Consider the following 56,372-nt stretch of genomic DNA (forward strand, 5'->3'; position numbering starts at 1 on the left):
CCGGGCCGCATCTGACGCGTGAGTATCTGCTGGAGCGCATGGAAGAGCAGGGTTTCGGTCCGTTGCTGCAGGGGCTTGAGCAGCAGATTCGCAATGCTCGCCTCTGGATCGCTACATCGGAGGCGGCAATGGAGGATGCACGGGAGGGGTATCGGCAGGCGCTCGCCTTCCATAAGCGTGCCAAGGCTTTGCGCTTCCAGAAGATCGAGCTTGAGCGTGAGATCGCCGAGGCGACCGAAGCCGGCAACGGCGAGGTGATCGACCAGTTGATGCGCGCTTTGCAGGAGGTCCATTTCGAAGGGCTTCGCCTTGAGAACCAGGAAGCGATCATCGATGGTTTCGGCGTGCTTTCCGGCCGCGTCAAGGGAGCGGCGAGCCATTGATGGGTTCGGCAGATCGGGGACGCGACGTTCGGCTTCAGCTTCCTCGCTGTGCCGACAACCGCCAACAGACAGTCGACGGCGGGCGGCACGTCATTCCGAATCCGAGATGATTTCCATAAACCGGCGGCCGTATCGTTCGAGCTTGGTCGCGCCAACACCTGAGATCGACAACATTTCGTGATCTGTCGTCGGTCGCTCGGTTGCAAACGCGATGAGTGTGGTATCCGGGAAAATCACATAAGGAGCGACGCCCATTTCCTTGGCGATGGACATCCGTTCCGCTCGCATCGCCTGGAAGAGCTGCTCATCGCGACCAGACAGGCCAGTACCCCTTTTTGCCTGCGGCGTCCTACCTTTGGCCCCCTTGCCAAATTTTTCCCCGGAATCCTTGCGCAGGACAACGTTGATTTCCTTCTTGAAGACCGCACGAGCTGACTGATCGAGCTTTATGGCTCCAAACTCGTCATGGGCGACCGAAATGAAGGAATGGGCGAGCAACTGTCTAAACACAGATTGCCAGGTGCTGGCCGGAAGGTCTTTTCCTGCGCCGAACACGGGCATCTCGGTATGGCCGAACTTCGAGGTGCGATCCGTTAAGTTGCCGGTCAGCACGTCGATCAGATGAGCCACGCCGAAGCGCTCGCCCGTTCGATAAACGGCCGCCAATGCTTTGATAGAGGCTGCGGTGCCATCCCAGGTTTCGACCGGCCGGTTGCAGGTGTCGCAATTTCCGCACCGCGCGGACGCCGCTTCGCCGAAGTGGCCAAGGATCGCCTTTCGCCGGCATCCCGCCGTCTCGCAGATTCCGAGAAGGGCGTTCAGTTTCGCCCGTTCTATGCGCTTGATCTCGTCCGTCGCTTCGCCTTCGTCGATCATGCGGTGACGCTGGACGATGTCCGCCATGCCGTAGATCATGAAGGCTTCAGACGGGAGACCATCGCGACCTGCGCGTCCAGTTTCCTGGTAATAGGCTTCGACCGAAGAGGGGAGGTCAACATGCGCCACGTAGCGAACGTTCGGCTTGTTGATGCCCATCCCAAAGGCCACGGTCGCGACGAGGCAAAGGTCTTCTTCTAAACGAAACGCGTCCTGGTTCGCTGCCTTCTCGGTCGGATCCATCTTGGCATGGTATGCTTTGGCCTTGATGCCGTGACCGTTTAGCCATTCAGCGGTCTCTTCGACCTTCTTCCTCGATAGGCAATAGACGATCCCGCTCGATCCCTCGTGCCGCTTCAGGAAGCGCAGGAGCTGACTTCTGGCATTGTCCCGCTCCACGATCTCGTATGAAATGTTCGGGCGGTCGAAGCTATCCATGTAAACGGCGGCGTCATCCAGTTCCAACTGCCGGATGATGTCAGCCCGTGTATGAGCGTCCGCGGTCGCCGTCAGCGCAATTCTGGGGACATCGGGGTAAAGCTCCTTGAGCTTGCCAAGTCCAAGGTAATCTTTGCGAAAATTATGTCCCCAGGAACTGACGCAGTGGCATTCGTCGATAGCGATCAGGGAAATCGGCACGCTTCCGAACAGGTCGGCAAAGCCAGGCATCACAACGCGCTCCGGCGTTACATACAGGAGCTTGATCTTGCCAGCTCGCAGACTGGACCGGACACGGCGGGATTCTTCTTCGGATTGCTGCGACCAGAGGCACTCGGCTGCCACGCCCAGCGACTTCAGCTCCTCAACCTGATCCCTCATCAACGCGATGAGCGGCGAGATGATAATGGTCGTTCCCGGCAGGCAAACACCGGGTATCTGGAAGCACAGGGATTTGCCCTTGCCCGTCGGGAATAGCACGAGCGCATCGCCTCCAGACATGACATGGCGAATGACGTCTGCCTGCTTTCCACGGAAGCTGTCGTACCCCCAGACGCGTTTCAAAACTTCCTCGGGGGAAGCGCGGTCGTCGAACAGTGCGCAAGACGCGGAGCGTTGGCTGGCAGCAGGCATCATTGAACGCCTTGTGAAAGGTTCCGGGGCTGATGGCGTTTTTGTACGAAGAAAACTCATGGCGTAGGGATACTACGATTCGCATGAAGCATGCCGCGAGAAGCTGAGGTTTCCCCGCTTCCTGACATCGATAAGGCTTTCAAAGGATGCTTCGAGATCCCGACGAGGGACGTTTGCCAGGTGTTGCTGCTCATGCGGACTGCCGCATTCATGCTCATCGCCGTGGTTTCCTGCGTCGTCTTCGAGATGGTGCCAGCTGTTTTGGGACGCGTCGAGGGGCTTCGATCTCCAGTCTTTGCTTTGCTAATCCTCGTTTCGCCTATCTTGCTATTGTTGCAGACCCCCCGCGGTTTCATACGATGTCCAAGGGATGGCAAAATCCTGTGGGCATGCGGTTGTGGCCTTCAACAGACGTCATCGTCCGCGACTGCTATTCCGGCTGGCGGCTACAAGGCCAGACGAAGCGGTTCGGGATTCAGTCGTTCAATGGGGATGGCGAGCGATCCCGGTGCGTTCCAGGCTGAAGTCCATCGGGGCGCGCCCCCGTTCAGTCGCGGAAGTCTACTTTTACCCCCGGTTTCACCATGCTTGCGAGTTCCTCGACGTCCCAATTGGTAAGCCTGACGCATCCGTGTGAGCCAGCCTTGTCGATCAGATTGGGCTGCGGAGTTCCGTGAATGCCATAGGTTGGCTCGGAGAGGTCGATCCAAACCGTTCCGACTGGGTTATTGGGGCCGCTTGGCAGTTCAAGTTTCTTTTTATTTTTGCCCTGCTGGAAGTTGAGCTTGGGATTGTAAACGTATTTTGGATCGCGAGCGACGCCAATAACCTTGTGTCGCCCAGTGGGAGAGGGGTTGTCCTCGCTGCCGATAGTGGCGGGATATACGGCCAGGATGGATCCGTCCTTAGCATATGCGATCACCTGACCACTCTTGCGTCTCGCTTCGATCAGTTTAACGCTCCCGGTTCTCGGCGCACCTATGACCGCGACCGAAATTGTTTCGCCCGGGATGAATTTTTTCTCAGGGTTCAGCGCTTTCAACAGGTTAGTGTCCATGTGGAATCTCTCTGACAGCCTCTCAGCTACGCTGGTGTAGCCAAGATGCTGCATTTCAGCCTGCTTGGCGTAGTCCTTCGGTATGTTCTCGACCAAATCCGCGGCGTCATCCGGAGCGATCACATAGGGTCCGATGACATGGTGATCATCGTTCAAACGCTTGGCCATCTCCGGATCTGGCTTCCCATCGACGGGCAAACCCTGCATTGCTTCGAAGCCAGCGACAGCCTTCGTCAGGTTCTCCCCGGGGAGCCCGTCGATTACGCCCGGCGACGAACCCGCTCGATCCAGGAGAACCTGAAGGTGGACGAGGGCCGGGTCCGGCTGCGGTGATCGCTCTGCCGGTTGGTCGGAGATGCTGGCTGTCACTGCATCGTTGACGGCTTGGGCCGAAATTTCCTGCCCGTTTCCGATACCGTGGACCAGAAGCAAGATGAATCCGCCGATCAGCAGGGTTTTTATCATGTTCCTAGAAACGCTGAGTCATCAAAAGGTTCCGCTGCCAACCCTCACTGGCGGTACGACGCTCATTGCCTTCGCGACCGAGCGGCCGCGCACGCACAAGGAGATGCTCGCCATCTCGGGCGTCGGCCAATCGAAACTCGAGCGCTACGGCGATGCGTTTCTAGACGTGATCCTCAGCCACGACGGCTAGGGTTTGACCGTACGTTTTAACAATGGCATCTTCCATGCCACGACACATGCAGGCATCCCGCGATGCACTGTTCGCATGGTGCCTCCTTTTGCCTTCGGTCCATAGCTTGCCATTGCCGCCATCGTTTCCAGCAACCGTCGGCGCAGAGAGTGAAAACATCCCACAGACATTGCCTTGAACGCGCAAGTTAACAGCGGAGAATGTTGGATGCCTGACCCGTCGCAATCGCAGCCGCATTCTCATCTGGGATCTCTGGTCATCATCGCTGCCGTGGTCGCCATCGGAGCAGGGGCGTTCGCTTACACTGCAGGATGGTTCTCGCCCGGGCGTCTCACCCCGACGAAGCTCGTCGGTGCGCTGGCGCCACCCGATGGGCCGGCGCTTGGCCATCGGCGAAATCACGCAAAAGGCATCTGTTTCACCGGCATATTTGAAGCGAACGGGAATGGCACGGCTCTCTCCCGTGCGACCGCTTTCGTTGCTGGGCAATATCCGGTTGTCGGACGATTCAATCTTGGTACGCCTGACCCGAGTGCAACCGACGCCACGGTTCGCGTGCGGGGGATCGGGGTTCAGATTTCGACCCCCGACGGCGACGTTTGGCGCATGGCCATGATCGATCCGCCAATCTTTCCGGTCGCCACGCCTCAGGCGTTCTACGAGCTGCTCGAAGCGTCGAAGAGCAAGGATCCGGAGGTCATGAAAGCTTTCGCCGCAGCGCATCCGGAATTTGCGGCATTCGGCAAGTGGGCAACGACTGCGCCGTGGACCGCCAGCTACGCGGAAGTGGCATTCAATAGCCTCAACGCCTTCATCTTTACCGATGGCGCCGGCGCAGACCACGCTGTCCGCTGGTCGCTGACGCCGCAGGCGCAGGTCACGCCGATTTCCGCTCCTGACCTGGAAAAGCTTGGTCCCAACCACTTGGACGAGGACATCATGGACCGCGTCAGCAAGGCGCCGCAGCGCTGGACGATGGTCTTAACGCAAGCCGACCCATCGGACCCAACCTCGGATCCGACGAAGGCGTGGCCACCGGAGCGCAGAACTGTTCAGGCCGGCACGCTGGTCGTGCAGAAGATCGAGGTGGAGGCAGACGGCCCTTGCCGCGACATCAACTTCGATCCGACCGTCTTGCCTGATGGCATCAAGGTGTCCGACGATCCGTTCCCGGCAGCGCGCTCGGCAGCTTATGCCAAGTCTTATGACCTGCGTACTTCGGAAGCGAGTTACTACCCTCGAACCGCCGGGAGCACAAAGCCATGAGCCGCACCAACACCGAGTTCACCGCGCTTCAGCGCTCATTGCACTGGCTGATGGCAATCTGCATTCTGGCAATGCTTTTTATCGGCGTCGGGATGGTGTCCACGATCGGGCGGCAGTACACCCCTTTGCTGGCCACCCATAAGACGCTCGGCATCACAATTCTCGTACTGGCCCTGATCCGCCTTGTGGTCCGATTTATCTATGGCGCGCCGGCGCTGCCTGTCGATCTTCCCGAGCCGATGAAGCTCGCCGCGCACCTGTCGCACCTTGCCTTGTACGCACTGATGATCGGCATGCCGCTGATTGGCTGGGCCATGATGTCTGCAGGCGCCTATCCTATCGTCCTTTACGGTCAGATACGGCTTCCTGCGATCCTGCCGCAGAGCGACAGCCTGCACACACTGCTGTGGAACGCGCACTTCTATCTGGCCTTTGCCTTTTTCGCGCTCGTCTTGCTGCATCTTGCGGCCGCGCTGTTTCATGCGCTTGTCCGGCGCGACGGGGTCTTGCAGACCATGCTGCCGGTCGGGAACAATGATGTGCCACTGAAACCCCAGCGGAACGAACATTAGAGCGCCTCGCGAAGGAGCAGCTCGATCTGCCAGCGTCGGCCGCTTGTCGAGCATGCAGCCGAGATCGCCTGGAATGTTGTCATCGCCGGCACGGCGCCCATGCTCATCACAAGCGCCTCGGATACCCGTCGTGGACGCTGACCGGTTCTGATCTGTGTCAATCCACACAGTGGATATGATTTGACGATCTGCGTCCGCAAAACCAGGCTTGAGGACGGCAAGACAGGCGCTTGGCTATGTGCTAGTGCAGGGCATCGGGAAACATCACAAGAAGGGCATTCAATGACCTCGCAATTCCTCTCCCACCTGCGCACCGAACTTGCCGCACTGAAGGACGCCGGGCTTTACAAGTCCGAGCGCATCATCACGTCGAAGCAGGCAGGCAAAATCGCCGTTACCTCAGGCGAGCGGGTTTTGAACTTCTGCGCCAACAACTACCTCGGGCTCGCCGACAACGAGGAGCTTGCCGAAGCGGGCAAGAAGGCGCTCGACCGCTATGGCTATGGCATGGCCTCCGTGCGCTTCATCTGCGGCACGCAGGAGGAGCACAAGCAGCTCGAGGCGCGCATTTCCTCCTTCCTCGGCATGGAAGACACCATCCTCTATTCCTCGTGTTTCGACGCTAACGGCGGCCTGTTCGAAACGCTGCTCGGTGAGGAAGATGCGATCATCTCAGACGCGCTGAACCATGCCTCGATCATCGACGGTGTGCGCCTCTCCAAGGCCAAGCGCTTGCGCTATGCCAACAATGACATGAAGGCGCTGGAGGAAGAGCTGAAGAAGGCGCAAGGCAGTCGCTTCAAGCTGATCGCCACCGACGGTGTCTTTTCGATGGACGGCATCATTGCCAATCTGCAGGGCGTCTGCGATTTGGCCGAGAAGTATGGCGCGATGGTCATGGTCGATGACAGCCACGCCGTCGGCTTCGTTGGCAAACACGGGCGCGGATCGGCGGAGCATTGCGGGGTCGAGGGCCGGGTCGATATCATCACCGGGACGCTTGGGAAGGCGCTCGGCGGTGCTTCCGGCGGCTATACCTCGGCCAAGGCGGAAACGGTCGAGTGGCTCCGCCAGCGGTCGCGTCCCTATCTGTTCTCGAATACGCTGGCGCCGGTGATCGCCGCGGCGTCCCTCAAGGTCTTCGATCTCATTGAGAATGGCGATGCACTGCGCGAGCGGCTGGCGGCCAATGCGACGCTGTTCCGCTCCGCGATGACGAAGCTCGGCTTCACGTTGGCGGGCGAGGGGCATCCGATCATTCCGGTCATGCTCGGCGATGCCAAGCTGGCGCAGGACATGGCGGCGCTGATGTTGAAAAAGGGCGTCTACGTGATCGGCTTCTCCTTCCCGGTTGTGCCGAAAGGGCAAGCACGCATCCGCACGCAGATGTCGGCCGCGCATTCGCGTGCGGACGTCGAGCGGACGATCGCAGCCTTCGCGGAAGCTGGCCGCGAACTCGGTGTCATCTAAAGGGTTTGGGAGAGTAGGATCATGTCGAACATGATGAAGGCACTGGTCAAGGCAAAGCCGGAGGTCGGGCTTTGGATGGAGCATGTTCCCGTTCCCGAGGTCGGGCCGAACGATGTGCTGATCAAGGTGAAAAAATCCGCGATCTGCGGCACCGATGTGCATATCTGGAACTGGGACCAGTGGGCGCAGAAGACCATTCCGGTGCCGATGGTGGTTGGCCACGAATTCTGCGGCGAGATCGCACAGATCGGCTCGGCGGTAACGAAATATCATGTCGGCGAGCGGGTCTCCGGCGAGGGACATATCGTCTGCGGCAAGTGCCGCAACTGCCGTGCAGGTAGGGGGCATCTGTGCCGCAATACGCTGGGCGTCGGCGTCAACCGCCCCGGTTCCTTCGGAGAGTTCGTCTGCATTCCCGAGGCGAACGTGGTGCCAATCCCGGATGATATTCCCGACGAGATAGCCGCGATCTTCGATCCATTCGGCAACGCGGTGCACACGGCGCTGTCCTTCGATCTCGTCGGCGAGGACGTGCTTGTCACCGGCGCTGGGCCGATCGGCATCATGGGGGCGCTGGTCGCCAAGCGATCGGGGGCGCGCAAGGTCGTCATCACCGATATCAACCCGCACCGGCTCGACCTCGCCCGCAAGCTTGGCATCGATTATGTCGTCGACGCCTCGAAGGAGAACCTTGCCGATGTGATGAAGTCGATCGGCATGACCGAGGGCTTCGACGTCGGACTGGAAATGTCGGGCGCCGCACCGGCGTTCCGCGACATGATCGACAAGATGAATAATGGCGGCAAGATCGCCATCCTCGGCATCGCACCCGCCGGCTTCGAGATCGACTGGAACAAAGTCATCTTCAAGATGCTTAACCTGAAGGGCATCTACGGCCGCGAGATGTTCGAGACCTGGTACAAGATGATTGCCTTCGTGCAAGGCGGGTTGGATCTGTCGCCTGTCATCACGCACCGGATCGGCATCGATGACTTCCGGGAGGGGTTCGAGGCGATGCGCTCCGGCAACTCCGGCAAGGTGGTCATGGATTGGAACTGAGGGGGACTTATGATTTACGAGGGAAGCTGCCATTGCGGCAAAATCGCATTTGAAGTGGACGGGGAGTTCACCTCCGCCCTTGATTGCAATTGTTCACTTTGCCGACGGCGCGGAGGGCTGCTCGCCTTCGTTGCGCGCGACAAGTTCACGCTGAAAACGCCGCGTGAGACCCTGTCGACCTATACGTTCAATACGCGCACCATTCAGCACCGCTTCTGCGACACGTGCGGCATTGCTCCTTTCGCCGAAGCCAAAATGCCTGATGGCGCCGAGATGGCGTGCATCAACGTCCGCTGCATTCCTGCTGTCGATCTTGCAAGTCTAGAGATCCAACCCTGGGATGGGCAGTCTCACTAAGCTTTCGACCCGGATTGAACAACTGGCGGCGGGCAGACGAATCTTGGCGGCAACTTTGCCGTTCAAGAAGAATGCCTGCTGCTCTTGTCTTCTTGTGGTGACATCCTATCTATGCTTGGCAATCGCTTGAGCGGTTCCGGGCCTGTGGATAAGGCTTTTTCCGGGTTTTCTGAGGCTTTTTTGCTAGAAAAGCTTGACGAGAACAAAAAATATGGGAATCACCGTTCGACTTGGAAAGCGGTGAACTGGGTCAAGGGCGGATCGCACAACCATGGCCGGACATATGATGACTTTTGAGCTCTGTCGTCCGTCGCCGGCAATCGTGGTTAATCAGGCATTAAATCTCATCCCGTTAGGTGGGACTAGGTGATTCGAGACGGTCGTATGCGGCGTATCGGCTGCGTGCGGCCGTTCACTGCGGCGAGTTTGAATAGCGTCAGGAAGGCGACGACATAAATGGCAACCAAGGTCAAAGAGAACGAAGAAGCGGAAGTCGAACGCGACGGCGGCACCGACGGCCCTCTTCTCGATCTTTCCGATGACGCGGTCAAGAAGATGATCAAGGCCGCGAAGAAGCGCGGCTATGTGACGATGGACGAGCTGAATGCTGTCCTGCCGTCCGAAGAGGTGACGTCCGAGCAGATCGAAGACACGATGTCGATGCTGTCCGATATGGGCATCAACGTCATCGAGGACGAGGAAGCCGAAGAGGCCGGCGCCAGCGGTGGCGACGACGACGATTCCAGCTCCGACGACGAAAGCGAAGGCGGCGAACTGGCCCCTTCTGGCGGTACTGCCCTTGCGACCGCCAAGAAGAAAGAGCCGACCGACCGTACCGACGATCCGGTGCGCATGTACCTGCGCGAGATGGGCTCGGTGGAGCTTCTGTCGCGCGAAGGCGAAATCGCGATCGCCAAGCGCATCGAGGCCGGCCGCGAAACGATGATCGGCGGTCTCTGTGAGAGCCCGCTGACGTTCCAGGCGCTGATCATCTGGCGTGACGAACTGAACGAAGGCACGACGCTGCTTCGCGAGATCATCGATCTCGAAACGACCTATTCCGGCCCGGAGGCCAAGGCTGCGCCGCAGTTCCAGAGCCCCGAGAAGATCGAGGCCGACCGAAAGGCTGCTGAAGAAAAGGAAAAGACGCGCCGCGTCCGTTCCGGCGACGACGACATCACCAATGTCGGCGGCGAGGGTCTGCCTCCGGAAGAGGAAGAAGAAGACGAAGACGAGTCCAACCTGTCGCTGGCCGCTATGGAAGCGGAACTGCGTCCGCAGGTCATGGAGACGCTCGACATCATCGCCGAGACCTACAAGAAGCTGCGCAAGCTTCAGGACCAGCAGGTCGAGCAGCGGCTTGCTGCCACCGGCACGCTGTCGTCCGCCCAGGAGCGCCGCTACAAGGAACTCAAAGATGAGCTCATCAAGGCCGTCAAGTCTCTGTCGCTGAACCAGAACCGCATCGACGCCCTCGTCGAGCAGCTCTATGACATCAACAAGCGTCTCGTTCAGAACGAAGGTCGCCTGCTGCGTCTGGCTGAATCCTACGGTGTCAAGCGTGACTCGTTCCTTGAGCAGTATCAGGGCGCCGAGCTTGATCCGAACTGGATGAAGTCGATCGGCAATCTGGCCGCACGCGGCTGGAAGGAATTCGCCAAGGGCGAAAATACGACGATCCGCGACATCCGCCAGGAGATCCAGAATCTCGCAACGGAAACCGGCATCTCGATCTCGGAATTCCGCCGCATCGTGCACATGGTGCAGAAGGGCGAACGCGAAGCACGCATCGCCAAGAAGGAAATGGTCGAAGCGAACCTTCGTCTCGTCATCTCCATCGCCAAGAAGTACACGAACCGCGGCCTGCAGTTCCTCGACCTCATTCAGGAAGGCAACATCGGCCTGATGAAGGCGGTCGACAAGTTCGAGTACCGTCGCGGCTACAAGTTCTCGACCTATGCGACATGGTGGATCCGTCAGGCGATCACCCGTTCGATCGCCGACCAGGCCCGCACGATCCGTATTCCGGTGCACATGATCGAAACGATCAACAAGATCGTCCGCACGTCGCGCCAGATGCTGCACGAGATCGGCCGTGAGCCGACGCCGGAAGAACTGGCCGAAAAGCTCGCAATGCCGCTCGAAAAGGTCCGCAAGGTTCTGAAGATCGCCAAGGAGCCGATCTCGCTCGAAACCCCCGTGGGCGACGAAGAAGATTCACACCTCGGCGATTTCATCGAGGACAAGAATGCGCTTCTGCCGATCGACGCGGCCATCCAGGCGAACCTGCGCGAAACGACGACCCGTGTTCTGGCATCGCTGACGCCGCGCGAAGAGCGCGTCCTGCGCATGCGCTTCGGCATCGGCATGAATACCGACCACACGCTCGAAGAAGTCGGTCAGCAGTTCTCGGTCACCCGCGAACGTATCCGTCAGATCGAGGCGAAGGCGCTACGCAAGCTCAAGCATCCGAGCCGCTCCAGAAAGCTCCGCTCGTTCCTGGACAGCTAAGTTTTCACCTTTGACCAAGCGCATCCGAGAGCCGGGCCTTGTGCCCGGCTTTTCCTTTGGCGCGCATCCGCGGACCACGGTGTTCCTTGTTGTCAAATGGGGACAGGAGTAAGGTACGCTCCACGGGGGACAGGACTGACCACAGCGCATGAGCGAAGGTCGCCATAGCCTGTTGCGTAGGGCCGAGACCCTCCGGTGGGAGGTGTGCAATGACCACTTACATCGTGCTTATCAATTGGACGGATCAGGGCATTCGCAACGTTCGCGACTCGACAAAGCGCCTGGACGCGGCAAAGAAGCTGCTTGGCGATATGGGTGGCTCCTTCCAAAATTTTTTCCTGACGATGGGCGATCATGACCTAGTCGCCGTATGCGAGGCACCTGACGATGCCGTGATGGCCCGTTTTAACTTGTCTCTTGGAATGGCCGGCAATGTGCGCACGCGGACATTGAAGGCATTTCCGGAGGCCGCCTATCGCGAGATCATAGGTTCGCTGGGCTGATTTGTCGGGCTGCCGGGCCTGCTGCTGGCAAATATGTGGATCATGTCCTGCGCTGACGCATTGCGTCCGTGGAGCGCGAGGCTTTTTTGTTTTATGGCTTGATGATGCCTTGTTAAAAGGCCACATCGGTAGCGTGGCGTAGGGCATCGTTCGTAGGCATGCAGCAGGTTTCGGCAAAAAAATGGGGAGCATTCGGCTGGGGCATCTTTGCCTCCGTGGTGTTGCACCTTGCCGTCGTCGCCTTCTTTCTCGTGAAGCTGCCCGTGCCTGCTCCCCAGCCGGAGGAGGAAACTGTCAGCGTCGACCTCGTGCCGCCGCCGGAGGAGAAGAAACCCGAGGAAAAGCCGCCGGAACTGAAGATGCCGGAAGAGCCCAAGCCCGAGGAGCCGAAACCGGAGGAGAAGAAGGCAGAAGAAAAGCCGGCCGAGAAGCCTGCGGAACCGCCAAAGGAAGCAAAGGCCGAGCAACCGCCTCCGCCACCACCGCCGCCTCCGGCGGAGGAGGCAAAAGCGCCGGAAGAGAAGCCACCGGAAAAGCCGCCCGAAGCCCAGTCCAAGGAACAGGCTGGCAAGGCGCAGCCCCTGTCGGCGCTGCGCCCAGTGGCGGAATTTGGCGACAAGGATACAGGACCAGAAAAATCGACGGAGGGGGATGCGTCCGTCGCGGGTGTGAAATCGGATACGCCGAAGCCTTCACCAGAGCCCAGGCCGGAACCCCAAGAAGATCAAACGAAGCCAGAGGAAATGGCGGAAGCAGCCAAGGCACCCGAAAGCAAGGAGCCACCCGCCAATCCGGTTCCGGAGGATGTCGAACTCCCGCAGGTCGACCTGGCCGATAACCATGCCGAGAAGAACGGCCCTGCCGCGGGAGCCGAAAGCGAGGCCAAGACGAGCTTCGAGCAGGGAAAACCGCCCAACTCAACAAAGCCCGATGCGACCGCAACCGCCCAGGCGGACAAGCCCATCGAACTGACGGAGGCGAAGACGTTGTTTTCGCAGAAGATGACCAACGATCCGGTGGCGAGAACCGCAATGGGCGATCTGCCGCGGGGTGCCCGTGTGGCGGAGCTTTGCAGCACTGAGCTTCGACAGCAACTGATACATGGATCTCCAGCATATCGGCCAGAAATCCTGCCGTCCTACAGTCTTTCAAAGGGTACAGTCCTTCAAGCCAGCAACGCATTTCGGGCATCTGGTCGGTGGTACGATGTTCGCTTCCGTTGCGAGGTGGACGACGGGGCGACAAAGGTGAAATCCTTCGGCTTTGCTGTAGGCAATCCAGTTCCGAGAAGCGAATGGGCGCGCCGCCGCTTCCCGATGGACTAGCGTTCACAAGTTCGGCACAAGACAGCCGGGATAGCTTTGTCCATCGCCACATGTCGGTGGCGCGTGAAAGGACAATGAGATGTCGAATGAGATCGAGCGCTTCTTCGAATTACACGATGAGGCAACCAAGGCTGCCTTTGTCGAAAATCGCGGGGACGAGCTCACTGACATCCTGGTCGCCGCGCTTGAGGATGTCTTTGCGATTCTTGCCAGCGACGATTTTCGCGAAACGATCCATTGATCCAAGCCAATAAGCATTGATCGCTGACGCGCTCGCGGCGTCCGGCCGACTTGCCGCTGCATTGTTTTCAGTCGTCTGGGCTGGCACTATAAGGTGTCACCTCTGGAAGCGTACGCATGGCCCGCAGTCAATTTCGCATGTTCAGGTCGGTCGTTCCCGGCATCGAGGCGGTGGCTGCCGATAGCAACCAAAGCTTCGCGCGCCATACGCATGAGCAATTCGGCATCGGGCTGGTTTCGTCAGGTGCGCAAAAGTCCCTGAGCGGCCGCGGGATGGTTGAGGCGGGTGCCGGCGATATCATCACGGTCAACCCGAACGAAGTGCATGATGGCTCGCCGATCGGCGAGGGGAGGTCGTGGAGGATACTCTACTTCGATCCCGAGATGATCGCTGCCAATGTGTCGGAGATCACGGAGGGACGGCGATCGGCTGTCGAGATTCCGCATCCGGTATTGCACGACAAAGCGATTGCCGCGCACTTCGAGGCAGCCTTTGGGCTGGTGACCAGTTCCGGGGAACCGCGAATGCAGCATGAGGAAGCCATCCTTGAAATCGTCGCGCGTGTCGTTGCGGAGGTCCTGCCGAATGAAGGGCAGGTTGGTCCTCAGTCCATTTCAACCGCGCAGGAAATGATCGACTGCGATCCGACTGCGGCGATCTGTCTATCGGACCTTGCCCGCGCAAGCCGGCTCAGCCGGTTCCAGGTGTTGCGCGGTTTTGCCAAGGCGACCGGCCTGACACCTCATGCCTATCTGGTTCAGCGCCGCATCCATCTTGCCAGGCGCCTGATCGCCGGCGGCGCGCCCTTGGCAGAGGCTGCCCTTGCCAGCGGCTTCGTCGACCAAAGCCATATGACACGGGTGTTCGTCCGGAAATATGGGGTCTCTCCGCGCGCCTATGCAAATGCGGTCGCCTGACCGCGCTGCAATTTCATACAAGATTGCCAGACGTTTTTCGTCTTTCTTCTGCGCAAACGGGAGAAGACGATGCAGCGACATTTGCAAGGTTACCTCTATCTGACTTTGGCGATGATCACAGTGGGCAGCACGGTGATCGCAAGTCGGGTCATTGCTTCAGGCATGCCGCCGTTCACGGCGACAGCTCTGCGCTTTGCCACAGCCTTCCCGTTCTTTGTGCTTTTGATGCGCATGACCCGGACGCGCTTGCCAAACTTGCCGTTTCGGGACTGGATTATCCTCTTCGTTCAAGCCGGGGCGGGTAGCGTTGGCTACACGACTTTGCTGATCTCCGGCCTGAAGCTGACGACCGCCGCCGACGCCGGTGTCATCATCGGGACGCTGCCGGTCGTGGCCGGGGCGCTTTCCGTTGCGGTTCTGGGCGAGCGACCCCATTCATCGATGGTATTGGCGATCGCGCTGGCGGCAACCGGTGTTCTCTTCATTGCTCTTTCGCCCGGCGCAGGCAGTGGATCCCTGCTTGGCAACGCGCTGGTTTTCGGGGCCGTGATCTGTGAAAGCCTGTTCATCCTCCTGAACAAGAACCTCAGTTCATCGATCCCGGCGCTGACACAATCCGCGTTGATGACGGGGATTGGCTTCCTTGTCGCCATGGTCGCGGCACTTTTGGCGGAGGGCGTGCCAAGCGCATTGCCTGCCGGTGCAATGTCGGCGGTGATCTATTACGCGCTGGTGCCGACTGTTGCCGGCTTCATTCTCTGGTATGCGGGGGCGGAGCGTGTGAGTGGGGTTGAGGCCTCGCTTTTCACCGCAGTCGCACCGGTTTCGGCGTTGCTTATGGCCTTCGTGATGCTCGGTGAACCGCTGCATTTCTACCAAGTCGCCGGCGTCGCCTGCGTGCTGGCGGCGGTCGTTGGGCTTGGGTTGTTTCAGCGACGGGCGACGATGGCGAGGTAGAACGTGGCCAAGGCACAATACGATGAGCACAGATTCGCCACTCGGATGAAGCCAGCGCGATTCCGTTCGTTTGACCGGCTCATGAAATTCGGCACGTCGGTTCCTATATCTGGTTTCTGGCCGAAAGGAGCTGCCGATGTCTGCGCAACCGATGAAGATACCCGGTCCCGATCATCCAATTACCGTCAGGCCCAATCCGGCGCGCGTCGTCGTAAAGCTCGGCGGTCAGGTCATTGCCGACAGTCGCAACGCGTTGACGCTGCAGGAAGCGTCCTATCCCGCCGTGCAATACATACCGCGCGCTGATGTCGACATGGCGCTTCTGACCCGAAGTGACCACCATACCTATTGCCCCTATAAGGGGGAGGCCTCGTATTTCAACATCGTTTCGGGTGGTGACATCGCCGGGGATGCGATCTGGACCTATGAAAATCCGTATGCTGCGGTCAGCGAGATCAAGGAGCATCTCGCCTTCTACCCCGATCGGGTGGACTCTCTCGAGGAGTTCCCGGGTTAGGCGCAAGCGCCCATCGAGGTGAGCGCAGCGTTCGATATCGGAACCGCTCGGGCCCTGCACCCCATTGATCGAGATATCTTGCTGCGGAAGCAGTGGCATGCTTGGGAGGAAAAGCAAGGACGGTCCGGCAGGGAAACCGGACCAGTCCCCGTAACTGATCGGAGGTCAATCGGATCAGAAAACGCAATACTGGGCGGCGCCCAAGGTTGATCCAGGGCGCCGGGATTTTGAATTAGAACGCGCGCTGCAGGCGGAAGAAGCCCTTGGTCACTTCGTCGGCGTCGTCCGGATCGGTGTAGTCGACCGTTGCCTTGGCGTAGAGGTTGTCGACAATCTGATAGTCGACGGTGATGCCGACCTTCCAGGCATCGCCCAGACCGTCGAAAGAATCGCCGTGGAAGTTGTCAAGATCAGGGACGTAGTTACCGAAGTACTGGGCCATCGGGGTAATCGTCCACTTGTCGGTAGCCTTGATCGCGTATTCGGCGGCAACCGTCCATTCCGACTGAGAGTAGTAGGAGTTCGGGCCAGACGCATAGATAGCTGCCAGGCCGAGCGTGCCCGGGCCGATATCCGCAAAGAGCATGCCGCGGACAGCGCCTTCTTCGTTGTCAGTGTCGTAGCCGCCGATCACCTGGTAGCTGACTACGCCAGCCTTGCCGCCAACGCCGAAGGCAATGCCGACGTTGTTCGGGTTTTCGCCGGTCTTGAAGTAGCCGTCTTCCAGTTCGTCTACGCTGATGCCGGCGTAGAAGTCACCGTTTTCATACTGGTAGCGGATGGAGTTGTGCAGCGTTTCAAAGCTGGAGAGAACGTCCGGCTCGCCAGAAAGGTCGTCATCCCACCACGAGTAGAACAGACCAGCGCGGAAGCCGGCGATATCGATGTATGCCGAATCCAGAATGGTGCTGGTCGAACTGTTGTCGCCGTTGTTGCGGAAAACGATGACGCCGGTCAGCGGGCCATATTCCGTGTCGCTCTTGGCGGTGAACTGTACCTGGGCGCGTGTGAAGGCGTTCCAGTCGGACGTACCCTTCTCATCCGGACCGCCGTCAACCTGGAAACGAATGTAGCCATTGATCTTGAGGCAGGTTTCGGTGCCGGGGATGTAGAAGTAGCCTGAGCCGTACGCGTCGCAGACGCGGACGTATTCAACCGGCTCGGGTTCTGCTGCAACGATTGCGTCAGCAGCAAAGACCGGCGAGGACGCAGCAGCAAACGCTGCGGCGGAGGTCAACAATGCCATCCGTATATTCATTTGAAATCCATTTCCTTTTCGATTGAACCGCCGCCAGGGGAGATGGGGCCGTTCCGATAGTTTGCCTTTCGGCTGGCGGATCAGCGAACCGCTGAAGCCTTAATTTCATCCTTGATTAAATCTATCAATTCTCCCGGTAGCAAAATCCCTGTTTGCGACAGTTCTTTGATGTGTCGTGTTGTTTTTATGTAACAATATCAAATACTTAATCATACGACTCCTTTGCGCCGCATTTGTGCGGCGCATAGTGATCGTCATGCTGTTCTCAGGGGCTCGCGGGAGCGCGTCTGACGCCATCATTGCAATGGTGCCAAAGGAAATCTCAGCGCAGATAGTCCCGCCGGAGGCCAAATTGAAGGGCACCGATTGGAACGCAGTGTTCCAAATTTGGAACGAATTCTCGTTCCATGCGGTTGGCATTACCCCTTAGTAACGGTAAGCGATAACGGTCGCAGGCCTATCTGAAAGGGGTGCCCGATGCTGAACGCAGAGGGTGTTTTCCAGGATCTAAACGATTTCGTCTATTTTGCCGCAGTCGTTCGTCACAATGGCTTTTCCGCCGCCGGGCGGGTGCTGAACATGCCGAAATCGAAGCTCAGTCGGCACATAACAGCGCTGGAGGCAAGACTCGGCGTCAGGCTACTGGAGCGGACGGTCAATCGATTCCGCGTGACGGAAATCGGACGCGCCTTCTACAATCACTGCGAAAACATACTGCGTGAAGCGGATCGTGCCGCGAAGGCCATCAACGATGCGACCGGCGAACCGCAGGGGCAGATTCGCATAAGCGTGCCTCACGGATTGCTGGATGGCTCGCTTGGCGCCATGATCCCGGCGTTTCTCAACCGTTACCCCAAGGTTCAGCTGCAGATACTCAGTACGGATCGACGGGTCGACATCATCAACGAGCGCCTCGATCTCGCGGTTCGCGCGCAATTGGCCGAAGAGACGGACTCCGAACTGACGATGCGCGTGCTCAGCAAGGTGGATCTGATCCTTGTGGCGAACCAGAACGTTGCAAGTTCGCTGCCGTCCATCGAAGGTGTCGAAAGTCTTGTCGACGCTCCGACGGTGTCGTTTGCCGGGCCGCTGACGGAGTGGCAGGACTGGGACGTCTGGGAGTTCACCGGACCCGATGGCACTCGATACCGGCATCAGCACAAGCCGCGCATGAGCTGCCGCAGCGTCGCGGCCGTGCTGGAAGCGATATACGCCGGGGTAGGGGTCGGGCTTCTGCCCGACCATATCTGCGCCGAGGGAATTCGCGATGGCAGGCTCGTGCGCCTTCTGCCCAATCACCAGATGTCCCAGGCGACGATCTACCTTGTCTTCACCGCAACGCGAGGTCTGCCGACAGCAGTTCGGGCGCTCGTCGATTTTCTCGTAGAGCAGTTCCGCAGCCTGCGCGTCACCACGCAGTGCCAGGAGGCCGAGATACAGGCGAAGGATCGGGCCCGGCTTATCGAGATGTCCGGCGCTCAGCCTGCATAGGCTTCGTCGAGCGCCGCGATATCGATCTTCACCATCTGCATCATCGCGGCCTGCACACGCATGGCCTTTTCCGCGTCCGGATCGTTGAGATAGCGCATCAAAGCGTCGGGTATGATCTGCCAGGAGACGCCGAACCGGTCCTTCAGCCAGCCGCATTGCTGCGGCTTGCCGCTATTGAGCAACCGTTCCCAGTAGTAGTCGACCTCCGCCTGATCCTTGCAACGAACGAAGAATGAGACAGCCTCGCTGAACCTGAACTGAGGACCTCCGTTCAGACCCATGAACTGCTGGCCTTCCAGGTCGAACGTCGCGGCAAATGCCTTTCCATCCGGGCCTCGCTTCACCTGCGGGTCCCCGGCGTTGTTGAATATCGCCCTATAAAAGCTGATGGCGTCGTCGAGCTGGTTATCGAACCAAAGGCAAGGTGTGATCTTCTGCATCGGTCGTCCTCCTGGCGCTTAATCTGTGGCAAGGACGCTGAAAGAGGAGGCTTGCCGACAACCGGCAGCGAATTATTCCTGATCGGAAGTTGGCGGCAATTCACTTGCCTATCGCCGATGCTGCCTAATCTTAACTTGAGGAGGGATGTCGGTCCAAGCCAACTCCGTCTGTCCTTGGACTTGCAACAACGTAAAAAGGGAGAAAAACATGTCCTATGTCGATGGGTTCGTCGTGGCCGTACCGCAGAAGAACATTGAGGCGTACAAGGCCTTTTCCGCCACGACCGGCGCAGTATGGAAGTCCTACGGCGCAAAAGAGTTTGTGGAATGCATCGCCGACGACGTGCCGTATGGGGAACTGACCTCGTTTCCGCGCGCTGTGCAGGCGGCGGACGACGAAGTCGTGGTTTTTTCCTGGATCGTTTATGGCTCACGCCAGGAGCGCGATGACATTATGACGAAAGTGATGGCGGACCCTCGTCTTCAAGGCGACGCGTGGAAGTCGATCTTCGATGGCAAGCGGATGATCTTTGGTGGGTTCGTTCCCTTTCTGCAGCTTTGAGCAGCGGGCAGAAGCGGCATTGACATGAGGGCAGCTCAACGCCACGTCTCGTAAAAGAGACGTAAGCGGAATCGCAGCCATGGCCCAGAAGGTCATCAGCATTTCCACCAGAGGCCAGGGCCTATACGAATTTACAGCGCAGGCCGCGTCCTTTGTTCGCGCCAGCGGCGCGGCCGAGGGCCTGCTGACCGTTTTCGTGCGCCACACCTCATGCTCGCTGCTCATTCAAGAAAACGCCGACCCGGACGTCCGCACCGATCTCGATGCGTTCTTTCGCCGACTGGTGCCTCCCGCTTCCGACCCTTCGATGCGCTGGATTGTTCATACCACCGAAGGACCGGACGATATGCCGGCGCATATCAAGGCTGCGTTGACGCAGGTTTCCATCGGCATTCCGGTTGTCGGCGGGCGGCTCGCGCTCGGCACGTGGCAGGGGATCTACCTGTTCGAACACCGCGACCGGCCGCATCGGCGCGAGATCGTGCTGCATCTGAGCGGCTGAACCGGAACTGAACGGCCGGTTCGAAGATCATTCATTTTCAGAGGGTTATGGTCACCACAATCCCGGGTGGGAGATGTAGGCAACCGTTCACAGAGTAGTGTCATGACCCATTTCATCGCCAAGGCTTCGTTTGCCGCCCTTATCGCATTGGCATCGAACCCGTTCGCGGCACCGACCGCCTCGGCTTCGGAATGGGGACGTGCACCAGCTGTCGATGCCCAATACCGTCCCGTGTATGCCTGCTCGCCCGTGCAAGCTGTCCAGAAGGCACGTTGGACAGGTCTGCGCTACGCGCGCGTCACGAACGTCACGCCGCGGCGTCTGGTCGTTTCCGGCCGCAATTATCGGGGCTGGGACCGGATGGTGTTCGCCAACGTTCGCGGATGCCCCTTGATCCGCCGCTGATTGGCGTCGTCCACAATGGCGCCGTCAGCTTGCCTTGGCCGCGCCATTTTCGCCCTGCTTTGTGCGAATCGCATATGAATGCGCAGATCCGGAAAGGTTGGACCTGACCTTGCCGGTAAGAGTGTATCGAATGGGGAAGGGCTCTGCCGCACCCCGATGGAGAACTTTCGATGATGCAATTTCTGGCCAAGGCGGGGCTTGCGACGCTGCTCGCCGCCGGCACTGTTGCCGGAGCAGCTGCACCGGCATCCGCTCAGGTAGACGTCTACATTGGCGGTGGTCGCCCGCCACCGCCTCCCGGTTACTATCGCCCGCCACCGCCTGACTATGATCGCCCGCGGCCGCGTCCGCGTGGCTGTGACCCGCGGCTCGCAGAAGATATCGCGCGCGACTACGGCTTTCGTCGTGCCCGCGTGGTCGACGTCACGCCTCGCCGCGTGATCGTCGAGGGCTGGACGCGCCGTGGCGCCGATGAAATCAGCTTCGGCAATATCCGCGGCTGCCCGGTCCTGCGCCGCTAACGGTCCCGATCACCAGACTCTGAAAAAAATAGAAATCCGCCTTTGCCAACGTCATTCGGTTCCGGCAAAGGCGGTTTTTTAGCACTTAGGGGATCGCGTGCGCGGCCAATTGAGCTGGTTGCTCCACGTCGCCGGTCTCGTCGGTCGATGTTGCAAGCGGCGCCTGGTTGTCGGCTGAAACGACGGCTCGCGGCAGGGGCGTGCCACGCTTGTTTTCGCGCGCCAGCGTCAGCAAACCCGAGCAGATAATGAGAACGATGCCGGCAGCCATTGGCAGGTCGATCGTGTCGTCGAAGATCAGATATCCGAATCCGATCGCCCACAGCATCTGGCTGTACTGAGGAGGGGCGACCAGGCTTGCCGGTGCCAGCCGCGCGGCTGTCATCAGCAGCACGTTACCGGCCGCGCCAAGCAGGCCATAGCTTGCGATGAACAACCACTGGCGCGGGGTTGGAACAACCATCTCCGACAGCATCAGAATGCCACTGACGGCAAGTGTGCCGAGCAAGGCTGCGCCGTACAGCGACAGGCGCTTTTCGGCCGGCCCCATCTTTCGCATGATGACGATCGAGATTGCTGCAGCCAGGCCGCCGATCGCCGCCGCAAGATGACCGACCGACAAATCGCGGAAGCCCGGACGGAGCACGACCAGAACGCCGATGAAGCCGACGATGACGGCGGCCCAGCGCTGCCAGCGTACGTCTTCCCCGAGAAAGATGACGGACAGAATGGTCACGAACGACGGCAGAAGGAACAGCAGACAGAAGGCCTCAGCCATCGGCAGCTTTGTGAATGTGATGATCGAAGCGATTGCTCCGATTGCGCCGCAGACGAACCGCAGCAGCCAAAGCGTGCGGTTCGTGCTTCTGAAGATATCGCGCCAGGTGTCATCTCTGCCTTTGATGAAGGGCAGCGCGGCGCAGCCGAATAGCGCGCCGACGAAGGCGATCTGATAGGCGGGCACCCCGCCATGCAATATCTTGATCGATGCATCGCTGAAGGCAAATACGGCATAGGCGCCAAACGCGACGAGAACACCGCGCAGCGGCGAAGAATGGGCTGTCATGGATTTAGAATCGTCCGCAGGAGAGTCTTTGAACTCTTACGGACCGCCGGCGGCAACGCGAGAGCCGATTGCGAATAGCTGCCATGCACAATCGCAAGCCCGGCTGTCATCATTTATCAGCTCGCATATGCCTCCAGGGGACTTTGCGAGCGCCGTCGGAGGAAATCCACGAGCAGGGGGTGCTGACCTTTCAGGATCTTTCGCTCCGCATCCGCCAGCGTGAACCATTCGGCTCGATCCACTTCTGGAAATTCCACCATCACGCCGGAGCGCGGCGGCCACTCCATCCGGAAGCGATTGCTGGCAGTTGCTTCCAGATCGATGTCGGCCTCGACGGCCCAGGCAACAACGATCTTGCCACCGGGTTGCTTGTATTCCCCGAGATGATGAAAGCTTCCTTCGACGTCGACGCCCAGTTCTTCGCGGGCTTCACGTCTTGCCGCATCAAGTTCATCTTCGTCCTCGTCGACGAGGCCCTTGGGGATCGACCAGGCGCCGATGTCCTTCTTCGCCCAGTAGGGTCCCCCCGGATGAACCAGGAGAACCTCGTAGCCACCATCGTGGAGGCGGTAAATCAGCAGGCCTGCACTTCGCTTCGCCATATCGACTGCATCCTTTTGCTTACGGGGAAGAGCACTGGGCGCGGCTCGCGCCCAGTGCTGTTTTAATTAGGGGTCTGGCGAAGAGCCACGCCGTAGTCGCGGTAAACGCTCAGGCAATCGGTGTAGCTAAGCGAGCCGTTGTCGCCGTAAATGACATGGGCGCTGGATGCGCTGGTCGCCGCTTCTTCCGATACGAAGAGGATCGCCTCGCCAAGCGATTTTCCCGTGATCGGCTCTTCGGTGCCGTCTTCCTGGGTGATGCCTTCAATAATTGCCGCTATCTGGCGGTGGCTGAAAACCGCCCGTCTGTCTTCCGGTGTCATTGTCCTTACCTCTGCTTGAAATCAATGGATCTATCTGCCCAGCCGAAGCGGTTTCATGACTTCTTGCACAGCTCTGCCGAAATAGCTGCTCCGCTCGTCGGAATGCTCTAACAATGAGGGGGGCGGCAGGCGCTTTACCTAACCGTCGCCCGATATCGCCGTGCGCGCAAACCGCAGCTGCCGGCCGACTTGGGTCGCGATCCGCAACAGGTCGTGACAGGGCACTAGATAGAGTCGGATCATCGACCGACAAGATGGTTGCTGATAACTATCACCATCTAGTGAGATGAAGGTCGATCCTGCTCATCACGATTGCGTTTGGCAATCGGGATGCATGCCCCTATATCGACGCTCACCACGCAAACAGAAGCGACAACGGATATGTTTCAAGCCGCGACCATAAATTCCACCAACAAGGTCGATTTCTACGCGGAGCTTTGCCAGCAGCTTAAGGGCCTGCTGCACGGTGAAAGCGATACGATCGCCAATGCCGCGAATACGTCGGCTCTGATGTTCGAAATGATGGCGGACCTGAACTGGGCAGGCTTCTACTTCCTCAAGTCGGATAGCGAGCTGGTTCTGGGGCCGTTCCAGGGGAAGGCGGCATGCGTCCGCATTGCGGTCGGCCGCGGTGTTTGCGGTACGGCTGTGGAAAAGGGGGCTTCGATCCTCGTCGAGGACGTACATGCGTTTCCCGGGCATATCGCCTGTGACGCCGCGTCGCGTTCGGAACTCGTGGTACCGCTTCATCACGATGGTAAAATTCTTGGCGTCATCGATCTGGACAGCCCGACCGCGTCGCGCTTCGACGCCGAGGATCAGGCCGGCGTCGAAGCTCTGGCCCGGATTTTCGTCGAGGCAAGCTACTGAACCTCTGCGGCTCGGTATCGCTCAAAGCAAAGGGACACGCTCGTGCAAGCGCGTCCCTTCGTTGTTTTCAATGAGAACTAAGCGCTACTGCTTTCGCTTCTTGGCCTCGTCGTCCATCAACTCATACCACATCGCGTTGAGGACGGCGAAGGCGGCGGCCAGAGGTAGGCCGAGGATCCATGCGAAATACCACATCGTTTTTCTCCTTCAGTAGGCGTGGCCGCTCTTGTCGGTGACCGTCTTCTCGTCGACTTTGCCCCAGAGGACTTTGTAAACCCAGGCGGTGTAGGCGACGATTATCGGCAGGAAAATTAGCGACACGACGAGCATGACGAACAGCGTCGTGTGGCTCGACGAGGCATCCCATACCGTCAGGCTCGACCTCGGGTCGAGTGAGGAGGGCAGGATGAACGGGAACATCGAGAGACCGACGGTCGAGATGATGCCGAAGATCGAGAGCTTGCTGAAGAGCAGGGTAGCGACTTCCCATTTTGCCCGGAGGGCGAGGAAGGCTGCTGCTGCACCGAGGAAGCCGAGGGTCGGCGCAATCAGCATCCACGGGTAGGTGCTATAGTTCGCCAGCCAGGAGCCATCGTGGGTGGCCGTCTTGAGCAGAGGGTTCGACGGGCCGGCCGGGTTGATCTCGCTGGTGATGCTGTAGCCGTTCACTGCGAGCGCCAGGAAGAGGCCACCGAGCGCGAAAAGGATGATGACGGCAAGCGCGGCGAGGCTGCCATAGCTTCTGGCCCGCTCGGCGACCGGCCCGCTTGCTTTCAGGACGAGCCAGGAAGCGCCGTGCATGACGAACATGGCGACCGAGAGCAGGCCACAAAGCAGGGCGTAAGGGTTGAGAAGGCCAAAGAACGAGCCCTCGTAGAAGATGCGCATGTCAGCCGGGTCGAAGCGGAACGGCACGCCTTGCAGCACGTTGCCAACGGCGACGCCGAAGATCAGCGACGGTACGAAACCGCCGACGAACAGCGCGAAGTCCCAGTTGTTGCGCCAGCGGGCGCTCTCGCGCTTCGAGCGGTACTTGAAGCCGACCGGGCGCAGGATGAGCGCGAACAGGATCGCGAACATCGCGAGGTAGAAGCCCGAGAACGACACCGCATAAAGCGGCGGCCAGGCGGCGAAAGTAGCGGCCCCGCCAACGATCAGCCAGACCTGGTTTCCTTCCCAGACAGGGCCGATCGTGTTGATGGCGACGCGGCGCTCCGTATCCGTCTTGGCGACGAAAGGCAACAACGTGCCGACGCCGAGATCGAAGCCATCCGTGGCGGCAAAGCCGATCAGGAGTACGCCGAGAAGCAGCCACCAGATCAAGCGCAGGATTTCGTAGTCTATCAGTTCGTGCAGGATCATGACGGGTCACTCCGCAGCGGGAACGAGGGTTTCGGAAATAAGCTCTGCTTGCGGCTCGTCGTCCGGCTCCGGTCCCTTCTGGATGGCTCTGATCATAAGCGTCATCTCGACGATGATGAGCGTTGTATAGAGCGCAGCAAAGCCGACGATGGTCAGCAGAACCGTGCTTGCGCCGAGGCTCGACACCGCCATTGCCGTCGGCAGAACGCCTTCGATAACCCACGGCTGACGGCCAATTTCGGCAACGATCCAGCCTGCTTCGATGGCAATCCAGGGAAGCGGGATCGCGAAAACGGCGATCTTCAGCAGGAATGGGTACTTATCCAGGTGTCGCCGTGCCGAAAGCCAAAAGAAGGTCGCCGTCAGGACGATGAAGAACATGCCGAGCCCGACCATGATGCGGAACGACCAGAAGAGGGTCGGCACATGCGGAATGGTATCATGCGCGGCCTGGGCGATCTGCGCCTCAGTCGCCTGGCGCGGATCGTCAACGTAGCGCTTCAGAAGAAGAGCGTAGCCGAGCTGGTGTCCCAGTTCCTCGAACGAGGTGCGGACCTGAGGCGCGATACCGTCCGGTGTTGCTGCAGCGCGGATCTGCATCAGCGCGTCGTAGGCCTTGATGCCGTCGCGGATGCGGGCTTCCGCCTGCTGCTCGAGCTTGTCGATACCGGGTATCTCCGTCGTCAGCGAACGGGTGCCGATCAAACCCATCACCCAAGGAATGTGAACGGCGAAATGTGTCTCGCGTGCCTCCTGGTCGGGAAAGCCGAAGGCGGTGAAGGCGGCGGGTGCCGGTTCGGTCTCCCACATCGCCTCGATGGCGGCGAGCTTCATCTTCTGGTTTTCGGTTGCGAGGTAGCCGCTTTCGTCACCGAGGACGACGACCGAAAGCGCCGATGCCAGACCGAACGATGCCGCGACCGTCATCGAGCGCTTGGCGATTTCGAGGTGCCAGCCCTTTAGTAGGTACCAGGCCGAGACGCCGAGCACGAAGATCGACGCACAGACATAACCGGCTGAGACGGTATGGACGAACTTCGCCTGGGCGACGGGGTTGAAGACCACGTCGAAGAAACTGGTGATTTCCATGCGCATCGTCTGCGGGTTGAGCGCCGAGCCGACCGGGTTCTGCATCCAGCCGTTGGCAACGAGGATCCAGAGCGCCGAGAAGTTGGAGCCGAGCGCCACGCACCATGTCGCCACGAGGTGACCGACCTTCGAAAGCTTGTCCCATCCGAAGAAGAACAGGCCGACGAAGGTTGCCTCAAGGAAGAAGGCCATGAGACCCTCGATGGCCAGCGGGGCGCCGAAGATATCGCCGACATAGTAGCTGTAGTAGCTCCAGTTCATGCCGAACTGGAACTCCATGACGATGCCGGTGGCGACGCCGATCGCAAAGTTGATGCCGAAGAGTACGCCCCAGAACTTCGTCATCTGCCGCCAGACGTGGCGGCCCGTCATGACGTAGACGGTTTCCATGATGGCGAGCAGTACGGAAAGCCCGAGCGTCAAAGGCACGAATAAAAAGTGGTAAAGCGCAGTCAGCGCAAATTGGAAGCGCGATAGCGCGACGATGTCTAGTTCCATTGTCTTTCTCCCACGGTCCCACGGGGTACGAAGGGTTCCGCCAAACCGGATTGCCTGGCGGTCATGTGTGGTTCAGTCCGGTCTCAGCCGGTTCAAAGCCTTTTCGAATGCCGCCTCTCCACGGCGCGAAACGTCTGTGATGCGCCCGTCGTCCATGACTACGATGATGTCCGCGATCGCGGCCTCCCGACGGATATGCGTGGCGATGACGAGCGAGCGTTGCTGCGCCTTTTGCGCCAGACAAAACATGACGTCGCGCGCGGTTGCGCCATCGAGGCCTTCCGTCGGCTCGTCCAGCAGCCACAGCGGCGCGTCGTGCAAAAAGAGGCGGGCGAGGGCGAGGCGGCGCGATTGACCGCCCGAAAGCCCCATGCCGCCTTCGCCAAGCGGCGTGTCGAGGCCGCGCGGCAGTACGACGATATCGTAGAGGAGGCCTGCGGCGGCGAGTGCTTCACGGAGCACTTGGTCGTCGGCGTCAGGTCGTGCCAGTTGGAGGTTGCAGCGCAGGCTGTCCCGGAAAAGCTCCGTGCGTTGGGTCAGCAGCGTGGCGTTGAGACATTCGATGGATCCGTGAGTGGCCCGCATTTCAGTTGCCAGGAGCGAAAGCAGGGTCGATTTGCCGGCGCCACTTGCGCCAATTAGAGCGAGCTTTTCGCCGGCCTTCAGATCGAGGTTAATGTCGCGTAGCACAGGCATTTCCGCGTCATATCCCGCGGTCACTTCGTTCAGGCGAAATGCCACGCCGGGAGCCGATGCAGCATTGCGGTGCGCGCCTGCATTTGCCGACAAGCGCGGCGCGATGCGGCCGGCGGCGAGCAAGGTTCGGCCGAGCTCCATCGCACCGCGGCGCAGAGCGCCGAAGGGCTCGACCGCGGCGAAGGTAATCAGCACGCCAAGCGCGGCGACCGGCGGGCTGATCGTGCCTGCTCCGGCCAGGGCTGCAACAGCCAGTAGCGAACCGCTAAGTAGGGCGGTTGACGTAAGCCCGAACCCGAATGTGACACCGGCTTCGATGCGGTTCAGGCGGTCGTCGGCGCCGGCGGCATAGTGATCGGCATCTGCGATCGCCGCACGCCGCGCGTCGAGGCGTCCGGCCATCAGCAAGTCGGTCTGGCCGGCGACGAGATCAATGGTGCGGGCGCGAACGGCCTCGATGCCGTGGGCGCGGCGGCGGGCATGCTTCATGGCCCGGCGTCCGGCGACGAAGGGAATGCCGAGACCGGCGACAAGCAGCACGATGCCGACGGCCAGTCCGAAGAGCGGATGCATCAGCACAAGCGCCACGCTTGCGGCAATCGCCGCAGCGACCGCAACGCCGGCTGGAACCAGCACGCGCAGATAGAGGGAGTCGAGCGCATCGATGTCGCCCGTTAGGCGGAAAAGCAGGCGGGCGGGCCGGCGAGCAAGCTCCCGTGCGGCACCGGGCATTGCCCATCCGCGGAACAGGCGCTCGCGCAGAGCGGCGAGTACGCTGAGCGTCGCGTCATGGGTCGTCAGCCGCTCGCCGTAGCGCGAGGCGGTCCGGCCGAGCGCAAGCAGGCGAATGCCGGCCGACGGCATGAAGACGTCGAAGGTGGCAATCGTTGCTGCCGAAAGTCCGGCGATGCCGGCTGCGGTAATGAACCAGCCGGAGAGGCCGAGCAAAGCAATTCCTGCCGATACCGTGGTCGCGGAGAGCGCTGCCCCGAGGAGCAAACCCCGGCGGCGCTCGGCCAGGAAGAGCTTGACGATCGGCTTGAGGTTGGAAAGCGATGCGCTCATTACTCAGCCGCCTCCCGTGTCGTTTCGGGATCGAGCAGGACGGTCCGGTCCATGCTCGCGGCAAGCCGCGGATCATGGGTTGCGACGACAAGCGTGCGGCCCTTGGCAAGGGCAAGCAGGCTCTCGGTGATCTCGCTTGCGGTTTCAGCATCGAGGTGCGCGGTCGGCTCGTCGGCAAGTACGATGCAGGCTTCCCGATTGCAGGCGGCGCGGGCGATGGCGAGGCGTAGCGCTTCGCCGCCGGAAACTCCCATGCCACCATCGCCAAGCGGACGTCGAGCGTGGTTGCGGGCAAAGCGGCTGAGCTTGGCAAGATCGAGTGCTTCTGTCACGGCCCGCATGGAAACGTCCGGCCGACCGAGCGAAATGTTGCCTGCGATGGTGCCTGCAAACATATGCGGCTTCTGGCCGACCCAGGCGACCTTGGCATGAAGGGTCGGATTGGCCGGCTGTTCGTCGATGGTGACGCTGCCGGTTTTGCAGGTCGCGTGGCCGGCGATCAGTGCGAGGAGGGTGGATTTGCCCGAGCCGCTGGCACCGAGCAGGGCAACGTGCTCGCCGGGATGGATGCGCAGATTGAAGTCGTCGATGGCGGTGTTGCTGTTCTTGCCATAACGGAAGCTGACATTCTCCAGTCGGATGGCGCCGACTGCTGTTTCGGCTTTGGATGCATCGCTCGCAACGGGCAGCATCAGGCCATCCGCATTCAGCGCATCGATCGCCTTGATCGCAGCTTCGCCGGCGGCGCGGTCATGCCAGACGGCCGAAAGTTCGCGCAGCGGCTCGAAGAAAGCCGGCGCAAGCAGCAGGACGAAGAGGCCGGTCGTCAGATCGAGGCCGCCTGTCCAGGCGCCGAAGCGAATTTCTCCGAGCAGGGAAAAGCCGATATAGACGGCGACCAGCGCGACGCCCAGGGCCGCGAAGAGCTCGAGCACGGCCGACGACAGGAAGGCAATCTTCAGCACAGCCATGGTGTGAGCCTTCAGCGAGTGGGCGTCGGCTCTGAGCCTCGTTGCGGTCGCATCGACGGCGTCGAGTGAACGGATGGTCGCCATCCCACGCAGGCGGTCCAGGAGGAAGCCGTTGAGGCCGCCGGTTGCTGCCAGCTGCTTCTCGCTTGCAGCCTGCGCGCGCCAGCCAATCAACGCCATGAAGACGGGGATCAACGGCATGGCGAAAAGGAGAATGAGAGCGGCAATCCAGGAAATCGGGACGACGCAGCCAAGGATGACCATCGGCACGGCACTTGCCTTGAAGCGGGCCGGCTGAAAGCGCGAGAGGCAGGGAACGATCATCTCGGCTTGTTCGCCGATGATGCTTGCGGCTTCGCCGGAGCTCGGTCTTGTGCTGTCGATCGGCGAGCGCCGGGCAAGGGCTGTGACGGCCAGTTCACGCCGCGCCGTCAGTTCGGCGCGTGCTGCGCGAAATGCCATGCGGCCGCCAGCCGCCTCGAGACAGCTTTTCGCTATGCCAAGCAACGCGATATAGACGGCAAACCACAAGACGTCGTCGAAGCCGCCGCCCTTTGCGATGCGGCCGACTGCGGTGGCGAGAAGTGCCGCCTGCGGGATCCATATGAGCGATGCCAGGGTCTGGACGGCAGCTGCCTTTCGCAAGCCACCTTGTCCGGACACAGCTTTTCCCGGCTTGCCGAAAGCCTGCTTTCCTTTTGCGTCTAAGCAAGCACTCCCCATAGCGCTAACTCTTGTTCGCAGGATTGGGCCGGCGGCTGCGGCCGAGCGAAACGACTCGGTCCTTGGCCTCCAACAGCTTCGTCACTTTCGCACCTAAGGAGAGTAACGTCGCAAGCCGTTCGGTTTCAAGTTGTTTTACGTCCTCATACCAATGCGTTAGCTGTTCGATCAGCGCGTGCATCTCGCTCATACGTTCTTGCGCGTGGCGTTCTGCTTCGCTTGCCGGCCGCTGCATCAGGATTTCCCGCAGCACCGAGAGCGTCGGATCGACCTCGCGCTTCTTGCGCTCTTCCGCCAGCGTCCGCAGGATCTGCCAGACGTCATCGGGTGTGGTGAAGAAGTCGCGCCGGTCATCCGGCTTGTGTTTCAGCAGAACGAGGTTCCAGGTCTGCAGTTCGCGTAGGCTCATCGAGACGTTCGAGCGGGAAATGCCAAGAGCGTCGGTGATCTCCTCGGCGCAGAGCGGCGATGGCGATACGTAGAGCAGGGCGTAGATCTGGCCGACCGTGCGGTTGATGCCCCAGCGCGAGCCCATTTCACCGAAGTGCAGGACGAAGGATTGAATAAGCGGCGGAAGGTTCATCTCGGTTTCCGTTATATCTGTAATTTCAGAAATTTCTGAAATCACTATAACTGGGTCGGCTCCACGGGCAATTGGCAAATGAGGGCTGCGGCAATTTGGTGTCGCGGCCACAGAAAGCCGCCCCAGCTCGCCCCGGATGACGACACTTTGATTTCAATCAAGAAAACGCTGTTTCTCCAGCGGTGGCCGTAGTCTATGTTTTTGCGCGGAGCTGATTTGATGCGCAAAGACATACATAATTCAGACATACCAGTACGTTGCATGAGCTGTGAGGTTCGCCACAAGGGCATGTGCGGCGCACTCAGCGCCGACGAGTTGCTAGCGCTTTCCGCGCATACCCGCCTGGTCAATCATGAAGCTGGCGATGAGTTGGCCGGCGAGAAGATGCCGGCCGAATCCTACGCCACCGTGATCCGCGGGGTCGTGAAGCTTACGAAGACGCTGGAGGACGGGCGCCAGCAAATCGTCGGCTTGCAGTTCGCGCCTGATCTTCTCGGCAGGCTGAATGCGGACGAGAATGCCGTGTCGGTGGAGGCGGCTTCTGACGTCAATCTCTGTCGCGTTCCGAAGGCTGCGCTGGAGCGCATGGTCAAGAATAACCCGGCGCTTGCCGGACACCTCATGGCACAGACGCTGCGCGAGCTGGACGAAGCGCGGGACTGGATGGTGACGCTCGGACGCAAGACGGCGGCGGAGAAGGTCGCGAGTTTTCTGTTGCTGATCGCGACCCATCTCGATCCCGAGGCTGTGGGAAAAAAGCGCCAATTCGACCTGCCGCTGTCGCGAGCCGATATTGCCGATTTCCTGGGGCTGACGATCGAGACGGTCTCCCGCCAGATGTCGAAACTGAAAGCTGATGGCGTGATCTCGATCATCGCCAACAGACATATCAAGGTGCCGAAGTTATCGAAACTCAAGGCCTGCTGCGGTTCGTGAAGATCCCTGTGCGACATTCTTGAATGCATGTTGCCGAGCAGGCCCATTCCGTGCAGGAGTGACGGTTCACCTCGTTCGATAAGAGATCTGCATGTCTGCCTTTGCCAATCCGCTTGTTTCCCGCCTGTCTCCGCCACCCATTCCCTCGGTTCTTGCCTGGGCTCGCGAGTACAAGGGCGCCAAGGGGTCCCCGGTCGATCTTTCGCAGGCGGTGCCCGGCTATCCAGCCCATCCCGAAATGCTGCGGTTGCTTGGCGAAGCGGCATCTTCGCCAAAGACGACGGGCTATGGTCCGATCGAAGGTGAGGGCGTGCTGAGAGACGTCTATGCCCAGCATATGTCTGATGTCTATGGGGCGTCGGTTTCCGCCGCCAACATTCATATCACCGCGGGCTGCAACCAAGCCTTCATGTCAGCGGCAATCGCGCTTGCCGGCGCGGGCGATACGGTGGCGCTGACCAATCCGTTCTATTTCAATCAAGAGACGACGCTGTCGATGCTCGGCATCAAGCGTGTATTGGTCGACTGCGACGCGCAAAATGGCTTCCTGCCCGAGGTTCAGTCGGCAAAAAGGGCTCTGGTCGGCGGCGCCAAGGTGCTGGCGGTCGTGACGCCGAACAATCCGACGGGGGCGATCTATCCGCCTCAATTGCTGCTTGAGCTGTTCACGCTCTGCCGCAAGCATGGGGCATGGCTGATCGTCGACGAGACCTACCGCGACTTCCTTCCCAAGGGCTACGGCGCTCCGCATCCGCTGCTGACGATCCCGGGCTGGGAAGACACGCTGATCCTGCTCTATAGCTTCTCGAAGTCCTTCTGCATTCCCGGCCATCGTCTTGGAGCGATTACGGCTGGGGTCAACGTCATCGCCGAGATCACCAAGGTGATGGACAACATGCAGATCTGCGCGCCGCGCGCCGCGCAGGTTGCCGTTGCCGCGGCGATGCCGATCCTTGCGGATTGGCGGGCGGAAAACCGCCTGGAGATCGCGCGCCGTGCCGATGCCTTGCGGGCCGTGATGTCGGGACTGCCAGGCTGGGAGATCGGCGCGGTCGGCGCCTATTTCGCGTTTATCCGCCATCCCTTCGAGGATCTCAGCTCAGCCGCTGTCGCAGAGCGTCTGGCGAAGGAAGCGGGCGTCGTTTGCCTGCCGGGAAGCTATTTCGGAAAAGGGCAGGAGCACTATCTCCGGCTCGCTTTCGCCAATGCCGATGCAACTTCGATCGGTCTGCTCGCAGATCGCCTACGGTAACTTCGAATGATGAAGGCCCGCATGAGCGGGCCTTTATCGCTTCCGGCTGGTTGCCTTGTGTCAAACGACGACCGTCAGCGGTGGTATCCGCTTGTCTGCTGGGTTATCCTGTTCAGAGGCCTCCAGCAGATTGAGCTCCCGCCGCTCCTTCTCCGACACGATCGCAAGGTCGATGACCTTCTGCAGGTTTGCGGCGTGGCGGAAGGTCGGGTCGTCCTGCTTTCCGGTTCTGACCGCTTCGGCAAAGCGCTGGTAATTTGTCAGCACTGCAGGGACCTCGATATCACGCCAAATAGCATTCTCGATGTCCTCGCCGAAGCAGCCGCGCAGTTCGGAACCGTCCGGACGATGGATCACTTCCAGGCTGCCCCTTTCGCCGTAGATACGAAGCTTCAGCTCGTTGAGATGGCCGGTCGCCCAACGGGTGGCGTGGATGACGCCGAGAGCACCGTTGGTGAAATCGACCGACATCGTGAAGCTGTCGTTGGCATCCAGCAGATACTCGCCAATCTGGCCGCCCGGTGCCTTGTTGAAGGTCTTCAGGCGGGCAAAGACGTGGTCGATATCGGTCGCTGCTCCATAGGCCGCGAAGTCGAGGATGTGGATGCCGACATCGCCGAGCACGCCGTTCGAGCCATGGCCGGTCGACAGACGCCACAGCCAACGCGATTCCGTGCGCCAGTCGCCCCAGGCGCGCGAGACCAGCCAGCTTTGCAGGTAGGAGGCCTCGACGTGACGGATGGTGCCGAGTTCACCGGCCAGCACCATTTCGCGGGCGCGCTGCAGCGGAGCCACGTTGCGATAGGTGAGGTTGACCATGTTGATGACGCCGGCAGCTTCCGCGGCCTCCGTCATCTCCAGCGCATCGGCGTAGTGCTCCGCCAGCGGCTTTTCGCAAAACACATGCTTGCCGGCGGCGATCAGCGCCAGACTGGTCGGGTGGTGGATACGATCCGGCGTTACGTTGGTGGCCGCGTCGAATTCACCCCAGGCGATCGCTTCCTCGAGCGTCTGGAAACGCTTCTCGATGTGGAAGTGATCGGCAAATTCGGCAAGGCGCGCCGGGTCGGTATCGACGGCGCCGACCACTTCCACGCCATCGATGGCGAGGAAGTTGGTAACCTGGTTTTTGGCCATCGTGCCTGTGCCAAGAACGAGTAGTCGCATATGTGTGCTCCTCAGCGGTAACCGGCTTCGCCGGCCTGATGCAGCCGCGGGCCGCGTTCGACGATGGGCTCGAGGGCCTTTTCGACCGGAACATTCGGGGCATCGGTGATGCTCTTCAGATCGCCCTGCGGGTTATAGGCCCATTTCACGCCGTTGATGAGTACCTTCTGAACGTTGGCATCATGATAGGTCGGATAGGTTTCATGGCCAGGGCGGAAGTAGAAAATGTTACCAGCCCCGCGGCGCCAGGTCAGGCCCGAGCGGAAGACTTCGCCGCCCTGGAACCAGGAGATGAAGACCGTTTCGAGCGGCTCCGGCACCGAGAACTGCTCGCCGTACATTTCCTCGTTCTCCAGCACGAAGTTTTCGTCGAGGCCGGCTGCGATCGGGTGGCGCGGGTTGATCGTCCAAAGACGCTCGCGCTCGCCGGCCTCGCGCCACTTCAGCGCGCAGGGCGTGCCCATCAGGCGCTTGAAGATCTTCGAGAAGTGGCCGGAATGCAGCACGAGGAGGCCCATGCCTTCCCAGACGCGCTTGGCGACGCGTTCGACGACGACGTCGGAAACGGCGCCGTGGTCCTTGTGGCCCCACCAGGTGAGCACGTCGGTTTCGGCGAGGCGCGCCTCGGTCAGGCCGTGTTCCGGCTCCTGCAGCGTCGCTGTCGTCGCACTGATACCAGGATCGGTGTTCAGCGCATTGGCGATGGTGGTGTGCATGCCTTCGGGATAGATGCCCCGAACGATGGCATTGGTTGTTTCGTGGATGTTTTCACCCCAGACAATGGTACGAATAGCCAAGTTGCTGCTCCTTCATGCGATAGCGGACCGAAACCGATGGGAAAGCGGTCGGATCCTGTGGTTTGATGGTGTCAGGCCGCGCCTTTGAGGGGCATCCTCTCGAGCGCGCGTCCGGATTGGTCGAAGCGGTGAACGTAGCCCTGAACCGGTGCGACGCCGAGTTTCTGGCCGGGTTGATGGCTCGATACGCCCGTTTCGCGAACGACGAGCGGTTCCGGTATGCCGATGTCTAGATAGACGAAACTATCCGAGCCGAGGATTTCGGAATGGATGACGGTTCCCGTCCAGGCGGGCGCCTGCTGGACGATCTCGATGTGTTCGGCCCGCACGCCGATGGTGTGGGCGTTGTAAGGTGCCGAAAATTCGCCCGTCAGAAAATTCATCTTCGGCGAACCGATGAAGCCGGCGACGAAAACGGAATTCGGTGTCTCGTAGAGTTCAAGCGGGGTGCCGACCTGTTCGACAACGCCGTCGCGGAGCACGCAGATGCGGTCGGCAAGCGTCATTGCCTCGACTTGGTCGTGGGTGACGTAGATCATCGTCGTGCCGTGCATGCTGCGGTGAAGCTTTGCGATCTCCAGCCGCGTTGCGACGCGCAGAGCGGCATCTAGATTCGATAGGGGCTCGTCGAACAGGAACACCTTGGGGTCGCGGACGATGGCGCGACCGATCGCGACACGCTGGCGCTGACCACCCGACAGTTGACGTGGCAGACGCTCCAGATAAGGCGACAGCTGCAGCATGCCGGCTGCCTGCTCGACGCGGGCCTTGCACTCGTCCTTGGTGCGTCCCGACAGCTTCATGCCGAAGGCCATGTTCTCGAACACGGTCATATGCGGATAGAGCGCATAGGATTGGAAGACCATGGCAATGCCGCGCTTCGAAGGAGCGTAGCGGTTCACCGCCTCGCCATCGAAGGAAAGCGTGCCCGAGGTGATGTCCTCTAACCCGGAGATCAACCGCAGCAGCGTGGACTTGCCGCAGCCGGACGGGCCGACGAAAACCATGAATTCGCCCTTGCGGATATCAAGCGAGACGCCCTTGATGACGTCAAGCGCACCGAAGCTCTTGCGGATATTATCGAGTCGAATCTGTGCCATATCGTGCTTTCTTCAACCTTTGACACCGCCGGCTGTCAGGCCGGAGATGATGCGCCGCTGGAATATCAGGACCAGGACAACGACAGGTACCGTGACGATGACGGAGGCTGCCATGATGTTGCCCCATGGGATTTCAAACTGGCTGCCGCCCGAAAGCAGGGCGATGGCAACCGGCACTGTTCGCTGAGCGTCCGATGAGGTGAAGGTTAGGGCGAAGAGGAATTCATTCCAGGCCGTAATGAAGGCGAGCAGCCCCGTCGTCACCAGAGCCGGCCACATCAGCGGCATGAAGACCTGGGTGATGATGACCCAGGGCGAGGCGCCGTCAACGATTGCCGCTTCCTCGATTTCGATCGGCAGATCGCGCATGAAGGTGGTCAGCACCCAGACCGTGAAGGGCAGGGTAAAGATCATGTAGGAGAAGATCAGCGCGAAAGGCGTGTTGAAGATGCCGATCCAGCGGATCAGCTCGAAAAGGCCGGCAAGCACCGCGATCTGTGGGAACATCGAGACCGACAGGATCGTCAGCATCAGGAGCGCGCGGCCGCGGAAATTGACGCGGGCAAGCGCATAGGATGCGGTGACGGCGAGCAGCAGCGAGGCTGCGACGACGAGGATGGCAACCAGTAGGGAGTTGCCGAGGCTGCGGATGAAGCTGCCTGTGGTGAGGACCGTCGTGTAGTTGGTGAGCGAGATCGAGGTCGGCCAGTAGTTGACCTCGAAGAGGGCGGTGCCGGCTTTGAAGCTCGTCAGGATCGCATAGTAGAACGGAAAGACCGCGACGATGACGATAACGGTGACGAGCAGGTAGAAGAGCGTGTTCTTGGTCAGGGTCAGCAGCATCAGCGATCGCTCCCACCGAGTTTGACGCGACCAAGCCACATGTAGAGCACGGTGATCGTCGCGATGATCAGGAAGAGCACCGTCGAGGCTGTCGCCCCATAGGCGAACTTGTCGAAGTCGAAGAGATTTTCGCGCGCCATGACGGACATGGTCTTGGTCTGCGCATTGTTCGGCGTCAGCACGTAGATGAGGTCGAAGATGCGCATCGCGTCCAGCATACGGAAGATCACGGCGACCATGATGGCCGGGCGAACCAGCGGCAGCGTCAGCCGCCAGAAGACGCGGATCGGGTTGATGCCGTCGATCTTGGCCGCCTCGTAGATATCGGCGGGGACCATCTGCAGCCCGGCGAGAATAAGCAGTGCCATGAAGGGCGTTGTCTTCCAGATGTCGACGATGAGGACCGCGACCATCGCGGTGTCGGGATTGGCCGTCCAGGCGATCTTCTGACTGATCAGCCCGAGGCCGAGCAGGATATCGTTCAGGATGCCGAACTGGTCGTTGAGCATCCACGCCCACATCTTGGCGGAAACGATCGTCGGGATCGCCCAGGGAATGAGAATGGCGGCGCGTACGATGCCACGACCGGGGAAATTCGCGTTCAACACCAGGGCGACAACAAGGCCGAGGATCGTTTCGATGGTCACCGACAGGAACGCGAACTTCATCGTGTTCCAGACCGCTTTCCACCAGTTCGGGTCGGCAAGCAGGCCACTATAGACAGTTCGCCCGCTCTTCAACGTGATCCAGGAGAGATAATTCTTGAAGCCGACAAACTGCGCGTCGCCGAGGCTCGTGAGCGATGCGTTCGTGAAGCTGAAATAGATCGTCCTGAAGAGAGGCCATCCGGCAACGACGGCCAGAATGAACAGGGTGGGGGCCAGAAACATCCAGGCGGAACGGACGCGCTCGGCGCGCAAGTCCGACGAGGTATTGACGGCGCGCGCTCGCGATCCGACGCTTTGGGAAACTGCGACTTCTGTCATGAGGTACCCGCTTCTTGAGGCGATTTGACGATGGCGTCTTCAGGGAAAGGCAGCGGCGGACGTCCGCCGCTGCCGATGCCGTCGATTACCAGTTCTCGCCCTTCAGCGTCGTCAGGTCGGCTTCGAGAAGCTCGAGGTTTTCTGCGGAGGTGCCGTTGCCCGAAAGCGAGTTGTGAACGGCGGTCCAGAACTTCGAGGAGACCTCGTTGTACTTGACCTTGGCGGATGCCGACGGCCGCGGAACGGCGTTCTGGAAGATCGGCTTCCAGTTCGGCATGAACGGCTGTGCGGCCGCGATGTCCTTGTCGTCATAAAGCGCCACAAGCGTCGGCAGGTTGGAGAGTTCGATCGCGCGCTGCTTCTGGCTTTCCTTGGAGGTCAGGAACTTGACGAGGGCAATCGCGGCGTCCTGGTTCTGCGAGTACTTGGAGACGGCAAGGTTCCAGCCGCCGAGCGTCGAGGACGGCGTGTCGCCCTCCTTGGCAACCGGAAGCGTCGTCACATCGAACTTGCCCTTGACGGCGCTGTCTCCACCATTGCCGAGAGCGTAAGCGTAGGGCCAGTTGCGCATGAAGACGGCATTGCCGGTCTGCCAGACGCCGCGGGACTCTTCTTCCTGGTAGGCCAGCACGCCGCCGGGCGAGATCGTTCCGACCCACCCCTTGGCGCGGTCAAGCGCTGCTGCTGCGTTTTCGTTGTTGATGGAGATCGTGCCATCGGCTTCGATGATCTGGCCGCCGCCCGACGATTTCACCCATTCGAGCGCGTTGCAGGTCAGGCCTTCATAGGCGTTGCCCTGGAAGACATAGCCCCACAGATCCTTCTGGCCGGCAGCGCGTTCCTTCTCCTGGATTTCCTTGGCGGTCGCCGCCATTTCGTCCCAGGTCTTCGGCGGCTGCTTGCCGTACTTGTCGAGCAGGTCCTTGCGGTAGAAGAGCGCCGGCGCATCGGTATAGAGCGGCATGGCGACGAGGCGACCGTTCACGGTCTGCGAGGCGATGATCGACGGGAAGAAATCGCCGACGACGTCCTTTGCCGCATCCTTCAGATCGACGAACTGGTCGGCAAGCTGCGGCGCCCAGATGACGTCCGTCTGATAGACGTCGACGTCCTTGTTGCCGGCGGCGAGCCAGAGGCGATACTGCGAAAACTGTTCAGTGGACGACGACGGCATGGTCACGATGCTGACCTTGTTGCCGGTCGCCTTCTCGAAGGCATCGAGCTGCTTGCGGAACAGGTCGAGATTCTTGCCGGTCGAGCTTGCGGAAATGCTGATATCGGCCGCGAACGAGGGCTGTGCGATACCGATCAGCGCGGCCGCGACGGCGACCGCTGTGAAACGAAACGTCATATCTTCCTCCCAAAAGAACCAAACATTGGAAAAATTGAAAACGGTTTGGCTGGAAAAAACTGTCAGAAGCTCGATATTGAGTCAAGCGGGTGCTCGTGTCAAAGTCGTACAACCGCGATCAAATATTGATAGCAAAGCAAAATCATAGGGATGCCGCTGAATTCGGTTGTGGGAAAAGAGCAGGATCTCCGGCCGAGGAATATCTAAAATTGAAAACGGTTTGGCTGTTTGTATGCTGCTATGCTTAGGCCATAAGGGAAGACAGCATTTGCTGGCGCAGCCGGCTGGATCAGCACGAAAGACGCAATGTCGCATGAAGCTTAAAGAGTTCGCGAAACAAGTGGGATTGTCCCCCACAACAGTCAGTCGTGCCCTGAGTGGCTATCCCGAGGTGAGTGAGACGACACGCGCGCGTGTTGCGGAAGCCGCCGTCAGGTTGGGTTACAGTCCGAACGTCAATGCTGTGCGGCTGAAGACCGGCCGGGCCGGGGCAATCGGCGTGGTGATGGGGCGTGCCGGCGAATTCCACTTCGCCGAGTTCATGGCCGGCATGGCGGAGCGACTGGTCGCGGATGAGACCGACATTCTCGTCATCCCGATGGCGGATCCGAATCATGAAGACGAGATGCAGCTCTACCGGCGACTCGTGGAGAGCCGGCGCGTCGATGCGATCATCGTCCACTCGCCCAAGCCCAACGATGAGCGCATTGCGCTGCTCCACGAACTCGGCATGCCGTTTCTTGTGCATGGCCGATCTGCCATCGACGTGCCGCATGCCTGGCTCGACATCGATAACGAAGGTGCGATCAAGCGGGCAACATCGCATTTGATCGATCTCGGTCATCGGCGCATTGCCATGATCAACGGGCGGCCGGGCGCGACCTATGCCCTTCATCGAGACAGTGGCTTCCGCAAGGCTCTCCAGAGCCACGGTATCGAGCCTGATCCGCAGCTGATGGCGAGTGGAAACTTCACCGACGAGCTTGGCTTCCGATTCGCACGCTCTTTCCTCGAACAGCCCAACCCGCCAACGGCCTTCGTTGCGGGATCAATGATGACGGCGCTCGGCGTTTATCGTGCGGCTCGGTCGCTGGGGCTTCAGATTGGCCGGGATGTCTCGGTCATCGCGCATGACGATGTCTTTCCATATCTGACTGCAGACAACATGGTGCCGTCGCTTTCGGCAACGCGGTCGTCTATGCGTGCGGCGGGATCGCGATGTGCCGATCTCGTGCTGCAGCTGTTGTCAGGGCGGTCTCCGCTGGAGATCCACGAATTGTGGCCTGTCGAACTGATCCTGCGCGAATCGACGGGGCCGGCGAGGCAGTCCTTGTCCTGATGTTAATATCCGGATGCTGTGTTTACGGAGCGGGCTGCAGGTACAATATCGCGCGGTTTTCCGAAACGCTGGAAAGATGATTTCTGCGTCAGCGGAATTTCGGTGCTTGGTTGATTGAGCGGACGGCGCCAAAACCGCATATTGACAACGGTTGCTCACGCATGTCGGCCATCCTCCCGGTCGAGGAGCAACTGTTCCCTCTGGAGGTTCTTGACCTTCATACTCTAGCCACCGTGTAAAGCGGTGGCTTTTTTTTGGCATTAGTTCGCAAGTGCCGCAGAGACAGATCGTAGACCAGGCGGTCTCCCGGCTATCGCAGAAATACTAGTCGGCCAACGATTTGGTACCCTGTAACCTTAAGGCATCTTCATCTGACCGGTAGTCGAAATGGTCTCTTGGATATGCTGCTAACTGTGGCAGGTATTCGCGCCAATTATTGCTGTCTACGGTGTTAACAAGCCACCTTACCGTCGGTTCAACAGACTGGGCATAGGTCATCGCCGCTGTTGCCGCCGCTGAACAAATCATAGGGCTAGGGATTGACCAAGGGGTCGCGCCAAGCTCTGGAGGGTATGACGCCGTCTCAGGCAGACCCATTAGCTCTGCCTGCACGCCCATCACATTCATGATCGCGCGACCGATCTCTGAAACGGCAGGGCTATCCGCATCGGAGACGTTTGCAACGGCTGGCAATTTTCCGGCCATTGCTTTCAAAATCGCGTCAGCGATGGCGAAAACAGATGTGGTTTGGAAACGGCTACGTCCCTGATACGCCAGCGGAATAACGGCTCTACCGTCCAACAACCTTTTCACGAACCACCATTCCCGTGCGTGCTTGCTTTGAGGTCCATGAATGGCGCAAGGACGCAGAATAGTAACCGGGCATGACGCGCCCGTTAGAAGCTTATTTTCCATCGCGACTTTGCGTGTCGAGTAGGTTTTAGAACCGGGGGCAACGGTTGGGCTTTGCTCATTAAGCGGTAATTCGAAAACTGGAAATCCGCATTCGAAGGCCTCATCGAGTGTTCGCCCATCGTTGTCGCAATAGACACTTGCACTTGAAATCGCAACGATCCGTCCTGCCGCGCGGCCCGCCTGTATAAGGCACTCGGCGTCACGTTCGTCGAATGCAACGCACGAGAGCAGCAAATCGGTCCTGTCGCCAACAATTGCGGTCAGCTTTTGAGTATCACGCGCGTCAACTTCGACATGGTTGCAGTCGCGCATCAAAGCCGCAGGAGAACGACTCAAAGCCGTGACGCGCCATCCTTCTCGGAGTAGGCTCTGTCCTACCGCTTGGCCAATCTGGCCCGTTCCGCCGACGATCACAGCTTGTCGCATTGGATTCACCAGAGTTCGCAACATCACCAGCTTAGAGACAGGTGGCTCCACTACAAACTAAAATCACGACGTCGCCACATTGCCGCAAAAGGTAGTATGACCAGCTGACTTTTCCGCTCCGTAAGTGACCGCAGTCGGCGCAATGGCCGCCGTCAGCCTCGCAAGATGGCCGGTCGCATTTGATTGTTCCGTATTTTGTGCCCATCGCCCTGCCGAAGCACCTCGGAACATTCGCTTGTGGCTCCCGTTTTCCCTGAAGGAAAGAGCTGAAGGAGAGCGTCATGCAGATTGTCGGCACACAGGTGGTTCCCGAAATGGGCGGCAAGCTGGGCTTCACGGTGGAATTCGTAGGCGACGGCGGGGAGGTGGTTTCCGTGCTGTTGCGCAATGACGAGACGCAATCCGTCAACTCAAGGAATGCAGTCGAATTGGCCAAGGCGGTCATGTTGGAGATGGCTGCCGCCGAGGCCGGTGACGTCAACTCTGATGGACCGACGGCGCGGTTGAGCGCCCGTGCAGCAGGCGATCGCAACGCCATAGAAGAACAGCTCGATGAGGGATTGGAAGGCACATTTCCGGCGAGCGATCCGGTTTCGGCAACCGGCTCCACGATCTCGAGGGGGCCAGCAAAACATTGAGAGGGCAAGGAGAAGATCGTTTCATCTGCTGTGCTGCGCTTCCAGGGTTGCCATCGACGCAAAAAAGAGCGCCAAACCCGCGGGGTCCCGGAACTTTTTCGCCTCCAATCTGTTGAATCCTCTCGTTGCAAACGCGGGCGGGTGATCACGTGCCTCACATCCGAAAGATCGATCGCAAGAGCGGGCAGATAGATGCCCGAGACCGGCTGATTATTGCGCTCTACGCGCAGCTCAAGGCCGAACGCCAGACCCGCGAAACTCTTGAATGGGTGATCCGCAACGGAGGACTGTCGAAGGATGTGCTCGAAGCTATCGCTGCCGACCCGGTTCCGGTGGTGACGAGCGACGATGTCGCATCCGTTGAGAAGATCATAGCCTTGGACGAAAGGCGCCGGCGTAAACTGCAGAACGACAACTGAGGGGAATGTCATGGCAGCTCGGGCAAGCTGGAAAGGCCATCTGAAGGTCGGGGACCTCGTGTGCGGCGTGGGACTATATACCGCCGTGTCCACATCGGACCGCATCTCATTCAACATCATCAACCGCAAGACCGGTCATCGCGTAGAGCGGCAGTTCGTCGACAGCGAGACCGGCAAGGCCGTTGAACGCGATGATCAGGTCAAGGGATACCAGCTGGACAACGGCGAATACATCGTGATCGAGGGCGATGAGATTGCCGGCGTCATGCCGGAGAGCGACAAAGTGCTGAACGTCCAGAACTTCGTGCCCTACAACGAAATCAACAAGCTCTATTTCGATAAGCCCTACTATCTGGCGCCGGCGGGCGACGATGACGAGGAGGCGCTCGGGCTGATCGCTCGGGCGATGCGCGATCAGAGGGTTGCGGCGATCGCAGAGGCGGTGCTTTTCCGCCGCAACCGCACGGTCCTGATCCGGCCGCAGGACGACCATGTCGTCGCGACGACGTTGAGCTTCGACTACGAGGTCCGCAAGCCGGATACGGTCTTCAAGGATATTCCGGAGATGAAGTTCGATGAGGAAATGCTCGAACTAGCCGGCCATATCATCGGCACGAAAAAGGGCACCTTCAATCCACAGGAGTATGACGATCGCTACGAGATGGCGCTTTCGGAGCTGGTGAAGGCGAAAATCGAGGGCAGGGAGCTGCCGAAAGCGAAGCCAAAGCCTCAGGGCAAGGTCATCGATCTCATGGATGCCCTGCGTCAGAGCGCCAAGCTGAGTGCTAAGCCACGGGCCGGCAAGCGCGCCGCTAGCGGGCAGACGAAGGCGAGCTAACCATGGCTCTGGAGGCCTATCAGGCAAAACGCAATTTCCAGGTAACGCCCGAGCCGCGGGGGAGCCGGCGTGGCGGCAAGTCTCCAGTACCAGCAGCGCTTAGCTTCGTCGTTCAGAAACACGATGCGACGAGACTTCACTATGACTTCCGGCTTGAGCTCGATGGCGTGCTGAAGAGCTGGGCCGTCACTCGCGGGCCAAGCCTCAATCCTGATGAAAAGCGGCTTGCCGTTCACGTCGAGGACCATCCGCTGGACTATGGCGACTTCGAAGGCATCATCCCGAAGGGGCAATATGGTGGCGGCACGGTGCTCGTTTGGGATCGGGGCACCTGGACGCCGAATGGCGATCCGCACAAGGGCTACAAAAAGGGCCACATGGAGTTCGACCTCGACGGAGAGAAGCTTTGCGGTCGCTGGCACCTCGTTCGCATGCACGGCAAACCGGGTGAACGGCAGGAAAACTGGTTGCTCATCAAGGCAGAAGACGCGGAGGCTCGCCACAAAGGCGACATTCTCAAACAGCGGCCGGAATCGGTGAAAAGCGGCCGCAAGATCGAAGAGGTGGCCAAGCACCCTGACGCCACCTGGAACTCCCGACCCAAGGGCGCATCAAAGCCGGCCTCTGTGAAGCCTGTAGCGGCCCGGGCGAAGCCGAAACGACATGAGTGGCCGAAGGGCGCCGAAAAGGCCCCGATGCCTGCCTTTGTCGAGCCCGAGCTTGCCAAGCTCAAGGCCAAACCACCGTCGGGCGAAGAGTGGATCCACGAAATCAAGTTCGACGGATACCGGCTGCAGGTGCGGCTTGAGAACGGCAAGGCCGTGCTGTCGACGCGCGGTGGGCTCGACTGGACCGAAAAGTTCGGCCAGGAGATCGTTGACGCCTTCGCGGCACTGCCGGCCAAGTCGGCGATCATGGACGGAGAGATCGTCGTCGAGCGGGAAAGCGGCGCCTCCGATTTTTCGGCCCTCCAGAACGATCTCAGCGAAGGGCGTCACGATCGGTTCGTCTTTTACGCCTTTGATCTGCTCTATCTCGACGGATACGACCTGCAGAAAGCGCGGCTCACCAGACGTAAGGAGTTGCTGCAGGGGCTGCTGGCAGATGCTGACGGAGGGCTGCGCTACAGCGAGCATTTCGCCGAGAAGGGTGCCGTGGTGCTGGAGCATGCCCGCAAGCTCGGTCTCGAGGGCATTATTTCGAAAATGGCCGACAGCGAATATGTGTCCGGGCGCACCGGCGACTGGGTCAAATCGAAGTGCCTGCAGAGGCAGGAATTCGTAGTCGGCGGCTATGTGCCTTCGACCTCGATGAAGAATGCGATCGGCTCATTGGCGATGGGCGTCTACCGCAATGGCAAGCTGGAGCATGTGGGCCGGGTCGGAACAGGTTTCAGCGTCAATGTCGCGCACGAGCTCTATGAGACGCTGTCGGCGATGGAACAGAGAGAGAGTTCGTTCGACGATGAGCTCACCGCAGAGGAACGACGCGGGCTTGTTTATGTCACTCCGAAGCTTGTTGCCGAGGTCGAGTTTCAGGCATGGTCGGCGGACCACAATTTGCGGCACGCCGCGTTTCGTGGGTTAAGGGAAGACAAGGCGCCAGAGGATGTGATGCCCGAAGCAACAAATACAACTGCTCAGGAACTGCCTCAGTCCAAGGTCACGCTCACGCACCCGGATCGCATCTATTGGCCGGAGGAGGGCATCACAAAACAGGGGCTGGCCAGTTATTATGCGCGGGTGTGGCGCTTCATCGAACCCTACGTGACCAAGCGGCCGTTGGCGCTGCTGCGTTGTCCTGATGGTATCGGCGGGCAGCGGTTTTTCCAAAAGCATGCCTGGAAGGGCATGAACTCAAGCATCGAACAGATCACCGATCCGAAGGACAGAGGCGGCGAGAAATTGCTGCGCATAATGGACTTCGACGGGATGATTGCGCTTGTCCAATCCGCCGTGCTGGAGATCCATCCCTGGGGTGCCACGACAGCCAGCTGGGAACGACCCGACATGATCACCATGGATCTCGATCCGGCCGATGGTGTCAGCTGGACAGATGTGATCGCCGCCGCCAACGAGCTGAAGGAGCGTCTGGAAGCGGCCGGTCTCGCGGCCTTCGTCAAGACCTCCGGTGGCAAGGGACTGCATGTCGTGACGCCGCTGAAACCGAAGGCGAGCTGGGTTCAGGTCAAGGCCTTCGCCAAGGCACTCGCCGATGGCATGTCGAAAGATCAGCCGGACAAATATCTCGCGACCGCCACGAAGGCGAAGCGGACCGGCAAGATTTTCATCGACTACCTGCGCAATGGGCGCGGCAACACGGCAGTCGCCGCCTATTCGACGCGTGCGCGGCCGGGGGCTGCCGTCTCCATGCCGCTTGAGTGGAAAGAGTTGACCGAGGAAATAGGTCCGGCCTATTTCACGGTCGACAACGCGCCCGCGCGTCTCGATACCCTGAGAAGCGATCCGTGGGCGGACTTCTTTGCTGCCGCCGTCCCGCTCGAGAGGCGAAAATAACGGACTGCTAGTTGCGATGTCTCAGTGAGATTTCGGACGGCCTGTTTCCTTGGCGAGGCTCTTTTTCAGAGCGTCCATGATATTGACGACGTTGCCCGTCGGCCTCGGTGTCGGCCGCTTGGCGGATGGCGGTGTGGCTTTGACGAGGCTTTTCTGCTTCGCCCGGATCATCGCCCTCAGCCGTTTCTGGATCGGATCCTGCACCATGGCAGGCTGCCAGTCCTCGGTCCGGTCCTTCACCAGCTTCTTCATCATGGAGAGCACGGTGTCATCCACTTTGCTGTGGCTGTCCAGTGTCGCTGCCGGCGGGCGAACCTCGTCGCCGAAATGTAGCGTCCAGAGGATGATGCCCTTGCCCTGCGGCTCAAGCAGAACTGCCCGCTCGCGCCGGTAGAGAACAAGTCGGGCGATACCGACGACATCGTTTGCCTTCATCGACTCCCGGATCACGCAAAAAGCTTCGGTGCCGACCTTGTCCTCCGGGGTGAGAAAATGTGGTTTGTCGTACCAGATCCAGTCGATCGAGCCGCGCGGCACGAAGGTATCGATGTCGATCGTCTTCGTGCTTTCCAGCCCGACTTCATCGAGCTCCTTGTCCTCAAGAATGACATAGTCGTCTTCGCCGCGCGGATATCCCCGGGCTTGATCCTTATTGGCAATCGGCTTGTGGGTGACACTGTCGACGTAGCGGCTTTCGACGCGGTTCTTCGTCTTTCGGTTCAGGACATGAAATCGAAGCTGGTTGCTGTCTGTCGTCGCCGGTGTCAGCGATACCGCTGCGGTAACGAGTGACAGTTTGAGATAGCCCTTCCAATAGGTCTGACGTGCCATTTGCGCCCTGGCGCCCTGGCGCCATCTCCCGTGGCCGCATTCGCGGCAATTCCTCATAACGGCGTGAGCTGCAGTTTGGTTCCATTGCAAGCGTCGCGAAGCGTGCGCATACAGGGAAATAGTCGCTGTCAGCAGCCGTTGAGGCCTTTCAGCCAGCGTAGCACGGCGATTTCACCCTGATCCATCCAGCGCAGCAACCTGGCGTTTCTGCTCGGCCGGGCGCTAGCGAGCTTGGCCAGCTCGCCCGTTTCGAAGCTTTCGAACACCTTTGGATGGACGTAGGACGATCTGCATACGGCGCGCGTGTTGACGAGGCGTGCGGCAACCGCATCGATGACCTCGTTCATCTGTCGCGCGCGCCCAAGCCGGCTTTGCTCCGGTTCGAGCGCCGCAAGCCCTATCGCGGCCATTTGCGTTGCACCCCACGTGCGAAATTGCCGGGAGCTGAAATCGGCTCCGGATGCCTGTCTTATGTAGGCATTGACATCTTGCGACTGGATGGGATGGGAGGCGCCACGGTTGTCGATATACTGGAACAGCTGCTGGCCCGGCAGTTCCTGGAGCATGCGCACGGCGCGCGTGATGCGCCGGTCGCTGTGGCTGAGGCGCCATTCCTTCCCAGATTTGCCCTTGAAGCGGAAGTGAATGCTCGAGCCCGATATTTTCACATGCCTGTTGCGCAGCGTCGTCAGGCCGTAGGAGGCGTTTTCCGAAGCGTAGCTTGCATTGCCGACACGGATATAGAGATTATCCAGCAGCCAGACGATCGTCCCGAGCGCTTTGTCGAAATCGGGCGCCCGACGCCTGAGGTCGGAATCCACCTTCCTGCGGATTGCCGGGAGCGCCGAGCCGAAATCGGCAAGCCGCTCGAACTTGCTTCTGTCCCTCTCCGCAGTCCATTCGCGATGGTAACGATACTGCTTGCGGCCGCGTGCGTCGCGGCCGGTGGCCTGCAGGTGGGAATTCGGATCCGCGGAAATGAGAACCTCGGTATAGGCAGGCGGAATGGCTAAAGCCGAGATTCGCTCGAGTTCCGTCGGATCGCTGATGCGCGTGCCTTTGGTGTCGTAATAGAGAAATCCATTCTTGCCGGCTCGCCTCGTTATGCCGGTTTCCAGGTTCGCGACAAAGACCAGACCGCCGACTGCCGGTGGCTCGCTGAGCGCAGCCGCCAGTTTCTCGTCAAGTTCGCATTTATAGGTCGCTCTCTGGTCCACAGTGACCGGGAAACGCCGTTGCCCCCGGTAGGTTCCGATGCATTGATGGTAACTGTTAATACCTCCGCTGACGGCTGCCAGGAAGCCCGGTGAGCCTGCTATTCAATGACCACTTGAACGTAGGTAGCACCGCTCTTGGCGCAGTAGTGTGATCCGCAGCGGTAATAATAGCCGCCGTAGTACGCACCGTAGACGCAACCGGCCGGCAGAGTGCTGATGTACACGTTCGTTCTTCGGACGACACGGCGGGTGGTCCGACGGGCAACACCCGCGTAGGAGAGCGGTGTCGGGGGATGCCCGATCACCGCCTCGGCCGGGGTAGATGCCCTGAACGTCAGGGTCGTCAGGTCACTGCCCTCCATGCTGACGTCAAGGGATGCGAAGGCGACTGCGAGCGCAAAGGCGAAAATCCTTACGACGGTTTTCATTGTGCGTCTCCCATCATGCCTGTCGGCGCCGGCAGTTCATCGATCTGACCGAGTTCGCTCAAATCAACCTTCTTTGCATCGCCCGGAATCTCGATCGCGAAGTTTGCGACCTTCACATCTTCTCCCGTGCGGAAATTCCGGACTTCAAGCATGTATTCCGGTGCTTGGACGACATGTTTGCTGGTGACGACATAGCGCTTCGGGATCGGCGTCGATCCTGTCTCGATCCAAATCTGCCAGTCGATGTCATTTTTCAGGAAAGTCAGGTATTCACATTCGACGCCGTCGACGACCGCGCTTGAGATGTGCTTGGCCTCGGTGACGCCGTCCATCAGCGTATCGAAGCTGTTCGAGAGCAGGAGATCGGAGCCGGGAATCTCTGGGCCGGCGTTCTGCAGCCGATCAAAAAGCTCATCAAGGCTCCCCTTCGCGTCGATCTGGGCGTACGCGTCGAGATTCTTGCCATGTACGGTCAGTTTCGTCCCGTCAAAGCCGACATCCAAGTCAGCAAAGCCACCGACACGCGTTACCCGGATTTTGTCTGGTCGGCTGATGGTGGCAGTGCCGGAGCTGACGAATTGCAGTTTCTCGAAAGCTGGCGTTACTGCCTCCACCGACGAGACATAGTCGAAGGAGAACGTCTTCTGCGCCGCCATGTAGTCGGACATCGCCTTCAGAAGTGCCTTCGAATCGTCGGCCCACGCCCCGGTCGGGCCGCTTAGTCCGGCGGTCGTCGCGCACGCGGCAACCAGTGCCTTGAAGCGCGTCGGCAGTGGGAATTTCGGCCCTCACTTTGACAACGGTTGATTGGGTACGCGTTGAATGCTGGGTACGCTAACGTCGCTGGCGGCATTGCCATCGATAGAAGGGCGTAGCGAGGTATCCCTTAGACATGCCCTTGGGGCACTCAAGAACGGCTTGGCACCTTTCTGTCGATCGAACGGAAGCACAGCTACTGCACGTTTCTTTTTCGCGGCCGAAATGTAACTGTAGGTTCATCTCTTGTCGCACATCGCAGCTTGCATCGGTCACTATTTATCGCCTGCGTTGCTATTGCTTTTCGCGGAAACATTGTCCCATACTATACTTAGCCTCGGCGTTTGGTGCGTTGGGATCCACTGCGGGGCACGCATGAAATCCAAAGCTCGTGCATCCGTCGAGGTAGGGGAAATGCGTGGCAGATCGTATCGGGGGCTATACCTAATCGGGATTCTTGCAATGGCCGCCGGCTTGTCGTCGTGCGACAGCGGCAGCAATGCGTATGTGCCACCGCCACCCCCGAAGGTGAATGTTGCACAGCCGTTGCAGCAGCCGGTGGTTGAATATTTCGAGCTGACCGGCAATACAGACGCGATCAATGCGGTCGACATCGAAGCGCGAGTTCAAGGCTTTCTCGAGACCATCGACTACAAGGATGGAACTGCCGTGAAGAAGGGCGACAAGCTCTTCAGCATCCAGCGCGACACCTATAAGGCGCAGGTCGACCAAGCCCAGGCGCAGCTGGCCTCGCAGCAGGCGTCGCAGGTTGGAGCGAAGCAGGAATACGACCGGCAGGTCAATCTCATGAAGCAGGAGGTGACGACGCAGACGGCCGTCGACAGCGCCAAGGCGACGCTCGACGAGGCAAACGCCTCCATTCTGAACGCGCAGGCGAGCCTCGATCTCGCAAATATCAACCTCGGATATACGGACGTGGTGGCGCCCTTCGACGGCACGGTGACCGACCATCTTGTTGATGTGGGTGCGCTGGTCGGTGTGTCCGGCCCGACAAAGCTTGCCACGATCGTTCAGACTGACCCGCTCTACGTTTATTTCAACGTCAGCGAATCGCAGGTGCTGATGATCAAGCAGAGCCTTGCAAAGGCAGGGCGTAAGCTGACCCAGACTGATCTTCCGAGCATACCGGTCGAGATCGGGTTGGGCGACGAAGAGGGATACCCACACAAGGGCCACCTCGACTATGTCGCTCCGCAGGTCGATGCCTCGACAGGCACGCTCTCGGTTCGAGGCATTATCGATAACAAGGACCATGCGCTCCTGCCGGGCCTCTTCGTGCGCGTTCGTGTCCCGGTCGCCCACAAGGACAAGGCGCTTCTCGTTCGCGACGACGCGATCGGCACCAACCAGCAGGGCAACTATGTACTGGTGCTTGGCAAGGACGATGTGATCGAGCAGCGACCCGTCAAGATCGGTCAGCGCGACGGGTCCATGCGCGTTATCGAGTCCGGTATCGATGCCGGCGACTGGGTGGTCATGGCCGGCATTCAACGGGCCGTGCCCGATATGAAGGTCACGCCTGAGAGAATCACGATAGACGCTGCCGCGGCAACAGGGGATCCCAGCGGATCGAAGGTCCCATGAACCGAGACCACGCCCAATCAAGGAGGCGAAGCAGATGATCTCGCGCTTCTTCATTGAGCGGCCGGTGCTCTCCAATGTTCTCGCGCTGGTCATCGTCCTGATCGGCGCGGTGGCGCTTCTGCAGCTGCCAGTCGCTCAATATCCCAACGTGGTTCCGCCCACCGTACAGGTGACGACGCGCTATCCGGGCGCGAGCGCCAAGACCCTCGTCGATACCGTTGCGTTGCCAATCGAACTGCAGGTCAACGGCGTCGAAAACATGCTCTACATGCAGTCAACGAGCGCTAGCGACGGCACCTACTCGCTGACGGTGACCTTTGCCATCGGTACGGACCCCGATCAGGCGCAGGTCCTGGTCCAGAACCGCGTTGCGATCGCGATGCCATCATTGCCGCAGGCGGTGCAGGTGCAGGGCGTGACGACGCAGAAGAAGTCGACATCGATCCTCGGTTTCGTCAGCCTGACCTCGCCGGACAGCCGTTACGACAGCCTCTTTCTATCGAACTACGCGGTCATCAACCTGCAGAACGAACTCGCCCGGCTCCCCGGCGTCGGCAATGTCAGCGTCTTTGGCGCCGGCCAGTATGCCATGCGGATCTGGATGGATCCGAATCTCCTGCAAGCCCGCGGGCTGACGCCGCAGGATATCATCAACACGGTGCAGCAGCAGAGCCAGGAGGTCACGGCAGGGCAGGTGGGGTTGCCGCCGGTGCCCAACGGGCAGGACTTCCAGTATACGCTGAACGTCAGCGGTCGGCTGAACGACGCCCCTGACTTCGAAGACATCATCGTCAAGGTCGATTCCACAGGCGGCGGCCGGATCACGCGTGTCCGCGACATCGGTCGTGTCGAGCTCGGGGCGCAGACCTATAGCCAGTCCTTCCTGCAGAACCGGCGACCGGCGACCGGTATCGGCATTTTCCAGTTGCCGGAAGCGAATGCCATCGCGGTAGCCGAATCCGTCAGGGCGAAGATGGCGGAGCTTTCAAAGAGCTTTCCGCCCGGCCTTGAATACAGCATGCCGTTCGACACGACGAAATTCGTCCGGGCCTCGATCCGCGAGGTTTACGTGACGCTGATCGAGGCCGGTGTCCTGGTCCTGATCGTGATCCTGCTCTTCCTGCAGAATTGGCGGGCCATGCTCGTGCCGGCGACAACCGTTCCGGTGACGATCATCGGGGCATTTGCCGCGATGGCAGCCCTCGGTTTCACCGTCAATCTGTCAACGCTGTTTGCGATCGTGCTTGCGATCGGCATCGTCGTCGATGACGCGATCGTCATCGTCGAGGGGGTTGCGCGTCACGTCGAGGAGGGGATGCCAGGCAAGCAGGCTGCAGAGAAGGCGATGGATGAACTTCTCGGTCCCGTCATCGGCATTACGCTCGTTCTCATGGCGGTCTTCATTCCGGCTGCCTTCCTGCCGGGGCTAACCGGACAGCTCTACCGGCAATTTGCGCTCGTCATCGCCGCGACCGCGCTGATCAGCGCAATCAACGCGATCACATTGAAACCGACACAATGCGCTCTCTGGCTGCGGCCGCCCGTGCCGCCCGAAAAGCGTAACTTTTTTTATCGCGGCTTCAATCGAATCTACAACGCGGCGGAAAACGGCTATTCCAGGCTTGTTGGCGGCCTCGTCCGCAACAGCGCGATCGCGGTTCTCGTTGGGCTCGGGCTGATCGGTGTCGCTTTCTGGGGATTGACCCGGCTTCCGACGGCCTTCCTCCCCATCGAGGATCAAGGCTACGTCCTGATCAACGCGCAGTTGCCGGATGGCGCATCGAAGGAGCGCACCGATGCCGTGATGCAGCAGGTCAGCCAGATCGCCGAGTCAACGCCGGGCGTCGACCAGGTTCTGACGATCAGCGGCATTTCGGTCCTCGACAACAGTGCAAGCCTGCCGAATGCCGGTGTCGCCTATGTCGTTCTCAAGGACTGGGACGTGCGCGGAAAGGAGAAAGGCCAGGATCTGCTGTCGATATACCGGCATCTGAACGGCGCTCTGGAGAGAGTCATGCAGGCTAATACGTTGGTCATGGTCCCACCGGCGATCCAGGGTATCGGCAATGCCAGCGGTTTTACCATGCAGGTGCTGCTCAAGGACGGTAGCTTCGATTTCCCGCTGCTGCAGACACTGGCCGACACGATCGTCGAACACGGGAATTCGCAGTCCTCGCTACAGCGGCTGCAGACGTCGTTCCGCGCAGACGCTCCCCAGCTCGAGGTTTCGGTCGACCGCATCAAGGCCGAGACGCTCGGCGTCACGGTTGGGCAGGTGTTTTCCGCCCTCTCGGGTTACGTGGGATCGAGCTATGTTACCCAATTCAACAAGTTCGGCCGCACCTTCCAGGTCTATGTGCAGGCGGCCCCAGATTTCCGCGTGCGGCCCGATGACATCCGCAATCTGAAGGTCAAGGCTGGCGATGGCACCATGGTCCCGCTTGGTACAGTGATCGACGTGAAAAGCACGCCGGGCCCGACGCTGATCAGCCTTTACAATCTCTATCCCACTGCCACGATCGTCGGCGGGCCTGCCACCGGCTTCAGTTCGGGGCAGGCGCTCGATGTCATGGAGCAGATTGCCAATCAGACGTTGCCGCCGGGCGCCGGCTTCGAGTGGACGGCGCTGTCCTATCAGGAAAGGGCGGTCGGCAGCCAGATCTACTACGTCTTTGGCCTCGCCATTCTGCTGGTCTATTTCGTTTTGGCCGGACAGTACGAAAGCTGGATCTTGCCGTTCGCCGTTATTCTCGCCGTTCCTCTTGCTTTGCTCGGGACTGTCGGCGCACTGACGGCGCTCGGGGTGGCGAACAATCTCTACACGCAGATCGGTCTCATTCTGCTCATCGCGCTTTCCTCGAAGAACGCCATCTTGATCGTTGAGTATGCGCGGGAAAAACGCATGCAGGGCATGGAGATTGCCGCTGCCGCCGTGCTTGCGGCGCGACTGCGTTTCCGCCCGATCCTGATGACCTCTTTCGCCTTTATCCTGGGCGTGCTGCCGTTGGTTCTGGCGACGGGGGCTGGCGCCAACGCCCGCCGATCGATCGGTATTTCTGTCTTTAGCGGTATGATCGCATCGACGTGCCTGGCGGTTTTGCTGGTGCCGTCCTTCTACGTGATCCTGCAGCATTTCGAGGAATACCGGAAGCGCCGTCCAGTGGCGGTGCCCGACGCGCAGACGTAGGTGATGCGACAACACGCTGTTGGCCAGAGCGGATACCGCATTGAGAATTGCTATTCTCGGCTAGGGAACGCATGGCGTGTTGCGCTTGATCGTCTGCCCTGCGGATAAGCAATGGAGCGCCCTCGGAGGAAGAGGGCTAGGTGCAGCCTCACGATGCCGACATGGTCGACACTGTGATTTCCGAAGGGAGAGGAACTATGGAGAATTTCTCGTCATCACTGGAAATCGCATCCGCGAAACGTGGCATGTGGAGAATGAGACTTGGCTTGTCCGTGCTGGGAGGCATCGTCCTGTTCGCGGGCGCGGTCTTGGCGCAGCAGCCGACCGACGCGCAACGCAACGCGATCAAGTCCGCCTGCCGCAGCGATTTCCTATCCAATTGTTCCGGCGTCACCCCGGGCGGCAAGGAGGCGCTTGCCTGCCTGCAACAGCACGAAGCGTCGCTCTCGTCGGGATGCAAACAGGCAATCAGCGCACTTGGCGCAAGCGGCAACGCTGCCACCCCGAAATCGTCTTCAGGGGCGTCGACCGCGCCGGCGGCGCCGGATGCCGGCACACCCAAGGCCGTCGCGCCGGCGACGACGGCCGCACCACAGCTTTCGCCGCGGGAGGAGATGGTCATTGCCCGCGAGGCCTGTGGGCCGGACTTCCGATCTTACTGCCGTGCCGTTCCGCTCGGCGGCGGACGCGGCATCGCCTGCCTTAGGGAAAACATGGCGCGGTTGTCCCCGGCTTGCCAAAAGGTCTTGGCTCACGGGCTGTGATTCTCTTTTGCTTTCACGGACTTCGGCATGCCTGCGGTGATGGGGGGCCGGATGTGCCGGTCTGATTCGCAAAATGCCGGTGAATTCGTCAGACCTTAGTCCAACTACCCAATCGGTGCGCCTGCGCTAACTGGACCTTGTCCTTCTGCCCCGAAGGATGAGGGAGGCTTTGGGATGTCGCGGACAAACCCTCCCGCAGCCTCCCTCCTTGCGGTCGGACCTTGGTCCAACTTTCCAAGTGCGCAGCCTCTGCCTAAGTTGGCCCTGTCCTTCCGCCAAAAAAGGACACGCAGGGGCACCTTCGGTCCCCTGAGAGGGCTTGAGAGGTCACCAACGGGTAGGCTGACCTCTCGGCTCTCCTCGTCCAGGGCAACACCTGACTGTGGCGACCGAGCATTATTGCATCTGGAAGTGGTTCTTGGCTTGTCAGAGCGATTCTGTATGTGATGGCCATTGCGTTCGCCTGCGGGAAAAGCGGCGAACCGGCGTTGATGAAACAACGTGACATCGCCTTCGGGACTGGGGTGAACTGTCTTACCAGCCGTAGCTGAAGGTAGCGCCACTGCCGTTATCCCCATCCTGCACCACGTCGGTTTCAGTATTTCGCCCATACTGGAAAATGCCATAAGCATTGTTGTTGCCATTCTGCCGCAAGGTTGCGGAATGACCACTGCCCCGTTGCTGGATGAAGCCGAGGTTGCCACGGCCAGCCTGAGCGATGCCAGCCGCATTACCCCGGCCCAGCTGCCGGATGTCGGCGTCTTTCAGACCGCGGTAGAGCGAATAGACCCGCAGTCCGGTTGAGAAAAGACCCGCATCCTCGGCATTGTCCGGCGCGAGGTTGAACGAGATCCGGCCGCCGGCATAGGCTGGCACAGACAAGGCTACTTGCCCCATGCTCCCGGCAAGAAGAGTGACGGTAAGGATCTTAAACACGTTGCGACTCATCCTGATCTCCATTTGCCAGCTGTGTTGGCCGATGATCAACTTTCGCATCTTGCAGCTGAACCCAGTCACAATTGCCCGTTCAGTTGTCGTTCAGTCGTTTCGGCCTGATCGAACGAAAAAGGGCGCCAGAAACCGGCGCCCCTTTAAAGGGATTCGCAGAGTGTGGAGGCCGATTAGTTGCCGCCGATCTGCTTCGTGCAGCTGAAGCTCTTGTCCCCGATCACGACATCCAGTGTGACTTTGTATTCGGTACCTTTGGAGTCGAGCGAGACGGAGCTGAGGATTGCCGCATGTCCCGCTATGGCATCGAAATCGCCACTCTGGCTGCTCGTGGAGCTTCCACCGCCCC

General features: G+C 60.0%; 55 protein-coding genes and 1 pseudogene (2 of these 56 only partly in view). 30 read left to right on the forward strand and 26 right to left on the reverse strand.

Going from position 1 to position 56,372, the window contains the following annotated elements:
• Positions 1-383, forward strand: the 3' end of a protein-coding gene (gene dnaG, locus FHT71_RS06555; protein ID WP_132588740.1) for a DNA primase. Its footprint begins 1,603 nt before the window's first position; the window shows 383 of its 1,986 coding nt (coding positions 1,604-1,986); the start codon falls outside the window, past its left edge; the stop codon is at positions 381-383.
• 90 nt (positions 384-473) lie between these two features.
• On the opposite strand, the gene recQ is transcribed toward dnaG, so the two are convergent.
• Positions 474-2,333 carry a DNA helicase RecQ gene (gene recQ, locus FHT71_RS06560; RefSeq protein ID WP_183719308.1) on the reverse strand — a complete coding sequence of 620 codons (1,860 nt, stop codon included), beginning with the start codon at positions 2,331-2,333 and terminating at the stop codon, positions 474-476.
• 544 nt (positions 2,334-2,877) lie between these two features.
• Complete coding sequence (locus FHT71_RS06565; protein ID WP_183719310.1) at positions 2,878-3,852, reverse strand: L,D-transpeptidase; 975 nt, start codon at positions 3,850-3,852, stop codon at positions 2,878-2,880.
• Between FHT71_RS06565 and FHT71_RS32280 the strand changes: the two genes are divergently transcribed.
• From FHT71_RS32280 to FHT71_RS06630, 13 genes are all read left to right on the forward strand, one after another.
• Positions 3,821-4,042: an HRDC domain-containing protein gene (locus FHT71_RS32280; protein WP_348649292.1), complete on the forward strand. Its 222-nt coding sequence runs from the start codon at positions 3,821-3,823 to the stop codon at positions 4,040-4,042. The genes FHT71_RS06565 and FHT71_RS32280 overlap by 32 nt on opposite strands.
• 207 nt (positions 4,043-4,249) lie before the next feature.
• Positions 4,250-5,308, forward strand: a complete 1,059-nt coding sequence (locus tag FHT71_RS06575) for a catalase family peroxidase (RefSeq protein ID WP_183719312.1) — start codon at positions 4,250-4,252, stop codon at positions 5,306-5,308.
• Positions 5,305-5,880 (forward strand): cytochrome b, encoded by a 576-nt coding sequence (locus FHT71_RS06580; protein WP_132588736.1) that lies wholly within the window; start codon positions 5,305-5,307, stop codon positions 5,878-5,880. The genes FHT71_RS06575 and FHT71_RS06580 overlap by 4 nt, the downstream gene beginning before the upstream one ends.
• A gap of 282 nt (positions 5,881-6,162) precedes the next feature.
• Complete coding sequence (locus tag FHT71_RS06585) at positions 6,163-7,350, forward strand: glycine C-acetyltransferase (protein ID WP_183719313.1); 1,188 nt, start codon at positions 6,163-6,165, stop codon at positions 7,348-7,350.
• 21 nt (positions 7,351-7,371) lie between these two features.
• Positions 7,372-8,409 (forward strand): L-threonine 3-dehydrogenase, encoded by a 1,038-nt coding sequence (tdh, locus tag FHT71_RS06590; protein WP_007790106.1) that lies wholly within the window; start codon positions 7,372-7,374, stop codon positions 8,407-8,409.
• 9 nt (positions 8,410-8,418) lie between these two features.
• The gene (locus FHT71_RS06595) at positions 8,419-8,766 is read left to right on the forward strand and encodes a GFA family protein (protein ID WP_007790107.1); all 348 of its coding nucleotides are present in this window, start codon (positions 8,419-8,421) and stop codon (positions 8,764-8,766) included.
• Between the two features lie 456 nt (positions 8,767-9,222).
• Positions 9,223-11,277 (forward strand): RNA polymerase sigma factor RpoD, encoded by a 2,055-nt coding sequence (gene rpoD / locus FHT71_RS06600; protein WP_007790109.1) that lies wholly within the window; start codon positions 9,223-9,225, stop codon positions 11,275-11,277.
• Positions 11,278-11,486: 209 nt separating this feature from the next.
• On the forward strand, positions 11,487-11,780 hold the full coding sequence (locus tag FHT71_RS06605; RefSeq protein WP_007790116.1) for a GYD domain-containing protein: 294 nt from the start codon (positions 11,487-11,489) through the stop codon (positions 11,778-11,780).
• Between the two features lie 158 nt (positions 11,781-11,938).
• Positions 11,939-13,105, forward strand: a complete 1,167-nt coding sequence (locus FHT71_RS06610; RefSeq protein WP_132588734.1) for a DUF930 domain-containing protein — start codon at positions 11,939-11,941, stop codon at positions 13,103-13,105.
• 79 nt (positions 13,106-13,184) lie between these two features.
• Positions 13,185-13,346 (forward strand): hypothetical protein, encoded by a 162-nt coding sequence (locus FHT71_RS06615; protein ID WP_165933048.1) that lies wholly within the window; start codon positions 13,185-13,187, stop codon positions 13,344-13,346.
• 116 nt (positions 13,347-13,462) lie between these two features.
• A complete protein-coding gene (locus FHT71_RS06620) occupies positions 13,463-14,263 on the forward strand; it encodes an AraC family transcriptional regulator (protein ID WP_183719314.1) in 801 nt (266 codons plus the stop codon).
• A gap of 69 nt (positions 14,264-14,332) precedes the next feature.
• Positions 14,333-15,220, forward strand: a complete 888-nt coding sequence (locus FHT71_RS06625) for a DMT family transporter (protein ID WP_132588732.1) — start codon at positions 14,333-14,335, stop codon at positions 15,218-15,220.
• Positions 15,221-15,356: 136 nt separating this feature from the next.
• Positions 15,357-15,737 carry a DUF427 domain-containing protein gene (locus tag FHT71_RS06630; RefSeq protein ID WP_007790126.1) on the forward strand — a complete coding sequence of 127 codons (381 nt, stop codon included), beginning with the start codon at positions 15,357-15,359 and terminating at the stop codon, positions 15,735-15,737.
• Positions 15,738-15,969: 232 nt separating this feature from the next.
• Here FHT71_RS06630 and FHT71_RS06635 read toward each other — a convergent pair whose 3' ends face one another.
• Positions 15,970-16,995, reverse strand: a complete 1,026-nt coding sequence (locus FHT71_RS06635; RefSeq protein ID WP_132588730.1) for a porin — start codon at positions 16,993-16,995, stop codon at positions 15,970-15,972.
• 477 nt (positions 16,996-17,472) lie between these two features.
• Here FHT71_RS06635 and FHT71_RS06640 point away from each other — a divergent pair, with 477 nt between their 5' ends.
• A complete protein-coding gene (locus FHT71_RS06640; RefSeq protein WP_132588728.1) occupies positions 17,473-18,486 on the forward strand; it encodes a LysR substrate-binding domain-containing protein in 1,014 nt (337 codons plus the stop codon).
• Here FHT71_RS06640 and FHT71_RS06645 read toward each other — a convergent pair.
• A complete protein-coding gene (locus tag FHT71_RS06645; RefSeq protein ID WP_132588727.1) occupies positions 18,474-18,926 on the reverse strand; it encodes a VOC family protein in 453 nt (150 codons plus the stop codon). The genes FHT71_RS06640 and FHT71_RS06645 overlap by 13 nt on opposite strands.
• A 208-nt stretch (positions 18,927-19,134) precedes the next feature.
• Between FHT71_RS06645 and FHT71_RS06650 the strand changes: the two genes are divergently transcribed.
• The 4 genes from FHT71_RS06650 to FHT71_RS06665 all read left to right on the forward strand — a co-directional run bounded on the left by FHT71_RS06650 (position 19,135) and on the right by FHT71_RS06665 (position 20,916).
• Positions 19,135-19,488 (forward strand): DUF1428 family protein, encoded by a 354-nt coding sequence (locus FHT71_RS06650; protein WP_007790135.1) that lies wholly within the window; start codon positions 19,135-19,137, stop codon positions 19,486-19,488.
• Between the two features lie 79 nt (positions 19,489-19,567).
• A complete protein-coding gene (locus FHT71_RS06655; RefSeq protein ID WP_132588726.1) occupies positions 19,568-19,990 on the forward strand; it encodes a secondary thiamine-phosphate synthase enzyme YjbQ in 423 nt (140 codons plus the stop codon).
• Positions 19,991-20,092: 102 nt separating this feature from the next.
• Positions 20,093-20,395 (forward strand): hypothetical protein, encoded by a 303-nt coding sequence (locus FHT71_RS06660; protein ID WP_183719315.1) that lies wholly within the window; start codon positions 20,093-20,095, stop codon positions 20,393-20,395.
• 170 nt (positions 20,396-20,565) lie between these two features.
• Positions 20,566-20,916, forward strand: a complete 351-nt coding sequence (locus FHT71_RS06665; RefSeq protein WP_007790139.1) for a hypothetical protein — start codon at positions 20,566-20,568, stop codon at positions 20,914-20,916.
• A gap of 85 nt (positions 20,917-21,001) precedes the next feature.
• On the opposite strand, the gene FHT71_RS06670 is transcribed toward FHT71_RS06665, so the two are convergent.
• From FHT71_RS06670 to FHT71_RS06680, 3 genes are all read right to left on the reverse strand, one after another.
• Positions 21,002-21,982 carry a DMT family transporter gene (locus FHT71_RS06670; protein ID WP_183719316.1) on the reverse strand — a complete coding sequence of 327 codons (981 nt, stop codon included), beginning with the start codon at positions 21,980-21,982 and terminating at the stop codon, positions 21,002-21,004.
• Positions 21,983-22,098: 116 nt separating this feature from the next.
• Complete coding sequence (locus tag FHT71_RS06675) at positions 22,099-22,584, reverse strand: NUDIX domain-containing protein (RefSeq protein ID WP_007790141.1); 486 nt, start codon at positions 22,582-22,584, stop codon at positions 22,099-22,101.
• Positions 22,585-22,646: 62 nt separating this feature from the next.
• Positions 22,647-22,907, reverse strand: coding sequence for a hypothetical protein (locus FHT71_RS06680; RefSeq protein ID WP_132588723.1), 261 nt, complete (start codon positions 22,905-22,907; stop codon positions 22,647-22,649).
• 381 nt (positions 22,908-23,288) lie between these two features.
• On the opposite strand from FHT71_RS06680, the gene FHT71_RS06685 reads away from it, so the two are divergent.
• Entirely contained in the window at positions 23,289-23,777 is a 489-nt protein-coding gene (locus FHT71_RS06685; protein WP_132588722.1) for a GAF domain-containing protein, read from the forward strand.
• A gap of 84 nt (positions 23,778-23,861) precedes the next feature.
• Here FHT71_RS06685 and cydX read toward each other — a convergent pair whose 3' ends face one another.
• The 6 genes from cydX to FHT71_RS06715 form a co-directional block, all read right to left on the reverse strand.
• The gene (cydX, locus tag FHT71_RS06690) at positions 23,862-23,972 is read right to left on the reverse strand and encodes a cytochrome bd-I oxidase subunit CydX (RefSeq protein WP_007790147.1); all 111 of its coding nucleotides are present in this window, start codon (positions 23,970-23,972) and stop codon (positions 23,862-23,864) included.
• 12 nt (positions 23,973-23,984) lie between these two features.
• A complete protein-coding gene (gene cydB, locus FHT71_RS06695; RefSeq protein ID WP_132588721.1) occupies positions 23,985-25,139 on the reverse strand; it encodes a cytochrome d ubiquinol oxidase subunit II in 1,155 nt (384 codons plus the stop codon).
• A 6-nt stretch (positions 25,140-25,145) separates the two neighbouring features.
• The gene (locus FHT71_RS06700; RefSeq protein ID WP_132588720.1) at positions 25,146-26,726 is read right to left on the reverse strand and encodes a cytochrome ubiquinol oxidase subunit I; all 1,581 of its coding nucleotides are present in this window, start codon (positions 26,724-26,726) and stop codon (positions 25,146-25,148) included.
• 72 nt (positions 26,727-26,798) lie between these two features.
• Complete coding sequence (gene cydC, locus FHT71_RS06705; protein WP_132588719.1) at positions 26,799-28,487, reverse strand: thiol reductant ABC exporter subunit CydC; 1,689 nt, start codon at positions 28,485-28,487, stop codon at positions 26,799-26,801.
• Complete coding sequence (cydD, locus tag FHT71_RS06710) at positions 28,487-30,181, reverse strand: thiol reductant ABC exporter subunit CydD (protein ID WP_132588718.1); 1,695 nt, start codon at positions 30,179-30,181, stop codon at positions 28,487-28,489. Before cydD ends, cydC begins: the two co-directional genes overlap by 1 nt.
• A 4-nt stretch (positions 30,182-30,185) precedes the next feature.
• The gene (locus FHT71_RS06715; protein WP_132588717.1) at positions 30,186-30,764 is read right to left on the reverse strand and encodes a GbsR/MarR family transcriptional regulator; all 579 of its coding nucleotides are present in this window, start codon (positions 30,762-30,764) and stop codon (positions 30,186-30,188) included.
• A gap of 288 nt (positions 30,765-31,052) precedes the next feature.
• Between FHT71_RS06715 and FHT71_RS06720 the strand changes: the two genes are divergently transcribed.
• Together FHT71_RS06720 and FHT71_RS06725 are read left to right on the forward strand one after the other, a co-directional pair.
• Positions 31,053-31,700: a Crp/Fnr family transcriptional regulator gene (locus FHT71_RS06720; protein ID WP_132588868.1), complete on the forward strand. Its 648-nt coding sequence runs from the start codon at positions 31,053-31,055 to the stop codon at positions 31,698-31,700.
• 91 nt (positions 31,701-31,791) lie between these two features.
• Positions 31,792-32,952, forward strand: a complete 1,161-nt coding sequence (locus FHT71_RS06725; protein ID WP_132588716.1) for an aminotransferase — start codon at positions 31,792-31,794, stop codon at positions 32,950-32,952.
• A gap of 60 nt (positions 32,953-33,012) precedes the next feature.
• Here FHT71_RS06725 and FHT71_RS06730 read toward each other — a convergent pair whose 3' ends face one another.
• From FHT71_RS06730 to FHT71_RS06755, 6 genes are all read right to left on the reverse strand, one after another.
• On the reverse strand, positions 33,013-34,119 hold the full coding sequence (locus FHT71_RS06730; protein WP_007790161.1) for a Gfo/Idh/MocA family oxidoreductase: 1,107 nt from the start codon (positions 34,117-34,119) through the stop codon (positions 33,013-33,015).
• Between the two features lie 11 nt (positions 34,120-34,130).
• Positions 34,131-34,916, reverse strand: a complete 786-nt coding sequence (locus FHT71_RS06735) for a ThuA domain-containing protein (RefSeq protein ID WP_132588715.1) — start codon at positions 34,914-34,916, stop codon at positions 34,131-34,133.
• Positions 34,917-34,987: 71 nt separating this feature from the next.
• Positions 34,988-36,016: an ABC transporter ATP-binding protein gene (locus tag FHT71_RS06740; RefSeq protein ID WP_132588714.1), complete on the reverse strand. Its 1,029-nt coding sequence runs from the start codon at positions 36,014-36,016 to the stop codon at positions 34,988-34,990.
• Positions 36,017-36,028: 12 nt separating this feature from the next.
• Entirely contained in the window at positions 36,029-36,859 is an 831-nt protein-coding gene (locus FHT71_RS06745) for a carbohydrate ABC transporter permease (protein WP_132588713.1), read from the reverse strand.
• A complete protein-coding gene (locus FHT71_RS06750) occupies positions 36,859-37,845 on the reverse strand; it encodes a sugar ABC transporter permease (RefSeq protein WP_007790167.1) in 987 nt (328 codons plus the stop codon). Before FHT71_RS06750 ends, FHT71_RS06745 begins: the two co-directional genes overlap by 1 nt.
• Positions 37,846-37,930: 85 nt before the next feature.
• A complete protein-coding gene (locus FHT71_RS06755; protein ID WP_007789254.1) occupies positions 37,931-39,196 on the reverse strand; it encodes an ABC transporter substrate-binding protein in 1,266 nt (421 codons plus the stop codon).
• 313 nt (positions 39,197-39,509) lie between these two features.
• Here FHT71_RS06755 and FHT71_RS06760 point away from each other — a divergent pair, with 313 nt between their 5' ends.
• Positions 39,510-40,535 carry a substrate-binding domain-containing protein gene (locus FHT71_RS06760; protein ID WP_132588712.1) on the forward strand — a complete coding sequence of 342 codons (1,026 nt, stop codon included), beginning with the start codon at positions 39,510-39,512 and terminating at the stop codon, positions 40,533-40,535.
• 324 nt (positions 40,536-40,859) lie between these two features.
• Here the strand turns inward: FHT71_RS06760 and FHT71_RS06765 are convergent, their stop codons facing one another.
• Entirely contained in the window at positions 40,860-41,876 is a 1,017-nt protein-coding gene (locus FHT71_RS06765; protein WP_210294084.1) for an NAD-dependent epimerase/dehydratase family protein, read from the reverse strand.
• Between the two features lie 281 nt (positions 41,877-42,157).
• Here FHT71_RS06765 and FHT71_RS06770 point away from each other — a divergent pair, with 281 nt between their 5' ends.
• The 4 genes from FHT71_RS06770 to ligD all read left to right on the forward strand — a co-directional run bounded on the left by FHT71_RS06770 (position 42,158) and on the right by ligD (position 46,287).
• Entirely contained in the window at positions 42,158-42,514 is a 357-nt protein-coding gene (locus FHT71_RS06770) for a hypothetical protein (protein WP_132595233.1), read from the forward strand.
• 149 nt (positions 42,515-42,663) lie between these two features.
• On the forward strand, positions 42,664-42,933 hold the full coding sequence (locus FHT71_RS06775; protein WP_007789260.1) for a hypothetical protein: 270 nt from the start codon (positions 42,664-42,666) through the stop codon (positions 42,931-42,933).
• Positions 42,934-42,943: 10 nt separating this feature from the next.
• On the forward strand, positions 42,944-43,771 hold the full coding sequence (locus FHT71_RS06780; RefSeq protein ID WP_132595231.1) for a Ku protein: 828 nt from the start codon (positions 42,944-42,946) through the stop codon (positions 43,769-43,771).
• Positions 43,772-43,773: 2 nt separating this feature from the next.
• Positions 43,774-46,287, forward strand: coding sequence for a DNA ligase D (gene ligD, locus FHT71_RS06785; RefSeq protein WP_183719317.1), 2,514 nt, complete (start codon positions 43,774-43,776; stop codon positions 46,285-46,287).
• A 21-nt stretch (positions 46,288-46,308) separates the two neighbouring features.
• Here the strand turns inward: ligD and FHT71_RS06790 are convergent, their stop codons facing one another.
• The 4 genes from FHT71_RS06790 to FHT71_RS06805 all read right to left on the reverse strand — a co-directional run bounded on the left by FHT71_RS06790 (position 46,309) and on the right by FHT71_RS06805 (position 49,536).
• Positions 46,309-47,118, reverse strand: coding sequence for a Ku protein (locus tag FHT71_RS06790; RefSeq protein ID WP_132595227.1), 810 nt, complete (start codon positions 47,116-47,118; stop codon positions 46,309-46,311).
• Between the two features lie 128 nt (positions 47,119-47,246).
• A complete protein-coding gene (locus FHT71_RS06795) occupies positions 47,247-48,335 on the reverse strand; it encodes a DNA topoisomerase IB (protein ID WP_348649293.1) in 1,089 nt (362 codons plus the stop codon).
• A 98-nt stretch (positions 48,336-48,433) separates the two neighbouring features.
• Positions 48,434-48,763 carry a hypothetical protein gene (locus FHT71_RS06800; protein ID WP_183719318.1) on the reverse strand — a complete coding sequence of 110 codons (330 nt, stop codon included), beginning with the start codon at positions 48,761-48,763 and terminating at the stop codon, positions 48,434-48,436.
• Positions 48,760-49,536, reverse strand: a complete 777-nt coding sequence (locus FHT71_RS06805) for a DUF2092 domain-containing protein (protein ID WP_183719342.1) — start codon at positions 49,534-49,536, stop codon at positions 48,760-48,762. The genes FHT71_RS06800 and FHT71_RS06805 overlap by 4 nt, the downstream gene beginning before the upstream one ends.
• Positions 49,537-49,933: 397 nt before the next feature.
• Between FHT71_RS06805 and FHT71_RS06810 the strand changes: the two genes are divergently transcribed.
• The 3 genes and pseudogenes from FHT71_RS06810 to FHT71_RS06820 all read left to right on the forward strand — a co-directional run.
• Positions 49,934-51,124 (forward strand): efflux RND transporter periplasmic adaptor subunit, encoded by a 1,191-nt coding sequence (locus FHT71_RS06810; protein WP_132595223.1) that lies wholly within the window; start codon positions 49,934-49,936, stop codon positions 51,122-51,124.
• A 34-nt stretch (positions 51,125-51,158) separates the two neighbouring features.
• A complete protein-coding gene (locus tag FHT71_RS06815) occupies positions 51,159-54,311 on the forward strand; it encodes a multidrug efflux RND transporter permease subunit (RefSeq protein ID WP_183719319.1) in 3,153 nt (1,050 codons plus the stop codon).
• 311 nt (positions 54,312-54,622) lie between these two features.
• Positions 54,623-55,075: pseudogene (locus FHT71_RS06820) on the forward strand (hypothetical protein); the annotation flags it as partial.
• 534 nt (positions 55,076-55,609) lie between these two features.
• On the opposite strand, the gene FHT71_RS06825 reads toward FHT71_RS06820, so the two are convergent.
• On the reverse strand, positions 55,610-56,023 hold the full coding sequence (locus tag FHT71_RS06825; protein WP_183719321.1) for a curlin: 414 nt from the start codon (positions 56,021-56,023) through the stop codon (positions 55,610-55,612).
• A 173-nt stretch (positions 56,024-56,196) separates the two neighbouring features.
• Positions 56,197-56,372: the end of a curli-like amyloid fiber formation chaperone CsgH gene (csgH, locus tag FHT71_RS06830; RefSeq protein WP_183719322.1), read on the reverse strand. The gene runs 220 nt beyond the window's last position; 176 of the gene's 396 nt are visible here — the last part of the coding sequence; the start codon falls outside the window, past its right edge — the gene reads right to left on this strand; the stop codon is at positions 56,197-56,199.

The sequence above is a fragment of the Rhizobium sp. BK060 genome, assembly GCF_014193145.1.
Classification (GTDB): domain Bacteria; phylum Pseudomonadota; class Alphaproteobacteria; order Rhizobiales; family Rhizobiaceae; genus Rhizobium.

Excerpts from the sequence above, each read along its gene's own strand:
- recQ (WP_183719308.1), bottom strand. The coding sequence starts at position 2,333 with ATGATGCCTGCTGCCAGCCAACGCTCCGCGTCTTGCGCACTGTTCGAC.
- FHT71_RS32280 (WP_348649292.1), top strand. The coding sequence starts at position 3,821 with ATGAATCCGCCGATCAGCAGGGTTTTTATCATGTTCCTAGAAACGCTG.
- FHT71_RS06565 (WP_183719310.1), bottom strand. The coding sequence starts at position 3,852 with ATGATAAAAACCCTGCTGATCGGCGGATTCATCTTGCTTCTGGTCCAC.
- FHT71_RS06575 (WP_183719312.1), top strand. The coding sequence starts at position 4,250 with ATGCCTGACCCGTCGCAATCGCAGCCGCATTCTCATCTGGGATCTCTG.
- FHT71_RS06580 (WP_132588736.1), top strand. The coding sequence starts at position 5,305 with ATGAGCCGCACCAACACCGAGTTCACCGCGCTTCAGCGCTCATTGCAC.
- FHT71_RS06585 (WP_183719313.1), top strand. The coding sequence starts at position 6,163 with ATGACCTCGCAATTCCTCTCCCACCTGCGCACCGAACTTGCCGCACTG.
- tdh (WP_007790106.1), top strand. The coding sequence starts at position 7,372 with ATGTCGAACATGATGAAGGCACTGGTCAAGGCAAAGCCGGAGGTCGGG.
- FHT71_RS06595 (WP_007790107.1), top strand. The coding sequence starts at position 8,419 with ATGATTTACGAGGGAAGCTGCCATTGCGGCAAAATCGCATTTGAAGTG.
- rpoD (WP_007790109.1), top strand. The coding sequence starts at position 9,223 with ATGGCAACCAAGGTCAAAGAGAACGAAGAAGCGGAAGTCGAACGCGAC.
- FHT71_RS06605 (WP_007790116.1), top strand. The coding sequence starts at position 11,487 with ATGACCACTTACATCGTGCTTATCAATTGGACGGATCAGGGCATTCGC.
- FHT71_RS06610 (WP_132588734.1), top strand. The coding sequence starts at position 11,939 with ATGCAGCAGGTTTCGGCAAAAAAATGGGGAGCATTCGGCTGGGGCATC.
- FHT71_RS06615 (WP_165933048.1), top strand. The coding sequence starts at position 13,185 with ATGTCGAATGAGATCGAGCGCTTCTTCGAATTACACGATGAGGCAACC.
- FHT71_RS06620 (WP_183719314.1), top strand. The coding sequence starts at position 13,463 with ATGGCCCGCAGTCAATTTCGCATGTTCAGGTCGGTCGTTCCCGGCATC.
- FHT71_RS06625 (WP_132588732.1), top strand. The coding sequence starts at position 14,333 with ATGCAGCGACATTTGCAAGGTTACCTCTATCTGACTTTGGCGATGATC.
- FHT71_RS06630 (WP_007790126.1), top strand. The coding sequence starts at position 15,357 with ATGTCTGCGCAACCGATGAAGATACCCGGTCCCGATCATCCAATTACC.
- FHT71_RS06635 (WP_132588730.1), bottom strand. The coding sequence starts at position 16,995 with ATGAATATACGGATGGCATTGTTGACCTCCGCCGCAGCGTTTGCTGCT.
- FHT71_RS06640 (WP_132588728.1), top strand. The coding sequence starts at position 17,473 with ATGCTGAACGCAGAGGGTGTTTTCCAGGATCTAAACGATTTCGTCTAT.
- FHT71_RS06645 (WP_132588727.1), bottom strand. The coding sequence starts at position 18,926 with ATGCAGAAGATCACACCTTGCCTTTGGTTCGATAACCAGCTCGACGAC.
- FHT71_RS06650 (WP_007790135.1), top strand. The coding sequence starts at position 19,135 with ATGTCCTATGTCGATGGGTTCGTCGTGGCCGTACCGCAGAAGAACATT.
- FHT71_RS06655 (WP_132588726.1), top strand. The coding sequence starts at position 19,568 with ATGGCCCAGAAGGTCATCAGCATTTCCACCAGAGGCCAGGGCCTATAC.
- FHT71_RS06660 (WP_183719315.1), top strand. The coding sequence starts at position 20,093 with ATGACCCATTTCATCGCCAAGGCTTCGTTTGCCGCCCTTATCGCATTG.
- FHT71_RS06665 (WP_007790139.1), top strand. The coding sequence starts at position 20,566 with ATGATGCAATTTCTGGCCAAGGCGGGGCTTGCGACGCTGCTCGCCGCC.
- FHT71_RS06670 (WP_183719316.1), bottom strand. The coding sequence starts at position 21,982 with ATGACAGCCCATTCTTCGCCGCTGCGCGGTGTTCTCGTCGCGTTTGGC.
- FHT71_RS06675 (WP_007790141.1), bottom strand. The coding sequence starts at position 22,584 with ATGGCGAAGCGAAGTGCAGGCCTGCTGATTTACCGCCTCCACGATGGT.
- FHT71_RS06680 (WP_132588723.1), bottom strand. The coding sequence starts at position 22,907 with ATGACACCGGAAGACAGACGGGCGGTTTTCAGCCACCGCCAGATAGCG.
- FHT71_RS06685 (WP_132588722.1), top strand. The coding sequence starts at position 23,289 with ATGTTTCAAGCCGCGACCATAAATTCCACCAACAAGGTCGATTTCTAC.
- cydX (WP_007790147.1), bottom strand. The coding sequence starts at position 23,972 with ATGTGGTATTTCGCATGGATCCTCGGCCTACCTCTGGCCGCCGCCTTC.
- cydB (WP_132588721.1), bottom strand. The coding sequence starts at position 25,139 with ATGATCCTGCACGAACTGATAGACTACGAAATCCTGCGCTTGATCTGG.
- FHT71_RS06700 (WP_132588720.1), bottom strand. The coding sequence starts at position 26,726 with ATGGAACTAGACATCGTCGCGCTATCGCGCTTCCAATTTGCGCTGACT.
- cydC (WP_132588719.1), bottom strand. The coding sequence starts at position 28,487 with ATGAGCGCATCGCTTTCCAACCTCAAGCCGATCGTCAAGCTCTTCCTG.
- cydD (WP_132588718.1), bottom strand. The coding sequence starts at position 30,181 with ATGGGGAGTGCTTGCTTAGACGCAAAAGGAAAGCAGGCTTTCGGCAAG.
- FHT71_RS06715 (WP_132588717.1), bottom strand. The coding sequence starts at position 30,764 with ATGAACCTTCCGCCGCTTATTCAATCCTTCGTCCTGCACTTCGGTGAA.
- FHT71_RS06720 (WP_132588868.1), top strand. The coding sequence starts at position 31,053 with ATGTGCGGCGCACTCAGCGCCGACGAGTTGCTAGCGCTTTCCGCGCAT.
- FHT71_RS06725 (WP_132588716.1), top strand. The coding sequence starts at position 31,792 with ATGTCTGCCTTTGCCAATCCGCTTGTTTCCCGCCTGTCTCCGCCACCC.
- FHT71_RS06730 (WP_007790161.1), bottom strand. The coding sequence starts at position 34,119 with ATGCGACTACTCGTTCTTGGCACAGGCACGATGGCCAAAAACCAGGTT.
- FHT71_RS06740 (WP_132588714.1), bottom strand. The coding sequence starts at position 36,016 with ATGGCACAGATTCGACTCGATAATATCCGCAAGAGCTTCGGTGCGCTT.
- FHT71_RS06745 (WP_132588713.1), bottom strand. The coding sequence starts at position 36,859 with ATGCTGCTGACCCTGACCAAGAACACGCTCTTCTACCTGCTCGTCACC.
- FHT71_RS06750 (WP_007790167.1), bottom strand. The coding sequence starts at position 37,845 with ATGACAGAAGTCGCAGTTTCCCAAAGCGTCGGATCGCGAGCGCGCGCC.
- FHT71_RS06755 (WP_007789254.1), bottom strand. The coding sequence starts at position 39,196 with ATGACGTTTCGTTTCACAGCGGTCGCCGTCGCGGCCGCGCTGATCGGT.
- FHT71_RS06760 (WP_132588712.1), top strand. The coding sequence starts at position 39,510 with ATGAAGCTTAAAGAGTTCGCGAAACAAGTGGGATTGTCCCCCACAACA.
- FHT71_RS06765 (WP_210294084.1), bottom strand. The coding sequence starts at position 41,876 with ATGCGACAAGCTGTGATCGTCGGCGGAACGGGCCAGATTGGCCAAGCG.
- FHT71_RS06770 (WP_132595233.1), top strand. The coding sequence starts at position 42,158 with ATGCAGATTGTCGGCACACAGGTGGTTCCCGAAATGGGCGGCAAGCTG.
- FHT71_RS06780 (WP_132595231.1), top strand. The coding sequence starts at position 42,944 with ATGGCAGCTCGGGCAAGCTGGAAAGGCCATCTGAAGGTCGGGGACCTC.
- ligD (WP_183719317.1), top strand. The coding sequence starts at position 43,774 with ATGGCTCTGGAGGCCTATCAGGCAAAACGCAATTTCCAGGTAACGCCC.
- FHT71_RS06790 (WP_132595227.1), bottom strand. The coding sequence starts at position 47,118 with ATGGCACGTCAGACCTATTGGAAGGGCTATCTCAAACTGTCACTCGTT.
- FHT71_RS06800 (WP_183719318.1), bottom strand. The coding sequence starts at position 48,763 with ATGAAAACCGTCGTAAGGATTTTCGCCTTTGCGCTCGCAGTCGCCTTC.
- FHT71_RS06810 (WP_132595223.1), top strand. The coding sequence starts at position 49,934 with ATGCGTGGCAGATCGTATCGGGGGCTATACCTAATCGGGATTCTTGCA.
- FHT71_RS06815 (WP_183719319.1), top strand. The coding sequence starts at position 51,159 with ATGATCTCGCGCTTCTTCATTGAGCGGCCGGTGCTCTCCAATGTTCTC.
- FHT71_RS06825 (WP_183719321.1), bottom strand. The coding sequence starts at position 56,023 with ATGAGTCGCAACGTGTTTAAGATCCTTACCGTCACTCTTCTTGCCGGG.